This is a genomic window from Nitratireductor arenosus (assembly GCF_009742725.1).
GTDB lineage: Bacteria > Pseudomonadota > Alphaproteobacteria > Rhizobiales > Rhizobiaceae > Mangrovimarina > Mangrovimarina arenosa.
Genome location: NZ_WPHG01000003.1, coordinates 735,943 through 792,712 on the forward strand (window position 1 = coordinate 735,943; position 56,770 = coordinate 792,712).

At 65.5% G+C, this 56,770-nt stretch carries 54 protein-coding genes (2 of these 54 running past the window's edge); 41 read left to right on the forward strand and 13 right to left on the reverse strand.

The features are described 5' to 3' along the window. The 9 genes from GN330_RS15465 to GN330_RS15505 form a co-directional block, all read left to right on the forward strand. A protein-coding gene (locus tag GN330_RS15465) for a thiourocanate hydratase (RefSeq protein WP_156713556.1) crosses the window boundary here: on the forward strand, window positions 1–211 show its 3' end. The gene continues 1,460 nt to the left of window position 1, outside the view; only the last 211 of its 1,671 coding nucleotides appear in the window; its start codon lies beyond the left edge, outside the window; it ends in the stop codon at window positions 209–211. Then, window positions 208–1,572: a UbiD family decarboxylase gene (locus tag GN330_RS15470; RefSeq protein WP_156713557.1), complete on the forward strand. Its 1,365-nt coding sequence runs from the start codon at window positions 208–210 to the stop codon at window positions 1,570–1,572. Before GN330_RS15465 ends, GN330_RS15470 begins: the two co-directional genes overlap by 4 nt. 31 nt (window positions 1,573–1,603) lie before the next feature. Continuing rightward, window positions 1,604–2,164 (forward strand): UbiX family flavin prenyltransferase, encoded by a 561-nt coding sequence (locus tag GN330_RS15475; protein ID WP_156713558.1) that lies wholly within the window; start codon window positions 1,604–1,606, stop codon window positions 2,162–2,164. Between the two features lie 151 nt (window positions 2,165–2,315). Continuing rightward, a complete protein-coding gene (locus tag GN330_RS15480; RefSeq protein ID WP_156713559.1) occupies window positions 2,316–3,335 on the forward strand; it encodes a TRAP transporter substrate-binding protein in 1,020 nt (339 codons plus the stop codon). A gap of 83 nt (window positions 3,336–3,418) precedes the next feature. Continuing rightward, window positions 3,419–3,982, forward strand: a complete 564-nt coding sequence (locus tag GN330_RS15485; RefSeq protein WP_156713560.1) for a TRAP transporter small permease — start codon at window positions 3,419–3,421, stop codon at window positions 3,980–3,982. Then, entirely contained in the window at window positions 3,969–5,273 is a 1,305-nt protein-coding gene (locus tag GN330_RS15490; protein WP_197435187.1) for a TRAP transporter large permease, read from the forward strand. Before GN330_RS15485 ends, GN330_RS15490 begins: the two co-directional genes overlap by 14 nt. A 36-nt stretch (window positions 5,274–5,309) precedes the next feature. Further along, window positions 5,310–6,500: a CaiB/BaiF CoA transferase family protein gene (locus tag GN330_RS15495; protein WP_156713562.1), complete on the forward strand. Its 1,191-nt coding sequence runs from the start codon at window positions 5,310–5,312 to the stop codon at window positions 6,498–6,500. A gap of 22 nt (window positions 6,501–6,522) precedes the next feature. Beyond that, window positions 6,523–7,698 (forward strand): acyl-CoA dehydrogenase family protein, encoded by a 1,176-nt coding sequence (locus GN330_RS15500; protein ID WP_156713563.1) that lies wholly within the window; start codon window positions 6,523–6,525, stop codon window positions 7,696–7,698. Between the two features lie 6 nt (window positions 7,699–7,704). Then, entirely contained in the window at window positions 7,705–8,760 is a 1,056-nt protein-coding gene (locus tag GN330_RS15505; RefSeq protein WP_156713564.1) for an acyl-CoA dehydrogenase family protein, read from the forward strand. Window positions 8,761–8,773: 13 nt separating this feature from the next. Here GN330_RS15505 and GN330_RS24020 read toward each other — a convergent pair whose 3' ends face one another. Beyond that, complete coding sequence (locus GN330_RS24020; RefSeq protein ID WP_343040782.1) at window positions 8,774–10,630, reverse strand: LysR family transcriptional regulator; 1,857 nt, start codon at window positions 10,628–10,630, stop codon at window positions 8,774–8,776. Window positions 10,631–11,211: 581 nt separating this feature from the next. On the opposite strand from GN330_RS24020, the gene GN330_RS15515 reads away from it, so the two are divergent. The 5 genes from GN330_RS15515 to GN330_RS15535 all read left to right on the forward strand — a co-directional run bounded on the left by GN330_RS15515 (window position 11,212) and on the right by GN330_RS15535 (window position 16,190). Next, window positions 11,212–12,087: an aldose 1-epimerase family protein gene (locus GN330_RS15515; protein ID WP_343040721.1), complete on the forward strand. Its 876-nt coding sequence runs from the start codon at window positions 11,212–11,214 to the stop codon at window positions 12,085–12,087. 55 nt (window positions 12,088–12,142) lie between these two features. Next, entirely contained in the window at window positions 12,143–12,814 is a 672-nt protein-coding gene (locus GN330_RS15520) for an SDR family oxidoreductase (protein ID WP_197435188.1), read from the forward strand. After that, window positions 12,808–14,013 (forward strand): amidohydrolase/deacetylase family metallohydrolase, encoded by a 1,206-nt coding sequence (locus GN330_RS15525; RefSeq protein ID WP_156713567.1) that lies wholly within the window; start codon window positions 12,808–12,810, stop codon window positions 14,011–14,013. Before GN330_RS15520 ends, GN330_RS15525 begins: the two co-directional genes overlap by 7 nt. Continuing rightward, entirely contained in the window at window positions 14,006–15,094 is a 1,089-nt protein-coding gene (locus tag GN330_RS15530; RefSeq protein WP_246188694.1) for an alanine racemase, read from the forward strand. The genes GN330_RS15525 and GN330_RS15530 overlap by 8 nt, the downstream gene beginning before the upstream one ends. Before the next feature lie 70 nt (window positions 15,095–15,164). After that, window positions 15,165–16,190, forward strand: a complete 1,026-nt coding sequence (locus GN330_RS15535) for a Gfo/Idh/MocA family protein (protein WP_156713568.1) — start codon at window positions 15,165–15,167, stop codon at window positions 16,188–16,190. Window positions 16,191–16,228: 38 nt separating this feature from the next. On the opposite strand, the gene pdxR is transcribed toward GN330_RS15535, so the two are convergent. Then, a complete protein-coding gene (gene pdxR / locus GN330_RS15540; protein WP_197435189.1) occupies window positions 16,229–17,743 on the reverse strand; it encodes a MocR-like pyridoxine biosynthesis transcription factor PdxR in 1,515 nt (504 codons plus the stop codon). A gap of 116 nt (window positions 17,744–17,859) precedes the next feature. On the opposite strand from pdxR, the gene GN330_RS15545 reads away from it, so the two are divergent. The 8 genes from GN330_RS15545 to GN330_RS15580 all read left to right on the forward strand — a co-directional run bounded on the left by GN330_RS15545 (window position 17,860) and on the right by GN330_RS15580 (window position 28,833). Continuing rightward, window positions 17,860–19,452, forward strand: coding sequence for an ABC transporter substrate-binding protein (locus GN330_RS15545; protein ID WP_156713570.1), 1,593 nt, complete (start codon window positions 17,860–17,862; stop codon window positions 19,450–19,452). A gap of 6 nt (window positions 19,453–19,458) precedes the next feature. Then, a complete protein-coding gene (locus GN330_RS15550) occupies window positions 19,459–20,436 on the forward strand; it encodes an ABC transporter permease (RefSeq protein ID WP_156713571.1) in 978 nt (325 codons plus the stop codon). Next, on the forward strand, window positions 20,436–21,275 hold the full coding sequence (locus GN330_RS15555; RefSeq protein WP_156713572.1) for an ABC transporter permease: 840 nt from the start codon (window positions 20,436–20,438) through the stop codon (window positions 21,273–21,275). Before GN330_RS15550 ends, GN330_RS15555 begins: the two co-directional genes overlap by 1 nt. Next, entirely contained in the window at window positions 21,272–22,918 is a 1,647-nt protein-coding gene (locus GN330_RS15560) for an ABC transporter ATP-binding protein (RefSeq protein ID WP_156713573.1), read from the forward strand. The genes GN330_RS15555 and GN330_RS15560 overlap by 4 nt, the downstream gene beginning before the upstream one ends. A 13-nt stretch (window positions 22,919–22,931) precedes the next feature. Beyond that, window positions 22,932–24,617, forward strand: a complete 1,686-nt coding sequence (locus tag GN330_RS15565) for a thiamine pyrophosphate-binding protein (RefSeq protein ID WP_156713574.1) — start codon at window positions 22,932–22,934, stop codon at window positions 24,615–24,617. Window positions 24,618–24,639: 22 nt separating this feature from the next. After that, a complete protein-coding gene (locus GN330_RS15570; RefSeq protein ID WP_156713575.1) occupies window positions 24,640–24,942 on the forward strand; it encodes a N,N-dimethylformamidase alpha subunit family protein in 303 nt (100 codons plus the stop codon). Beyond that, complete coding sequence (locus tag GN330_RS15575) at window positions 24,939–27,188, forward strand: N,N-dimethylformamidase beta subunit family domain-containing protein (RefSeq protein ID WP_156713576.1); 2,250 nt, start codon at window positions 24,939–24,941, stop codon at window positions 27,186–27,188. Before GN330_RS15570 ends, GN330_RS15575 begins: the two co-directional genes overlap by 4 nt. 139 nt (window positions 27,189–27,327) lie before the next feature. Beyond that, entirely contained in the window at window positions 27,328–28,833 is a 1,506-nt protein-coding gene (locus tag GN330_RS15580; RefSeq protein WP_156713577.1) for an aldehyde dehydrogenase, read from the forward strand. On the opposite strand, the gene GN330_RS15585 is transcribed toward GN330_RS15580, so the two are convergent. After that, window positions 28,830–29,951: a mandelate racemase/muconate lactonizing enzyme family protein gene (locus GN330_RS15585; protein WP_156713578.1), complete on the reverse strand. Its 1,122-nt coding sequence runs from the start codon at window positions 29,949–29,951 to the stop codon at window positions 28,830–28,832. The two genes, GN330_RS15580 and GN330_RS15585, sit on opposite strands and share 4 nt — an antisense overlap. A gap of 285 nt (window positions 29,952–30,236) precedes the next feature. Between GN330_RS15585 and GN330_RS15590 the strand changes: the two genes are divergently transcribed. Genes GN330_RS15590 through GN330_RS15625 form a run of 8 tightly spaced genes read left to right on the forward strand, consistent with a single transcriptional unit; the run spans window position 30,237 to window position 38,317 of the window. Then, window positions 30,237–31,250, forward strand: coding sequence for an ABC transporter ATP-binding protein (locus GN330_RS15590; protein ID WP_343040726.1), 1,014 nt, complete (start codon window positions 30,237–30,239; stop codon window positions 31,248–31,250). After that, window positions 31,247–32,257, forward strand: coding sequence for an ABC transporter ATP-binding protein (locus GN330_RS15595; protein WP_156713580.1), 1,011 nt, complete (start codon window positions 31,247–31,249; stop codon window positions 32,255–32,257). Before GN330_RS15590 ends, GN330_RS15595 begins: the two co-directional genes overlap by 4 nt. Beyond that, window positions 32,254–33,210: an NAD-dependent epimerase/dehydratase family protein gene (locus GN330_RS15600; RefSeq protein ID WP_156713581.1), complete on the forward strand. Its 957-nt coding sequence runs from the start codon at window positions 32,254–32,256 to the stop codon at window positions 33,208–33,210. Before GN330_RS15595 ends, GN330_RS15600 begins: the two co-directional genes overlap by 4 nt. Next, entirely contained in the window at window positions 33,203–34,816 is a 1,614-nt protein-coding gene (locus tag GN330_RS15605; protein ID WP_197435190.1) for an ABC transporter substrate-binding protein, read from the forward strand. Before GN330_RS15600 ends, GN330_RS15605 begins: the two co-directional genes overlap by 8 nt. Window positions 34,817–34,822: 6 nt before the next feature. Continuing rightward, complete coding sequence (locus tag GN330_RS15610) at window positions 34,823–35,764, forward strand: ABC transporter permease (protein WP_156713583.1); 942 nt, start codon at window positions 34,823–34,825, stop codon at window positions 35,762–35,764. Then, window positions 35,761–36,576, forward strand: a complete 816-nt coding sequence (locus GN330_RS15615; RefSeq protein WP_156713584.1) for an ABC transporter permease — start codon at window positions 35,761–35,763, stop codon at window positions 36,574–36,576. The genes GN330_RS15610 and GN330_RS15615 overlap by 4 nt, the downstream gene beginning before the upstream one ends. 17 nt (window positions 36,577–36,593) lie before the next feature. Further along, entirely contained in the window at window positions 36,594–37,463 is an 870-nt protein-coding gene (locus GN330_RS15620; protein ID WP_156713585.1) for an SMP-30/gluconolactonase/LRE family protein, read from the forward strand. Window positions 37,464–37,468: 5 nt separating this feature from the next. Then, window positions 37,469–38,317 carry an alpha/beta hydrolase gene (locus tag GN330_RS15625; protein ID WP_197435191.1) on the forward strand — a complete coding sequence of 283 codons (849 nt, stop codon included), beginning with the start codon at window positions 37,469–37,471 and terminating at the stop codon, window positions 38,315–38,317. Between the two features lie 114 nt (window positions 38,318–38,431). On the opposite strand, the gene GN330_RS15630 is transcribed toward GN330_RS15625, so the two are convergent. Then, a complete protein-coding gene (locus GN330_RS15630; RefSeq protein WP_197435192.1) occupies window positions 38,432–39,232 on the reverse strand; it encodes an HpcH/HpaI aldolase family protein in 801 nt (266 codons plus the stop codon). A 183-nt stretch (window positions 39,233–39,415) separates the two neighbouring features. Further along, entirely contained in the window at window positions 39,416–40,234 is an 819-nt protein-coding gene (locus GN330_RS15635) for an IclR family transcriptional regulator (RefSeq protein ID WP_156713588.1), read from the reverse strand. Between the two features lie 321 nt (window positions 40,235–40,555). On the opposite strand from GN330_RS15635, the gene GN330_RS15640 reads away from it, so the two are divergent. Continuing rightward, window positions 40,556–41,167 (forward strand): ankyrin repeat domain-containing protein, encoded by a 612-nt coding sequence (locus tag GN330_RS15640; protein WP_246188721.1) that lies wholly within the window; start codon window positions 40,556–40,558, stop codon window positions 41,165–41,167. Further along, on the forward strand, window positions 41,164–41,649 hold the full coding sequence (locus GN330_RS15645) for a nucleoside deaminase (protein WP_156713590.1): 486 nt from the start codon (window positions 41,164–41,166) through the stop codon (window positions 41,647–41,649). The genes GN330_RS15640 and GN330_RS15645 overlap by 4 nt, the downstream gene beginning before the upstream one ends. Here GN330_RS15645 and GN330_RS15650 read toward each other — a convergent pair. The 8 genes from GN330_RS15650 to GN330_RS15685 form a co-directional block, all read right to left on the reverse strand. Continuing rightward, complete coding sequence (locus GN330_RS15650) at window positions 41,576–42,568, reverse strand: cation diffusion facilitator family transporter (protein WP_156713591.1); 993 nt, start codon at window positions 42,566–42,568, stop codon at window positions 41,576–41,578. The genes GN330_RS15645 and GN330_RS15650 overlap by 74 nt on opposite strands. A gap of 54 nt (window positions 42,569–42,622) precedes the next feature. Continuing rightward, window positions 42,623–45,151 carry a heavy metal translocating P-type ATPase gene (locus GN330_RS15655; RefSeq protein WP_156713592.1) on the reverse strand — a complete coding sequence of 843 codons (2,529 nt, stop codon included), beginning with the start codon at window positions 45,149–45,151 and terminating at the stop codon, window positions 42,623–42,625. Window positions 45,152–45,396: 245 nt separating this feature from the next. Continuing rightward, window positions 45,397–45,555: a hypothetical protein gene (locus tag GN330_RS15660; RefSeq protein ID WP_156713593.1), complete on the reverse strand. Its 159-nt coding sequence runs from the start codon at window positions 45,553–45,555 to the stop codon at window positions 45,397–45,399. 61 nt (window positions 45,556–45,616) lie between these two features. Next, window positions 45,617–45,796, reverse strand: coding sequence for a hypothetical protein (locus GN330_RS15665; protein ID WP_246188695.1), 180 nt, complete (start codon window positions 45,794–45,796; stop codon window positions 45,617–45,619). Further along, window positions 45,793–46,428: a NifU N-terminal domain-containing protein gene (locus GN330_RS15670; RefSeq protein WP_156713594.1), complete on the reverse strand. Its 636-nt coding sequence runs from the start codon at window positions 46,426–46,428 to the stop codon at window positions 45,793–45,795. The genes GN330_RS15665 and GN330_RS15670 overlap by 4 nt, the downstream gene beginning before the upstream one ends. Window positions 46,429–46,455: 27 nt before the next feature. Further along, entirely contained in the window at window positions 46,456–47,001 is a 546-nt protein-coding gene (locus GN330_RS15675) for a DUF2249 domain-containing protein (RefSeq protein WP_156713595.1), read from the reverse strand. Between the two features lie 16 nt (window positions 47,002–47,017). Then, window positions 47,018–48,376, reverse strand: a complete 1,359-nt coding sequence (locus GN330_RS15680) for a hypothetical protein (protein ID WP_156713596.1) — start codon at window positions 48,374–48,376, stop codon at window positions 47,018–47,020. A 41-nt stretch (window positions 48,377–48,417) separates the two neighbouring features. After that, a complete protein-coding gene (locus GN330_RS15685; protein ID WP_156713597.1) occupies window positions 48,418–48,672 on the reverse strand; it encodes a DUF2249 domain-containing protein in 255 nt (84 codons plus the stop codon). 176 nt (window positions 48,673–48,848) lie between these two features. Between GN330_RS15685 and GN330_RS15690 the strand changes: the two genes are divergently transcribed. The 9 genes from GN330_RS15690 to GN330_RS15730 form a co-directional block, all read left to right on the forward strand. Beyond that, entirely contained in the window at window positions 48,849–49,319 is a 471-nt protein-coding gene (locus GN330_RS15690; protein ID WP_156713598.1) for a hypothetical protein, read from the forward strand. Between the two features lie 240 nt (window positions 49,320–49,559). Then, window positions 49,560–49,841: a hypothetical protein gene (locus tag GN330_RS15695; RefSeq protein ID WP_246188696.1), complete on the forward strand. Its 282-nt coding sequence runs from the start codon at window positions 49,560–49,562 to the stop codon at window positions 49,839–49,841. 245 nt (window positions 49,842–50,086) lie between these two features. Further along, on the forward strand, window positions 50,087–51,214 hold the full coding sequence (locus GN330_RS15700; RefSeq protein WP_156713599.1) for an ABC transporter substrate-binding protein: 1,128 nt from the start codon (window positions 50,087–50,089) through the stop codon (window positions 51,212–51,214). A 198-nt stretch (window positions 51,215–51,412) separates the two neighbouring features. Further along, a complete protein-coding gene (locus tag GN330_RS15705) occupies window positions 51,413–52,279 on the forward strand; it encodes a branched-chain amino acid ABC transporter permease (RefSeq protein ID WP_156713600.1) in 867 nt (288 codons plus the stop codon). After that, a complete protein-coding gene (locus GN330_RS15710; protein WP_156713601.1) occupies window positions 52,276–53,277 on the forward strand; it encodes an ABC transporter permease subunit in 1,002 nt (333 codons plus the stop codon). Before GN330_RS15705 ends, GN330_RS15710 begins: the two co-directional genes overlap by 4 nt. Beyond that, on the forward strand, window positions 53,274–53,996 hold the full coding sequence (locus GN330_RS15715; RefSeq protein ID WP_156713602.1) for an ABC transporter ATP-binding protein: 723 nt from the start codon (window positions 53,274–53,276) through the stop codon (window positions 53,994–53,996). Before GN330_RS15710 ends, GN330_RS15715 begins: the two co-directional genes overlap by 4 nt. Next, window positions 53,989–54,708, forward strand: a complete 720-nt coding sequence (locus GN330_RS15720) for an ATP-binding cassette domain-containing protein (protein ID WP_156713603.1) — start codon at window positions 53,989–53,991, stop codon at window positions 54,706–54,708. Before GN330_RS15715 ends, GN330_RS15720 begins: the two co-directional genes overlap by 8 nt. A gap of 18 nt (window positions 54,709–54,726) precedes the next feature. Further along, the gene (locus GN330_RS15725) at window positions 54,727–56,244 is read left to right on the forward strand and encodes an amidase (protein ID WP_156713604.1); all 1,518 of its coding nucleotides are present in this window, start codon (window positions 54,727–54,729) and stop codon (window positions 56,242–56,244) included. 188 nt (window positions 56,245–56,432) lie between these two features. Then, on the forward strand, window positions 56,433–56,770 hold the beginning of the coding sequence (locus tag GN330_RS15730; protein ID WP_343040783.1) for a helix-turn-helix domain-containing protein. 451 nt of this gene lie beyond the right edge of the window; the window shows 338 of its 789 coding nt (coding positions 1–338); the start codon lies at window positions 56,433–56,435; the stop codon falls past the right edge of the window.

Sequence of the window (56,770 nt, forward strand, 5' to 3'; positions counted from 1 at the left end):
GGGCTATATGACAAGCTCGGGCGTGACCCTGGTCGCCGATGGCTCGGCCGCGGCGGACGAACGGCTGGAGATGACCCTGACCAACGACACCACCACCGGCGTGATGCGTTATGCCGATGCGGGTTACGAGGAGTCCTTCGACGAGATCGCCCGCAAGGACATCCGGCATTTCCGGCTCGACACGACCGGCAAGGGCGGGTCCGGGGCATGAGCATCGACCAGAGCATGCGCGGCTTCCTGGCCGCGCTGGAGGACGACGGCGAGTTGCATCGCGTCGGCCGTGTAGTTGACCCGCGTTTCGAGCTGGCCTCGGTCCTGTCCCTGCGCGACGACGGCGCCGCGCAACTGTTCGAGAACGTGCAGGGCAGCGCCATGCCCGTCGTCGGCAACCTCTACAACCACCGCAGCCGCTTCGCCCGGGCGCTCGCCATCGAGGAAGCCGACCTCGACGCGCATTGCCTGGCTGCGCTGCGTCAGCCGGTCAAGCCGGTCATGGTCGAAGACGGGCCGGTGCAGGAGGTCGTCCACCGGGCGCCCTTCGACATCGGCGAACTGATGCCGGTGCCGCACTGGTTCGAAAAAGAAGGAGCGCCCTATATCACCGCCGGGGTGATTGTGGCCAAGGATCCCGAAACCGGCCGTCGCAACGTGTCCATCGCGCGCTTCCGGCTCGAAGGCGGCATGCGGATGATGGCGGGCATTGCCAAGAACCACCATCTCGCGCAGATGGCCGAAAAGGCCCGCCGTCTCGGACGCGATCTCGAAATCGCCGTGGCGATCGGCAATCATGCCGCCGTTCTGCTCGGCTCGCAGCTCTATCTCGAGCTGGGCGATGACGAGTTCGACAATGCCGGTGCGCTGCTCGGCGCTCCGATCGAACTCGTCAAGTGCAAGACGGTCGATCTCGAAGTGCCGGCCCATGCCGAAATCGTGATCGAGGGGCGGCTCAAGCCCGACGACCTGATCGAGGAGGGCGCGGTCTCCGAGTTCCCGGGCTTCTACGTCTATTACGGCCCGGGCATCGGCGTCGAGGCGAGCTGTGTGACGCACCGCAAGGATGCGATCTATCAGGCGATCCTGCCCGGCTATGCGCGCGAGCATTGCCTGATCGGCGCGGTCTCGATCGGCGCGACGCTGACGCGCGATCTCAAGCGCGCCATTCCGGCCGTCCGCCGCGTCTTCGTCACCGAAGGCGGCATGGGCCGCCTGCACGCCGTCGTCACCATGCACAAACCGCGCCTCGGCGAGGGCAAGCGCGCGGTGATGCTGGCGATGGGCTCGGTCAATCTCCTGAAACTGGTTATCGTCGTCGACGACGATGTCGATCCCGAAGACTGGCGCCAGGTCGAATGGTCGCTCGCGGCCCGATTCCGGGCGCATGAGGACCTGATCGTGCTGCCGGGCGTCAAGGCGGACCGCTGCGATCCCGTGCACGAGGACCTGGTCGTCACCAAGATAGGCATGATCGCCACCACCCGTCCGGGCGACGGCGCGCCGGGCGGCCGCTCGGAATTCGTCCGACCGCCGGCCGAGATCTATGAAAGGGTGCGCCGCGACCTCGAATCCTATTAGGATCGGGGCGGTCCGGCGCCTGCGAGGGCCCATGACCAAACGCTTCATCGTCGCAATCACCGGAGCCTCGGGCCATGTCTACGGTATCCGGCTCCTTGAGGTGCTGCGCGCGCTCGGCTGCGAGACACACCTGGTGATGTCGCGCTCTGCCGTCGTCGCGCTCGCCCACGAGACCGACCTGAAGCAGGCCGATATCCACGCCCTGGCCGATCACGTCCATTCCAACGACGACGTCGCCGCCTCCATATCCAGCGGGTCGTTCCGCGTCGACGGCATGTTCATCGCGCCGTGCTCGGCCAAGACACTGGGCGAGATCGCATCCGGGGCCTGCGGCACGCTGGTCTCGCGCGCCGCCGATGTGAGCCTGAAGGAACGGCGCCGGCTGGTGCTTCTGTTCCGCGAGACGCCGTTGCATCTCGGCCATTGCCGCAACATGGTCTCGGTGACGGAGATGGGCGCGATCGTCATGCCTCCGGTCCCCGCCTTCTATCCCCGTCCCGACACGGTCGAAGAGATGGTCGATCACACGGTCGGCCGGGTACTCGACCTGGTCGATATCGACGCTGGAATCGTAAAACGTTGGAAAAGCTAGGCCTCACGGGCGGTCGAGCTTCGTCTTTCGTGATTGTCCAGTTTCGCAAAACCTATTTCAGCGTGGGTGCCCGCAGACACGATAATTTTCGCCGTCATACGAACATAGCCGTGTTCCTGGTCGCCAGGCGCGAGCTCGAAAGGGAGAGACGATGACAACGATCAAAAAACTGACCATGGCTGCGGTCATTCTGGGCAGCGCGTTCGTGCAGCCGGCCCTGGCGGAATCGCCCGTGGTGCTGAAATTCGCCAGCGCCTTCCCGCCCGGCACAAAGACCAACTCGATTTCGATCCCCGCTTTCATCAAGGCGGTTGAGGAGGCTTCCGAAGGCACGCTGAAGATCGAGCATTATCCCGGCGGCACCTTGGGAGCGAGCCCGACCACCCAGCTCAAGCTGGTCGAGGACGGCGTCGTCGACATCGCCGAGGTCGTCGCGTCCTACACCCCCGGCCGTTTCCCCGAGCTGGAAATGTTCGAACTGCCGTTCGTGTTTGAAAACACGCGCGAAGCCAGCCTGACCGCTTACGCGCTGTATGAAAAGGGCTTCTTCACCGGCTTCGACAAGCTCGAGCTCGTCGGCATCGCCGAGGTGGGTCCCTATTATCTGCACAGCAAAAAGGAACTCGCCACGGTCGACGACATTTCCGGCCAGAAGTTGCGTGCCGGCGGCCCGGTTCAGGGCGCGGTCGTGCAGGCGATGGGCGGCGTTCCCGTCGGCGGCATGCCGGCCACCCAGATTGCGGAAAACATCTCGCGCAACGTGGTCGACGGCACGCTGATGGATATCGGCAATATGTTCAACTTCCGCATCGCGGATGCGGCCGGTTACCACGTCATCAATGCCCCGCTGGGCAATGTCGCGGTCATGTTCCCGATGCGCAAGGACACCTATGAGAGCCTGCCGCCCAAGGCCAAAGCCGCTTTCGATAAATATCGCGGCATGTGGTTTTCCAATGTTCTGTCCGAAAACCTGGACAAGCAGAACGATGAATCCGCCGCCCGCCTTGAGGCCGATGCCGAGCACAATATGGTCGAGTTTTCTGACGAAGACATCGATACGCTCAAAGGCGCTTTCGCCGGTCTGAAGGATCGCTGGGATGCCGACAAAGACGGCGTGAACCTGTATCAGGAGATGCTGTCCGCGCGCGACGCCGTGCGCGCCGACAAGTAAAAACCAGCCCGACGGTCGCGGCTTGGCCGTGGCCGTCGGGCCCACGCCGCGCGTCAGAGCGCGGCAAGCCGAGAGCTCCTCCCATGACATTGCTGGCAAATATTCGCAGACTTGCCCAGTTCGCGGCCACGATCGGGCTTGCCGCGCTTGTCGTCCTGTCGATCATGACCATGGTCGACATTGCCGGGCGGGAACTGTTCGGTACGCCGGTCACCGGCTTCAGCGACATCTCTGACCTGATCATCGTGATCGCCGCCGCCGCCTGCTTCCCCGCGTCGCTGGCCACAAACCAGCATGTCTCGGTGCGTTTCGCCGGCATGGCGCATTGGCGCCTGGGAGCGGTGCTCGATTTCCTCGGACATGTAATCATGCTCGCCGTCTTCGTGCTGATCGCCTGGCAGCTTTGGGTCTACGCGATCGACGTCTACACATCCGGCCAGACCACCTGGCTGATCTACATTCCCGTGTGGCCGGTATGGGTGCTGACGACGGCACTGTTCGTGCTGTGTATTCCCGTCCAACTCTCGCTGGTTGTCGCCGCGGCCCGCGACATCCGCTTCTCGGCGCAGAACCCGGTAGGCATGAACGATGCCGCGGCGACATCCGTGCGCCCCGAGAACAAGGAGGAGCCCGATGGCACCGATTGAAGTCGGCCTGGTCGGGCTTGCCTGCCTGATCGCCGCGATCCTGCTGCATGTGCCGGTCGGCATCGCCATGGCCGCGGTGGGGGCGGCGGGTTACGTGATGTTGACCGGCAATCTGTCGGGCATGGTCTCCCTGTTCGGCACCGAAACCGTCAACATGCTCACGAACCAGGATTTCGCGGTCGTGATGTTCTTCCTGTTGATGGGGGGCTTTGCCGGCGCGGCCGGCATCTCCGCCGACATCTACCGCGTCGCCAACACCTGGATCGGTCACTACCGGGGCGGATTGTCGATGGCGACCATCCTGGGCTGCGCCGGTTTCGGCGCCATTGCCGGCTCGTCGATCGCAACCGCCGCCACCATGGCCAAGATCGCGCTGCCGGAGATGGAAAAGCGCAACTACGCGCTGTCCCTGTGCACCGGCACCTTGGCTGCCGGCGGCACGCTCGGATCGCTGATCCCGCCATCGATCATCATGGTGATCTATGCCGTCCAGGTCGAGCAGTTCGTCATCGACCTGTTTCTGGCCGCGATCATTCCCGGCCTGCTTTCTGTCGCGCTGTTCGTTCTCGCCATCCGCGTCCAACTGCTGATATCGCCGCATCTCGCCGGCGCGGGCGAGCGCATAGCCTGGCGCGGGCGGATGCGCGAAACGGGGCGTGCCTGGGCGCCGATCGGCATTATCGTTGTGGTGATGGGCGGCATCTATTCCGGCTTTTTCACCGTCAACGAGGGCGCCGCGGTCGGTCTGGTGCTGACCCTGATCTTCGCTGTCGCGAGAAAGTCGCTGACACGTGCCACCTTCACCGAGACGCTGTTCGGATCGGCCGGTTCGATCGCCATGCTCTACATGATCGTGATCGGGGCCAATATCTTCGGCTATTTCCTGACCTTGTCGCACATGCCCAGCGAGGTCGCGACCTGGGTCCAGGGTCTCGACATCCCGCCGTTGGCGATCGTCTTCATCATCATCGCTATGTATGTGCTTCTGGGCTGTGTTTTCGATGCGCTTGCCGGCATGGTGCTGACGCTTCCCTTCGTCGTGCCGATCATCAGCGGGCTCGGCTACGACCTGGTCTGGTGGGGCATCGTCAATGTGATGGTCATCGAGATCGGCATGATCACGCCGCCGGTCGGCATCAATGTCTTCGTCATCAAAGGGCTGCGTCAGGACATACCGCTGGGAACGATTTTCCGCGGCATCACGCCGTTCCTGATCGCCAACGTCGTTGCGCTTCTGCTCGTTGTCCTGTTCCCGCAGCTCGCAACCTGGCTGCCGGATCTGTTGCGCTAGGGCCCGCCCGCGCGCGCACCAAAACTGGAGATAATAATGCCTTCGACCAAGCCCTTCGCCGGGGTGACCGTGCTCGACTTCAGCCGGGTTCTGGCCGGCCCGTTCTGTACCGCCATGCTGGCCGATCTCGGCGCTGAGATCATCAAGGTCGAGCCGCCCACCGGCGACGACCAGCGCTCGATGGGCGCTTTTTCGCAGGGCATCAGCGTCAGTTTCGAACTGATCAACCGCAACAAACGCAGCATCCGGCTCGACTTGAAGAGCGAGGAAGGCCGGGTGATCGCGCGCCGCCTGGCGGCCAGAAGCGATGTGGTGGTGGAGAATTTCCGTCCCGGCGTCGCCCGCAAGCTCGGCATCGACGCCGACGCGCTGCGCGGCGAGCGGGCCGATCTGATCTACTGCTCGATCTCCGGCTTCGGTCAGGACGGACCGCTGGCGCGTGCGCCGAGCTATGACGTCGTCGCTCAGGCGCTGTCGGGCCTGATGAGCATCACCGGCGAGCCCGACGGCGAGCCGATGATGGTCGGCGATTCGGTCGGCGACACGGTCTCGGGCCTTTATGCCGGCTTCGCGATCGCTGCCGCCCTCTACCGGCGCGCGACGACCGGCGAGGGGGCGACGCTCGACATCGCCATGTTCGATTCGCTGTTTTCCCTGCTCCCGACCGCGCTGGCACAGCTTCAGGTCAACGACCAGCCGCCGACCCGGCAGGGCAACCAGCATCCGCTGTCGGCGCCCTTCGGCGCGTTCGTGGCCAAGGGCGGGACCATCATCATCGCGATCGCCAACAATTCGCTGTTTGCCCGTTTCGCCGCCACCATCGGCCGGCCGGAACTTGCGGACGACCCGCGCTATGCCTCCGACCGCGAGCGCCGCGTCAATCGCGACGCGCTGCGCGCGGAAATCGAGTCCTGGTCGCGCGATCTGTCGCCGGAAGCCGCGGTCGAACGCCTGGCCGCCGCCGGCATTCCGGCATCGGTAGTGTGGGACGTCGCTGAGGCCGCCGACAGCGCCCATGCCCGTCATCGCAGGCTGATGACGACGGTCGACCATGACAGGCTCGGCACGCTCAGATTGCCCGAGCAGCCCGTACATGTCGCCGGGCTGGAGCGGGGCGAGGCGCGCCCGGCGCCGGAGCTTGGCGAACATGGCGGCACGATCCTGCAAGACATGCTCGACATGGACGCGGGCGAGATCGCGCGGCTGCGGACAGCCGGCGTCATCTGACACCTGACAGCGGAACCAGACCATGACGATGATTTTTACTGACGACGACAAGGCCTTCAGCGCCGAGGTTCGCACCTATTTGAGCGACAACCTGCCCGCCGAGCTGGCGCGCAAGGTACGTTATAATCAAAGGCTGACGCGGGACGACTACACGTCCTGGCAGGACGTTCTGGCGGCCCGCAACTGGCACGCGGTCGGCTGGCCCGCCTCGGCCGGCGGACCGGGTCTGACTCAGACCCAGCGCTATCTGTTCGAGCGCGAATATGGCGCGCTGTCATGTCCGCATCCGTGCCAGTTCGGCATTGCGATGGCGGGGCCGGTCATCTTCACCTTCGGCAATGACGAGCAGAAGGCGCGGTTCCTGCCCGGTATTCGCGAAAACAAGGACTTCTGGTGTCAGGGTTATTCCGAACCTGGGGCTGGCTCCGATCTCGCCGCGCTGAAGACCACGGCGGTGCGCGAGGGCGACCACTATCGCGTCAATGGCCAGAAGATCTGGACCACCTGGGCGAACTGGGCCGACTGGATGTTCTGTCTGGTCAAGACCGATCTCGAGGTGAAGCCGCAGCGCGGCATCTCTTTCCTGCTGATCGACATGCGCTCGCCCGGCATTACCGTGCGCCCGATCAAGACGATCGACGGCGACGAGGAATTCAACGAAGTCTTCTTCAACGACGTGTTGGTGCCGGTCGAAAACCGCATCGGCGAGGAAGGGCAGGGCTGGACCTACGCCAAGTTCTTACTCGAATTCGAACGGTTTTCGATGTCGGGCGCGGCACGCTCGCGGCGTGTCCTTTCCGAAATCCGGGCCGACGCCGAAGCGCTCGGCAAGGCCGATGACGCACGCGTGGCCGAGCGGCTGACCCGCCTGGAAATCGAGCTTCTGGCGCTGGAGCACATGGAGCTGCACCTCTTGGCGCGCAGCGTCGGCGGCGAAAATCCCGGCCCGGAAGCCTCGAAGCTCAAGATTCGCGGCACCGAGATCGCCCAGGCGCTGTCGCGGCTCAGGGTCGATCTGCACGCCGAGGATTGCCTCGTCCATTCCGAGGCGTTCCTGGACGCTTCGGAACCGTCCGACAATCCGTCGGCGATGGGCGCGATCGCGACCTATCTCAACCAGCGCAAGCTGACGATCTGGGGCGGATCGAACGAGGTTCAGCGCATGATCCTTGCCAAGCAGATTCTGGAACTCGGGTGAGCGGCGATGAGTACCAATCTTGATGATGAACTCCACATGCTTACCGAAACGGTGGCGCGCTATGTCGCCAACCGGTCGGACGGCAAGGCCAACAGCGAAGACGGCTGGAAGGAACTGGCCGAGCTCGGCTGGCTCTACCTGCCCTATCCCGAAGAGGTCGGCGGGCTCAGGCTCGGCACGGCGGGGGTCTCGGCCGTCATGCAGGGCCATGGTCGTGGCCTGTTGGCCACGCCCTATCTGCCGTTCGCGGTCATGGCCGGCGGCGTGCTCGCGCGCTGCCCGCGCGCATCGCAGACGCTCGCCGCGGTGATGGAAGGCACGCAGCGCGTTGCCGCCGCGTTTGTGGTTGGCGCCGCCCCGACGCAGGTGGCGCAGGCGGCCGATGACGGCTGGCGCTTGGCCGGCGCGTGCGATCACGTCCTGGCCGTCGACGAGGCCGACGCGGTGCTGGCATTGGCGCGGATCGGCGCGAGCGACGAGACCGGGCTGTTTGTGGTCCGCACCGACGCGCCCGGAGTGACGGTCGAGCCTCATCTCCTGCCGGACGGGCGAAGGGCGGGACGTGTCGGTTTCGACGATGTCGCGGTCGCGGCAGCCGATCGCCTGGACGATGACGGCGGGGTCGAAACGCTGCTGCGCGAGGTGGAAACCGAGGCGCTGCTCGCCGCGGCTGCCGACAATCTCGGCGCCATGCAGGTGCTTTATGAGCAGACGCTGGATTATGCTAAGCTGCGCAGGCAGTTCGGCCGGCCTATCGGCTCGTTCCAGAGCCTTCAATTCCGGCTGGTCGACATGTGGATCAAGCTCGACGAGGTCCGTTCGCTGGTTTCCTCGGCGGCCGGCGCTGAGGATCGACAGGAGGCCGGTGCGCTCGCGATCGCGGCCTGGATCCAGTCCGTGTGGTCCGGCCGGCTGATAGGCGAGGAGGCGATCCAGATCCATGGCGCCATCGCCATGACCGACGAGCATGCGGTCGGCCGCTACGTCAAGCGCATCCTGGTCAACGAACTGGTGTTCGGGGCTCCGGAGCGGCATTTTTCCCGCTATCGCTCCATGCGGTAGCGCTGGATGCCGCCTATGCCAGGTGGCGCCTGATTGTGTCCACTAGGGCGCGCTCGATCTCCGTCAGGCTGCGCGACGTCGAGAACATGATCGACAGCCGGCGATAGATCGTCGGGTCTACGATCGCGTTGATCTGAAAGGCGCCTTCGGCCACGAACGGCTGGACTGTCACTTCTGGCATGACGGTTGCGAGCGGCATGCGGCGTACCATCGCCAGCACTACTGCGAGCGAGTTGACCTCGACTCGCGGCACGATGGAGACGCGGGCTTCCTCGGCCGCTTTGTTTATCAGCTGCCGCAATCCAAACGTGTCGCTGGGCAGAACCAGAGGCAGGTTCGCGAGCCGCGCAAGCGGCACGTCTCCGGGCGCAAGCATGTCGCGGCCGGATTTCGAGACCACCACCAGCTGGTCCTGACTGTTCAGGTCGAGCTGGACCGACCGCGACACATGCGCCTCGACCAGACCGAGGCTTATCTTTCCGGTCTCGACCCAGCGGTGCAGCACCGTTGCGGCTGCCTCCACGACATGCAGCTTGACCTCCGGATAGGTCGCGGTCCATTCCTCAAGGGCGCCGGCGATGGCTTCTACCAGGGCGCCGCGGTGGTTGAGTAGCGGGACCACGCCGACGGTCAGCCTGCGGCCCTGTTGCGAGGCCTGGCGGCGCGCCTCTACCGCGACATTGCCGCACAGTTCCACGGCTTCCTCGATCAGGGGCACGAGCGCCTCGGCTTCCGGCGTGGGTTTCAGCCCGGTGCGCTGGCGTTCGAACAGCGGTTCGCCGATGATCGCTTCGAGCTTGCGCAACTGGTTGGACAGGGCCGGCTGGACCACGTTCAGCTTGCGCGCGGCGGCCGTCATGTTCATCTGGTCGAAGAGAACCAGGAAATAGCGCAATTGCCGCAGCGTGATATGCGGATCGTAGACGATCGGACGGTCCGGTTCGGCGAGGATGCGCTTCAGGTGCCCGACATAGGCCTGACCCAGGAGGCTGCCGTCCTGGACGCTGGCGGCGACCGGGCTGACGAGTTCGCTCGGCAGGCTGACATGGTCGAGTTGCAGGCGCGACAGGCCCCCGGCGACGAGGCTGCGCGGCGCCAGCAACGCGAACGGGCGGGCGTCGCGGGAAAGCGTGGGAAATGTCCCGACATCCTCCTCCACGGTCACCGGCTCGGGCAGGTTGTGGCGCGCGCAATAGCTACGCGCATGGTGCGTCTGTGCCGGCAGCAATGGCGGCAGCAGAAGGCGCAGGTTTCGCAAGGCATCGAAATCGATCACGCGGCCTTGTTCGAGGCTGCGGTCGAAATTGGTGATCGCGATCCAGTCGTCCTGAAACAACAAATCGTGCGGTGCGGCCTCGTCGACATAGTCCAGGATCACGCGTTCGACCGGTTCGCCACGGTCGGGGACGGGCAACGCCAGGTCGCCGTCCTCGGCCAGCCAGTTGGTTCGGAACTGAACCCGAGCGAGCGCGTGGGGATATGTTTTTCCCAGGTCCCGCACGGCCTGGCTCGCTGCGCGCGAGAGGCGCCCGAGCATGAACTGCAGCGGCGTCGTTATCTCCAGGCGCCGGAACTGCACGTCGCGTACGCGGTTGGCTCCCGCCTCGAGGGTTTCGATCCGTTGCAGGGCCACCTCGACGCGTTGGTAGAGCCAGCGTGCGGCCTCGCTTGGATAGTGTCCGAGCGGCCCGCGCTGGAACAGCTTAATACCCAGTTCTTCCTCCAGCAGGCGCAGGTTTTCACTCAGCGCCGACGCGGAAATCCCGGTATGGGCGGCGGCCTCGGCATGGTTTTTGTGCTGGCACGCCACGAGGAAGTAGGAGAGCTGCCGTGTCTCTATCGTTTTGCTCCTAGGGTCAGGACCGGCGATCCCGTGAAATTCGCCGACGCAGCCGCTAGGCTGACTCGTAGCGGCTCAATCGATTAGGCCAGCCGGCCGATGGGAGCAAGGCAAAGCCCTAGCTGGCGACGCGGGAGCTTGTAGGGTGCAGCCTCGATTTCGAGCGCCTGCGTGCTCGCTTTACTGTTCGCGCCTGCCCAAAATTCTTGTCGCATTGTGGTCCGTTTGGTGGCGGCGTGCAAATCCGAACGTGGTGCGCTTTCGACGGCCATTATGCGTCCGGTCGGGACCAGCGCGATCTCTCGCGCCCGGACGGTTTGTCCGCACGCATATATTCGCCGACCGCGAGCGCGGATTATTGGACCCGTCGTTTCGCTCAAAACCGGCTCTGTCCGCGGGCCGCATCATCGGTTATGTGCTGGAATGTCCAGTCCGCGACCGGATGATCAGGACAGCGGGCGTCGGTCGAGGCAGCAGGAAGTTGGCATGTCCGCAGAGCAAAGAGTTCGCGCGCCGGGGCTTAGACTGCCGCGCAGCGGCTTGGCTGTGTCCGTCACCGGTTCACGGCCTGCCGATGTCGCTGCCATCGGTCTGACAATCCGGATCGGGCGGTGAGCGACGAGGACGCCCTGCGGGTCGGGCAGACCTGCTTGCGCATACGCCGCCGCGGCGCGGAGATCGTCGCCTGGCGTGTCGGCGAGGACGACCTGTTGTGGTCCGCGGGACCGCAATGGTCGCGTTCGAGCCCGCTGCTGTTTCCGATCGTGGGCCGGGTCAATGACGGTGTCGTCAGGGTCGATGGTCACCTCTATCCCATGCCCACCCACGGTTTTACAGCCAGCCAGGATTTCGTGCCGGTCGAACGCACCGAAACGACGCTCCGGCTGCGATTGCATGACAACGACGAGACCCGATCCGCCTATCCGTTCGCGTTCTGCCTGGAGGTGCTTTATCGCCTCCACGAACGGGCGGTCGAGGCCGCCTTCACGGTGACCAATCCCGGCACCCGCCCGCTGCCCTATGCGCTCGGCCTTCATCCCGGCTTTCGCTGGCCGTTCGCCGACGGCGATGCTGACGACTATCGTATCGTCTTCGATCGCGACGAGGAGCCGTCCGTGCCGGAGATCGACCCGGACGGCCTGTTCACCCAGGCGCGCCGCGCGATCCCGATTAAAGGGCGCGGCCTGCCGCTGACCCGCGATCTGATGGCGCGCGAGGCGCTGTGTTTTCTCCACGCCCGCAGCCGGCACCTGCGGTTTGTCTCGCCCGGCGGCGCGGCGATCGCGGTCGAGACAGGCGGCTTTCCTCATCTCGCGCTGTGGAGCAGGCCGCCGGGGCAATTCCTGTGCATCGAAGCCTGGACCGGTCATGGCGATCCTCAGGGCTTTTCCGGAGAGCTGGCGCACAAACCCTCGATGCGTTCGCTCGAACCGGGTGCGAGTTCGAGCCATGCCATGCGCTGGCTTTTTGACGCGGGGACCCCGTGATCAGAGGGCGAAACGGAAAGCAAGCGGGTCGAACGGGCCCGACGGGAGGACGAGTATGCCCACAGTCTTGATCACCGGCTGCGACACCGGGCTCGGGCGCGAATTCGCCAGCCAATATGCGCGCGACGGCTGGGCGGTGATCGCTACCCACCGCGATCTGGCCAACGCAATTTGCGGCACGCCGTCGATCCGCAACCACGCGCTCGACGTGACCGACCCGGACCAGTTCGCCGCGCTGAAGCGCGAACTGGGCGACGAGCCGGTGGATCTGTTGCTTTCGAATGCCGGCGTGGGGTTGGACACCGGTCGTCTCGGCAGCCTCGACTTCGACTATGTGCGCCGGATGTACGAGGTCAACACGATCGGGCCGTTGCGGCTTGTCGAAACCTTCGCCGACAATGTCGCGGCCGGTATCCAGCGCCGCGTGGCCGTCATCACCAGCCGGATGGGCTCGATCGGGCTCAACCTGTCGGGCGGACATTACGGCTATCGGGCCAGCAAGGCCGGGCTCAACGCCATGGCGCGCAGCCTGGCGATCGACCTGTTCGGCCGCGGCATCACCATGCTGCTCATTCATCCGGGCTGGGTCGACACGGCTGGCGGCGGTGGCGGTGGTGCGCTTCCGGTCGATGTCAGCGTCGCCTCGATGCGCGGCGTGATCGGACGGCTTGGCAATCACGAGACCGGCCAGTTTCTGTCTTATGACGGGACGCCGTTGCAATGGTGAGTACCGAAAGGCCGTATGACCTGCTTCTGGCCGGCGGCCGGCTAATCGATCCGCGCAACGGTGTCGACGGCGTTCGCGACATCGCGATCACTGGCGGTAGGGTCGCGGCGATCGCGCCTCGCCTGGAGCCCGACTCCGCGCGCGACCTGCGCGACCTGCGCGGTCTTGTCGTGACGCCGGGGCTGATCGATCTGCACACCCATATCTACCATCGGGCTACCTCCTACGGGGTCGAGCCCGATCCGGTCGCTGAGCGTTCCGCCGTCACTTGCATGGTCGATGCCGGCAGCGCCGGCGCCGGCAATTTCGCCGGGCTCAGGGATTTTGTCATCGCACGTTCACGCTCGCGCGTTCTCGCCTTCCTCAACATTTCCTTTCCCGGCATCTTCGCCTTCGACAGCGGCCTGATGTTCGGCGAGGCGAGCCTCGCTGAACTGCTTTCAGTCGAGCGCTGCGTGGCGGTCGCTCATGAAAATCGCGACCTCATCGTCGGCATCAAAGTGCGTCTGGGGGCTGGTACGTCAGGACGGATCGGCCTCGAGGCGCTGGACCGTGCCGTCGAGGCGGCGCGACAGACCAGCCTGCCGGTGATGACGCATATCGGCAAGCCGCCGCCCGGCTATGACGAGATCCTGGCGCGGCTGCGGCCTGGTGACATTCTCACCCATTGCTTCCGGCCGGCGCCCAATGCGCCGGTCGACGAAACCGGCCGGCTTCTGCCGGCGCTGATCGAGGCCCGGCGGCGCGGGGTATTGTTCGATATCGGTCACGGTATGGGCGCTTTCGGTTTCGCCAGCGCGGAAGCCGCGATATCGGGCGGTTTTCCGCCCGATATCGTCTCCAGCGACGTTCATATGTTGTGCGTGGACGGTCCCGCCTTCGACCTTCTGCACACGATGAGCAAGTTGGTGACTTGCGGCGTCAGCCTGTCGGATGCAATCGCCATGGCGACCGACGCGCCAGCGCAAGCCATGCGGCGGCCGGACCTGGGCCATCTGTCGCTCGGCGCGCCGGCCGATATCAGCCTGATCGAGACCGTGGAGGCGCGCTATCCTTTCGTCGACGTTGCCGGCGTGAAGCGTGAGGGGGCGATGCTCCTTCGCCCACGCGGTCTGCTGCGCGCCGGCCAATTCTTCGAGCCCGGGCCGCGTTCCTGGGAGGCGGCGCATTATCGGGATGGAGGATCGTACGATGACTGACGCAATGGCGTGGCCGCAATGGCGAAGCCGGGATCTCGATGTGGCGACGCCGATGCCGGTCGTGGAGATGGCGACGGTTGAACGCAATATCACCCGGTTGCAGCGGGCCTGCGACGCGGCCGGGGTCGCCAACCGGCCGCACATCAAGACGCATAAGTCGATCGCCATGGCGCGGCTCCAACTCGCCGCCGGCGCGGTCGGCCTCACCTGTCAGAAGCTCGGCGAAGCCGAGGTGATGGCCGATGCCGGCTTCGACGACATCTTGATCAGCTACAATATTCTGGGTTCGGCCAAATTGAAGAGGCTGTCCGCGCTCGCAGCGCGGGTGAAGCTCGCTGTTTCCTGCGACAACGTGCCCGTCGCCGACGGGCTGTCCGGCGCGATGGCGGATGCGGATGCGCCGCTTGCCGTGCTGGTGGAATGCGATACCGGCCGCAACCGATGCGGGGTAGTCGACCCGGCCGTAGCTGCCGACCTTGCCGGGCGGATCGCCGCGCTGCCGGGGCTCCGTTTCGCCGGCTTGCTGGTCTATCCGCCGAACGGTCCCCCGGCCGCTACCCGCGCCTTTGTCGACGAGGTTCGGCGTTTATGCGCCGCAAGGGACCTGACGGTGGAAACCGTCTCGGCCGGCGGCACGCCGAATATCGAGCGGATCGGCGAGGCAGGGGAAACGGAATACCGCTCTGGAACTTCGATCTATAACGATCGCCAGATGGTGGAGCTCGGGGCTGCGGCGCCGGAGGATTGCGCCGTGTTCGTGCATGCGACGGTGGTCAGTCGGCCGGCCCCCGGCCGCGCCATGATCGATGCCGGTTCCAAAGCGCTGACCAGCGATCTCGCCGGTTTCAAGCATTTCGGCCTGCTGGTCGACTATCCCTGCGCGCGCCTCTATCAGCTTGCCGAAGAACATGGTTTCGTCGACCTGGCCGATTGTCCGGCCTCGCCGGAGGTTGGCGAGGTCGTCCGGATCCTGCCAAACCATGTCTGCCCGGTGAGCAATCTCTTCGACCGCATCGCCCTCGTTCGCGACGGGCGCGGCGCCGGCATGCTGACCATCGACGCGCGCGGAAAGGTGGCATGACGATGCCGTCATTGTCGCTGCCGGTTGCCCACGACGCCCCCTAGACATGCAGAAATAGAAAGGCCAGTCCATGACCAGAAACGTTACACGTGTCGCCCTTGCCGGTTTCGGAGCATGGGGGCAGATGCATGCCAGGGCGCTGTCGGCGATCGCCGATGCCGAGATCGTCGCCCTTTATTGCCACGGTGAAAACTCCGCCAAGGCAGCCGCTGAAAAGCTGCCCGACGTGCCGCGCTACACCGACTACGAGGCCATGCTGGCGGCCGGCGGGTTCGACGTTGTCGACATCACGGTGCCCAACCATGTTCACAGCCGTTTCGCCACCGCCGCGCTCGACGCCGGGGCCAACGTATTCCTGGAAAAGCCGCTCGGCTTGACGCTCGACCAGTGCGAGGAGGTCATCGCCGCCAGCGCGCGCACCGGCGGCCTGGTGGCCGTCAATCACGAGTTGCGCGTGTCGCGTCAATGGGGCGCCGTGCGCGACATCGTGGCTTCGGGCGATCTCGGCAAGGTGCGCTACCAGCACCTGTCGCTGTTCAGGCACAAATTCCGCCAGGGCTCCGGCGGCTGGCGCTACGATCCCGACAAGGTCGGCTCCTGGATCTTGGAGGAGCTGGTTCATTTCTTCGATCTGGTGATGTGGTACGCGGCCGAGAACGGCAGGCCGGCCCGAGTGCGCGCCATCGGCAATGGTGGCGAAAGCGGTCTGGTGCGCAATTTCGTCGCCACGCTTGAATGGGACGACGGGTCGATGGCGCTGCTCAGCCAATGCTTGTCCGGCTTCGAGCATCACACGCTGTTGGAGGTCGCCGGCGAGGAGGGTGCGGCGCGCACCTGGTGGTCGGGCGCGATGGACCGCACCGAACATCCCGATTTCCTTTTGAAGGTGCAGCGGCGGGACGGCGAACCGGAAGAAGTAACGATCCCTCAGTCGGGCGAAGTCTTCGAGTTGGAGGAAAACCTGCGCCGCGCTTTTGCAGGCTTTCACGGGCGCCGGTCGATCTTTTCGCCCGCCGAAGCCAAGCTCGCGGTCGAGATCTGCCTTGCCGCCGAGGAGGCCTACCGCAGCGGCGGGACGGTCGAGATTCCTAGCTGAATTTCCTGGCGACGGATCGGCCAGGCCGTCTGGGAGGGTCAGCCCCCGGCCTGTCTCTCTTTGCCGTAATCCTTCATGATCGATGCCAGCCGCGTGGCGGCGTTTTTCATGTCGGCGGCGGTGAAATTGCCAAAGCCGAGCAGCAATGCCGGGGGCAGCGTGCGCTCAACCGTCAGCCGCGACAGGGGCGTCATCTCCAGGCCGGCCTCCGCCGAGCGCCTGGCTATTTCGGCATCGTCCCAGTCTTCGGGCAGCCAGCCGAGCATCTGCAGCCCGGTATCCGAAGGCCGCAGCCGCAGATGATCGGGGATGGTCTGTCGGAAGGTCTCCATCAGCACGGTTCTTCGCTCCGCATAGAGACGACGCATGCGCGCGATATGGCGCGCGAGGTGGCCCTCCGACATGAATTTCTCGACCAGGACCTGTTCGAATGTCGGCGACTGGCGGCCGGCGACGATCCGGGCGTTGACGAACAGGTCGACATAGGGTTTCGGCACGACAAGATAGGCAAGCCGCAGGCCGGGAAACAGTACTTTGGAAAAAGTGCCGACGTAAACGACCCGCACGCCGCCATCGAGGCCCTGCAGCGAGCGCACCGGGCGGCCGCGATAACGAAACTCGCTGTCATAGTCGTCCTCGATGATCCAGCCGTCGTGGCGACGGGCCCATTCGATCAGCGCCAGCCGGCGCGCCAGCGACAATGTGCTTCCGAGCGGAAATTGCGAGGACGGACAGACGACGGCGAGACGCGCGTCGGGATGAAGCCGCATGCCGGTCTCCACGTCGATACCGTCAGTGTCGACCGGCACGGCGCCGATCGTGGCGCCGGCGGCCAGCAGCGCGGCGACGGATCCCGGAAAGCCCGGATCTTCGCACCAGACCTTGTCGCCGGGATCGAGCAGCAACCGTGCGGCGAGGTCGAGTCCCTGCTGCGCACCGGCCACGATCACGACCTGCTCCGGCGTGCAGGTGACGCCGCGGCTGATCATCAAATGGCGTGCGATCGCCTCACGCAGCGGCCCGTATCCGGCCGGCTCGGTCTCGCCGAGAAGATAGCCGGCGCCGACCCCGCTTTCCGATAAAAGCGCCTTCATCAACCGGCGCCACAACGCCACCGGAAACGCGTCGACGGCGGGCATATTGATCCTGAACGGCACCGGCCGCTGGGGCACGCGCAGCGAACGGGCGACGACGGAAAAGCGTTCCGAACGCCGGGCCAGGCGCGCGGCGGCGGTTTCCTCGTCCTGCGGCACGCGCAAACGGCCGCCGCTTCCGGCGTCGGGCAGTTGCGAGGACACGAAAGTACCCGATCCGTGACGTGTCTCGATAAAACCCTCCACGGCGAGTTGTTCGAAGGCCCAGGTTGCGGTGTTGCGGGCCACGCCGAGCGTTTTTGCGAGTTCGCGCGTCGAGGGCAGCCTGTCGCCCGGACGCAATTGTCCGTCCAGGATTGCAGTGGCGAAACGCTCATAGACCCGGCGTTGCAGAGGAATGGACGGGTCGCTATCGATCGCCCGGAAAATGCCTCCCGATTTCTCGTCGTCAGGATCCATCGGGCTGTTTCCTTCCATTTTTCAGAGTGGTCCCATGACAATAGCCGCCAATGGCTCTTTCTCAAGGACACTTGTTGCTCGATAGTCACCGCAATGCGTGAGTGAGGGAGAACGTCATGCGAAGAAGAACGACAATGGGATTGATGGGCCGCCTGGCGGCGGTCGTGTTTGCCCTGGTCCTTGCCGGGGCAGGTGCTGCACGGGCCGAGCCGCAACAGGGCGGAACGCTGAACTCGACGCTCTGGCCGGAGCCGCCGGGCATCGTCATCGGCATCCACCTCAACGCGCCGACGCTGTTGCCCTCGAGCAAGATCTTCGAAGGGCTGCTCACATACGATTTCGCGCTGTCGCCGCAGCCTATGTTGGCCGAAAGCTGGGATGTTAGCGAAGACGGGCTGACCTATACGTTCAAGCTGCGCCAGGGCGTGAAATGGCACGACGGCGAGGACTTCAACGCTGAGGACGTGGTCTATTCGCTGACCAAGTTCATTCCTGAAGTTCATCCGCGGTCGCGCCCGACCTTCGCGCGCACGACTGTGACCGCGCCGGACGACTACACAGTGGTGTTGAAGCTTGAAGAGCCCTACGGCCCACTGATCCGCAGCTTCGACGTGATTGGTGCGCCGATTGTCCCGGAGCATGTCTATAACGGCTCCGATATTCGCGAAAATCCCGCCAACCGGGCGCCGATCGGCACCGGCCCCTTCAAGTTCGCGGAATGGGCGAGCGGCCAGTATATCCACCTGGTCCGCAACGACGACTACTGGCTGGACGGCCGTCCCTATCTCGATGAGATCTACTACCGCTTCATCCCCGATAGCGCCTCGCGCGCCTTGGCGCTGGAGACGGATCAGGTTCATCTCGCCACCCAGAATGATATCGAGCTCGTCGATGTCGCGCGGCTGGCCGCCATGCCGCATCTGGAGATGACGACGAAGGGCTGGGAATGGGGCGCGCCGATCTCCTGGCTGGAGATGAATCTGCGGCGCGAGCCGTTCAACGACGTGCGTTTCCGCAAGGCGGTCATGCATGCGCTCAACCGCGAATTTATCCGCGACGCCATCTTTTTCGGTCTGGCCTCCATCCCGACGGGGCCGATCCACTCCTCCTCGCCGTTCTACACGAACGATGTGCCCAACTATGAATACGATCCGGAAAAGGCCAAGGCGCTTCTCGACGAGATGGGACTGGAAGCCGACGCCAACGGCGTTCGCGCCCAGATCGGTCTGCTCGGCCTGCCCTATGGCGAATTGTGGGACCGGCTGTCGCAATATATCCGCCAGGCGCTGGGCGAGGTCGGCGTCGAGGTGACGATCGAGACGTCCGACGTGGCCGGCTGGGGCAGCCGTATCTCCAATTGGGACGTGGACATGTCGACCACCTATCTCACGACCCTGTCGGACCCGGCCTTGGGCGTGGCGCGCAGTTACATCACCGAAAACCAGCGCAAAGGCGTCCTGTTCACCAATACGGCCGGCTACTCCAACCCCGAGGTGGACCGCCTGTTCGCCGAGGCGGCCAGCGAGCCCAACGAGGACAAGCGGCGCGAACTCTATCACCAGGTTCAAAAGATCGTGGCCGATGAAGTCGCGCTGGCCTGGCTGGTGGAGCTGCAATGGCCGACCATTCACAGCGCCAAGCTGAAGAATGTGGTGCGCAACGGGCTCGGCCCGAACGACAATTTCGCCGAAGCCTATTTCGAGGAATAGGCAGAGATGCCGCAACTGGGCTTCGTCCTGCAATGGGTGGTGAAGGCGTTCGCCGTAGTGCTCGCCATCACCATTCTCAATTTCTTCCTCATCCGTCTTGCCCCTGGCGACCCCGCCGTGGTCATGGCGGGTGAGGCGGGAGCCGCAGACCAGCAGTTTCTCGATCAGGTCCGTCGTGATTTCGGGCTCGACCAGCCGCTGGCCGTGCAATTGGCGACCTATGTCAAGAACGTACTGACGCTCGATCTCGGTCAGAGCTTCCGGACCGGAAGACCGGTCACCGACATGATTTTCGAACGGCTCCCCGCCACGTTGCTTCTCACCGGTACGGCCTATGTCTTCGCGCTGATCGTCGGCCCGCTGCTCGGTGCGATCGCGGCAATGCGGCCGCGTTCCGTGTTCGACAGTCTTTTGATGGTGGTGGCGCTGGTCTTCTATGCCACCCCGATCTTCTGGGTCGGCCTGCTGCTGATACTGGTGTTTTCAGTCCAACTCGGCTGGCTGCCGCCCTTCGGCATGCAAAGCATGATCCCGGTCAAGGGCGCGGTCGCGGGCACGCTTGACGTCATCAAGCATCTGATCCTGCCGGCAGTCACGCTCGGCCTGTTTTACATCGCAGTCTATGTCCGTCTCACGAGGGCCTCGATGCTGGAAACCGCCACCCTCGACTACGTCAAGACCGCACGGGCCAAGGGTCTGCCGGAATGGCGCGTCGCCACCGCCCATATCCTGCGCACCGCGCTCATTCCCATCATCACCTTCGCTGGCCTGCAAGCGGGCCATCTGGTCGGCGGCGCGATCGTGGTCGAGACCGTGTTCGCCTGGCCGGGTATCGGTCGGCTCGCCTTCGACGCGTTGTTCCAGCGCGACTACAATCTGCTGCTGGGCGTCTTTCTGATCTCGGCGCTGATGGTGGTGTTCTTCAACATGGTGACGGATCTCGTTCTGCGTATCGCCGATCCGCGCATAGCGGGGCGGGCGTGATGGATTTCCTGAAGCGTTTCGCCGAAAACCGCGGTGCGGTCGCCGGCGCGATCGCATTGGCGTTGATCGTCGTCATGGCCATCACCGCGCCGCTGATCGTCCCCATAGACCCGATGTCGACGCGCGGCCGGCCGCTGCTGCCGCCTGGCGGCGAGTTTGCCTTCGGCACCGACATGCTCGGCCGGGATGTACTGGCCGGCATCGTGCACGGCGCACGCATCTCGTTGATGATCGGACTGATCTCGACCGTCATCGCGGCGGCAATCGGGGTTTCGGTCGGCGCGATCGCCGGCTTCTTCGGCGGCTGGATCGACGATCTTTTGGTGCGGATCACCGAGTTCTTCCAGACCATACCGAGTTTCATCTTCGCAATCCTGCTAGTCGCCATCATGACGCCGGGGCTGACCTCGATCGTCACCGCGATTGCCGTCGTCACTTGGCCGCCGATCGCCCGTCTGGCGCGCTCGGAATTCATGGGTCTGCGGCGGCGTGAATTCGTCGAGGCTGCCGTGCTGTCGGGCGTATCGCGCTTCCGTATCATCGTCTCCGAGGTGCTGCCCAACGCAGTCTCGCCGCTGATCGTCATGGGTTCCTTGATGATCGCCACCGCCATCCTCACCGAATCCGCCCTGAGCTTCCTTGGACTGGGCGACCCCAACCGTATCTCCTGGGGTTACATGATCGGCGCGGCGCGCACCGTGTTTCGCCAGGCGTGGTGGCTGTCGGTGTTTCCGGGACTGGCGATCGCGATCACCGTGCTTGCCATCAATCTCGTCGGCGAGGGGCTCAACGACGCGCTCAATCCGCATCTCAAGGGTCGGGTCAGGATCCAGACATGAACGCCCGTTTTGTCGCTGAACCGCTTGTCGCGATCGAGAACCTGACCGTACGCCTGCCCGAGGGCGGCGACCGGCTCAAAGCGGTCGACGGTATCGACCTCGACATCGCGCCCGGCCGTATTCTGTGCGTCGTCGGCGAATCCGGCTCGGGCAAGTCGATGACGGCGCACGCCATCATGGGCCTGGTGCCCAAACCACTGATCTCCACGGGTGCGATCCGCTTCGACGGGGAAAACCTGATCGGCCTCGCGGCGGAAAAACACCGCGCCATCCGCGGTCGCCGCATCGGCATGATCTTTCAGGAGCCGATGGCCGCCCTCAATCCGGTCATGCGCGTCGGCCGCCAGATCGAGGAGGTATTCCGCTTCCACGACGTGCCCGGCCCCTACGACGAGCGCGTCGTAAAGCTGCTGGGCGACATGGGTCTTCCGGAGCCCGAGTTGCTGCGCCACGCCTTCCCCTTCAGTCTGTCCGGCGGCCAGCGCCAGCGCGTCATGATCGCCATGGCGCTCGCTCTCGATCCGGAATTGCTGATCGCCGACGAGCCGACCACCGCGCTCGACGTCACCACGCAAAAACAGATCCTGGCTCTGCTCAAGCGCGCTCAGGCCGAGCGCGGCATGGGCATCGTTCTGATCACGCATGATTTCGGCGTCGTGGCGGAGATCGGCGACGAGGTCGCCGTCATGCAGCACGGCAAGATCGTCGAGCGCGGGACGGTGGCCGAGGTTCTGGGCAATCCCGGCCACGACTATACCCGCACCCTGCTTGCCGCGGTTCCGAAGCTTGCGAAGCGTCCTGCCGTCGACAGGCCCGGCGGCAAGCCGCTTTTGTCGGCCAAAGGCGTGACCAAGACCTATTCCAGCCGTACCGGACTGTTTGGTCCGCGCCGGACCGTGGAGGCGGTGCGCGACGCCGGCTTCAGCCTGGCGCGCGGTCAAACGCTCGGCATCGTGGGGGAATCGGGTTCCGGCAAATCGACCCTGGCCCGCATCATCGTGCGGCTTCTGACCGCCGATGCCGGCGATGTGCGCCTTGCCGGCGTGGAGCGCAATCTGCTTGATCTCGGCAGTCGCGACCTGGCGCCGCTGCGTCGCCGTGTGCAGATGGTCTTTCAGGACCCGTTCGCTTCGCTCAATCCGCGCCGCACCGTCTTCGAGATCGTCGCCCAGGGGTTGCTGGCGCACGGCATGTCGCGCGCCGACGCGCGGCGCCGTGTCGCCGAACTGCTCGATCTGGTCGCGCTCGATCCGGCCTCGGCCAGGCGCTATCCGAACGCTTTTTCCGGCGGTCAGAGGCAGCGCATCGGTATTGCCAGGGCGCTCGCGCTGGAGCCGGACGTGATCGTCGCCGACGAACCCGTTTCCGCGCTCGACGTGTCGATCCAGGCGCGCGTGCTCGACCTTCTCGCCGACCTGCAGCGCCGGCTCAGCCTCGGCATGCTGTTCATTACCCACGATCTGCGGGTCGCCGCCCAGGTGTGCGACCATGTCGCCGTCATGCAGCGCGGACGGATCGTGGAAATGGGCCCTTCGGCCGACGTGCTGTTCAAGCCCAGCCAAGACTACACCAAGCTCCTGATCGACTCCATTCCCGGGCGTGGCGCTTTCGCCGCTCCGGCGTCGGGTGCGAGCGCAAACTGAACGAGGATAAGACATGGAAAAGAAGACTGTCTGGCAGGCGGTTGCCGAAGCGCTCGATGCCGAGGGCACCGACTATGTGTTCGGGCTGCCGGGCAATCCCAAGCACCTCGTCTACGACCTGACCGAACGCACCCCGATCAAGTTCGTGCTGGTGCGCGACGAAAAGTCGGCGGTTTCGTGCGCCTATGCCTATGCGCGGCTGAAAAGGCGGCCGGGCATCGTCTTTTCCAATCCCGGACCCGGCATAACCACGCTGGTGACCGGCTTGCTTGAGGCGACTTCCGGGTCGCTGCCGGTGATCGCCATCGTCAACGGCGTGGTCGAAAACCATGACGGCATGGGCGCTTTCCAGGAACTGGATGCGGTGTCGCTGATGCGTCCGGTGACGAAATGGGCGGTCAGGGTGACCGATGTAAGCAAGATTCCGTGGATCATGGAGCGCGCCTTCGCCGTCGCCATGAACGGCCGCCCGGGCGCCGTCTTCATCGAGGTGCCCTCGGATCTGGCTGATGTCGCCGCCGAGATGGCGGCCTACCGCCCCGGCATGCGCCGGCATCTGTCCAGGCCCGACGCCGACGCCGTTACCGCGGCCGCCACCGCCATCGCTCAGGCCGAGCGTCCGCTTCTGATCTGCGGTTCCGGAGCGGTGTTTTCCGGCGCGGCCGATGCGGTCGCGGAGCTGGCCGACCGTGTCGGCATGCCTGTCCTGACCACGCCCGGCGGGCGCGGCATCTATCCCGAGGACGGCCCGTTCGCACTCGGCCAGACGGGTCTCTACTTTACCGAGGCCGGCAAGCGCTGGTGGGACGAATCCGATCTGATCGTGTCGGTTGGCTCGCGACTGGAGGCGTTTTCCACCAACAGCTGGCAGTTCTGGCCGTCCGATGCCCGCTTTGTTCAGATCGACATCGATCCCGAGACGATCGGCATGAACATGCGTCCCGACATCGCGCTGGTCGGCGACGCGCGGCTGTCCTTGCGTGAAATACTGACCGCACTCCCCAAGATCGAAGCCGACCAGCGTACCGCGCGCCGCGAGGCCGTCGAGGCGCTGCGCGAGGATTATCGGCCTAAGCTGGAGGCCGCCAACAGCGACAATTCCACGCCGATCCGCGTGCCGCGCGTGCTCGACGCGGTCAACCGCATTTTCGGCCGCGACACGATCCTGATGAAGGAAAATGGCGGTGCGGATCTGTGGTGTTATTACTGGCCGCATTATCGCGTCCTCGACATCGACGACTGCGTGCCGATGGGTGAGCAGACGGCGATGAGCATGGGCATCATCGGTGCGATCGGCGCCAAGCTCGCCAAGCCGGACAAGAAGATCGTCTGCTTCGCCGGCGACGGCGCCATGCAGATGTCGCTGGCCGAACTGGCGACGGCGGCGGAGCTCAAATGCGGCATCACCTGGGTGGTGCTCAACAATCACGCCTTCGGCTGGGTCCAGTACAACCAGCTTCTCGGACAAAAGCCCTTCGTGGCAACCGGTTTCGAGGTCAACAGCGATTTTGCGCAGATTGCCAGGGCGCAGTCCTGCCTCGGCATCAAGGTCGAACGCGCCGACGAAATCGACGCGGCGGTGACCGAGGCGCTGAAGGCGAATGCCGAGGGCGTGCCGGCGCTGATCGACGTGGCGATCGAACCGCATCATTATCACGAGCATTTCGAACGGGTGCACCGCGCCCGCTTCGACCACTGACCCGGCACGAAAGGAAACGCGCGTGACGACGTTCGATGGCGGGCAGGCCGTGCCAGGGGACCTTCTGGACGAGTTTTTGGCCGCGCCCTATGGCAACCATGGTCCGGCGCTGCGGCGGCTCTTGCTTAAGCTACGCAGCCTGTCGGCGGAGGGAAAGCATGTTCTGGTCGAGATAGAGCCGTTCAGGCAATGGCGGCTGGCGCGACTGCGCGGCCGCGGCCAGCCGGTCGAACTGCTCGACGAGGTGTTCGATACGCTCGAAGACGCCGAGCGCCACGTCTTCCGCCTGCGCTGCGCGATGTTGGAAAGCGGCGCCGCATCATGAGGCTGGCTCCTGATTTCGGCATTGTCGGCTACACGCCGCGCTGGCAATACCGTCCCGGCGAGACGGTGGCGCTGCATCTCGGTAGCCGGGAGGCGGGGAAGGCCGATATACGGCTGCACCGGTTTCGCGCGCTGCGCCCCCACGGCGAAGGGCTCGAACTCGACGCCGACCCGGTTGATCATCCCGCGCTGGGCTGCGCGGTCGCACCGCAACGCACCTTGATCGGCTCATGGTTCGAGACCCGGCTCGATGCAGATCTGATTGCCGACGGGTTCACGCTCGCTCTTCTGGCCATGCCGACGGTCTTCTCGCCGGACGGTTCCTGCCTGGCGTCGCTGGCGTCGGGCGAGGGAGCGGTGACGCTGCTGATTGACGCCGACGGCCGGCCCGTGCTGCTGGCCGAGGCGCCGGCGACAGAACCGCGTCGTGTCGAGGCGCCGTTCCGGCTGCGTGCCGGCGCATGGGTTGCAATGGTTTTGAGCCGGGACGGTCCTGACGGCGCTCTCGTGCTCACGGTCCGCGACGATGGCAGGGACAGAACTTTCCGCCTTCCGGTTCCCGCGCGCACCGGGTCGGGAGAGGCCGTCCTGCGGCTTGCCTCCGGCGCGCCGCCGTCCAGCCTGTCTGCGGTCCGTTTCGATGGCCGGCTTGAGGCGCCGATTTTGTGGGCCGGAGCGGTGGACACGCAAGCGGCGCTAGGGCGCCTCGAGGCCTTCGCCAACGGCGCGGATGCACGTGACCCGCGATGCGTCGCCGCCTGGGACTTCAGCCGAGGCATCGACAGCACGGTCGCCGAAGATGTCGGCCCGCGCGCCCTGCACGGCCGCCTCGTCAACCTGCCGACGCGGGCGGTCAAGGGGACGCGCTGGTCTGGTGGCGAGCAAAGCTTCCGCCACGCCCCGCGCGACTACGCTGCCATCCATTTCCACAGCGACGATCTCGCCGATGCCGGCTGGCCGGTCACGGCCGAACTCGCCTTGCCAGAGGATTTGGCGAGCGGAGTCTATCTGATCGAGATCAGCGGCCAGGCGGGGCGCGACACGCTGCCGATCCTCGTGCGTCCGCCTGCGCCCGGAGCCGATCTCGCCTTCCTCGCGTCAACCTTCACATGGCTCGCTTACGCCAATGACCGCTGCCTGCTGCATGGCGCCAATCCGGAAATGTTCGCCAGTCGCCTGCTGGTGTTGACGGCGGGCGATTGCGCGCTCGCCGCGCATCCCGAATACGGGCTGTCGCTCTACGACACCCATGCCGACGGCAGCGGCGTGTCTTACGCTTCGCGCCGGCGTCCCTGCCTGACCCTGCGCCACACCCAGCGCGCCTGGCAGGGCGGCCTCGGCAGCGGCCTTTGGAACTTCAGCGCCGACCTTTTGATCCTGTCCTGGCTCGACCGGGAAGGGTTTGCCTTCGATATCGTCACCGACGACGATCTCGACCGTGAGGGGGCGGCGGCGCTGCGGCCCTATCGCTGCGTGATCACCGGGTCGCATCCCGAATATCACACCACCGCCAGCCACGATGCGCTGGGTGGATTTCTCGATGGCGGCGGCCGGCTGATCTATCTGGGCGGCAACGGGTTTTACTGGCGCGTCTCCACCCATCCCGACCATCCCGAGACGATCGAATTGCGGCGCGCGGAGGACGGCAACCGCAGCTGGGCCTCCGAACCCGGCGAATACTACCACGCTTTCGACGGCGCCTATGGCGGGCTGTGGCGGCGCAACGGCCGCCCGCCGCAGAAACTCGCCGGCACCGGCTATACGGGGCAGGGGTTCTACCGTTCCCACCCCTACCGGCTTTCGGCCGGCGCGGCCGACCCGCGCCTTGCATTTCTGTTCGACGGTGTGGCGGTCGCGGACGGCCTGATCGGCGATTTCGGGCTCAGCGGCGGCGGTGCAGCCGGCATCGAGATCGACCGTGCCGACACGACCCTAGGCACGCCGGCACACGCGATCGTGGTGGCCACCTCCGAGCGCCTCGACGACAGCTACGTGCTCGCCAACGAGGAAGTGCTGGTCAACCGGCCGACTGTTACCGGCGACATGAGCCCGAACCTGCGCGCCGATATGGTGTTCTTCGAGACCCCGGCGGGCGGCGCGGTCTGGTCGACGGGCTCCGTCGCCTGGGCCGGCGCGCTGGCCGAGCCGCGACCCGACAACGAGATCGCCGCGATCACTCGGAACGCGTTGACGCGATTTCTCGCGCCGGCCCCCTTCACCTTGCCGGAGGCGGAACCGGGCGGCTGATTCCGGTCGTCCTCCCTGTGAGCATGATCCCGGAACGGACCGGTTTCCGGCAAGGGTCGTGCTCGACCATGGCTGGGTCGCAACAGTGCTTCTTGAAAAGGCGCTGCCGCGGCCCTGCGCAGCAACGGAGCACCCTGCAATGGATATCGCCACGCCGACCGACTACCGCACCATCGCCGCAGGCCTCGTCTTCCCGTCCGAAGCCTTCATCGACGGCCACTTCGTCGCGGCCCGTTCGGGCGCGCGGTTTGCCAATGTCAATCCGGCGACGGCCGCCATCCTGGGTGAGGTCGCGGCCTGTGACAGCGAGGATGTCGATGCCGCCGTCGCAGCCGCACGCCGCGCCTTCGACACCGGTGCCTGGTCTCGCGCCGCGCCCGAGGCGCGTAAGGACGTGCTGCTGCGGCTGGCCGCGCTTTTGCGCGAGCATGCTGAGGAGCTTGCGGTGATGGAAAGCCTCGATTCGGGCAAGACAATCACCGACTGCCTCAACGAGGTCGGGCACGAGGTGCCGAATTTCTTTCAATGGTACGGCGAATTGATCGACAAGAGTTTCGGCAAGGTGGCGCCCACCGACGAGAGCGCGCTGGCGCTGATCGTGCACGAGCCGGTCGGCGTCGCCGGCCTGGTCCTGCCATGGAATTTCCCGCTTTTGATGGCGGCCTGGAAACTGGCGCCCGCGCTTGCCGCCGGCTGCAGCGTCGTCGTCAAGCCGGCCGAGCAGACCCCGCTGACGGTGTTGCGCCTGGCCGAGCTCGCCGCACAGGCCGGCCTGCCGGACGGCGTGCTCAATGTCGTCCCGGGTTTCGGCGAGACCGCAGGCCAGGCGATCGGCCGGCACCAGGATATCGATGTGGTGTCGTTTACGGGCTCAACCGAGGTCGGCGCGCTGTTCCTGAAATATGCCAGCGAGAGCAATCTCAAGCCCGTCGGTCTGGAGATGGGTGGCAAGAGCCCGTTCATCGTCCTCGATGACGCCCCGATCGACGACGCGCTGGTGTCCAATGCGGTATCGGCGGCGCTGTGGAACGGCGGCCAGAACTGCTCGGCCAATATGCGCCAGTTCGTGCCGCGCGCGCGCAAGGACGAATTCCTCGACAAGGTACTGGCCAGGGTCGCGTCCCTCAAGGTTGGCGATCCGCTCGACCCCGCGACCGAGATGGGGGCGATGGTGAGTGCGGACCATCAACGCCGCGTCCTGGGTTTCATCGACGCAGGGATCGGCGAGGGCGCGCGCGTCGTCGCTGGAGGAAGCGGCGCGATCGAAGGGCTCGACGGATATTTCGTCAGACCGACCGTATTTGATGACGTCACCCATGGCATGACCATTGCGACCGAGGAGATTTTCGGCCCGGTGCTGGGCGTGATCCCGTTTTCGAAGCCCGAAGAGGCGCTGCGCATGGCCTCCGATTCCGTCTACGGCCTGCACGCGACGGTGTTTACGCGCGACATCGACCGCGCGCTGCATTTCGCCCGCCGGCTGCCTTGCGGAACCGTGTCGATCAACCGGTTCTCGGAAGGCGATATCAAGACGCCTTTCGGCGGCTACAAGCGGTCGGGCTCGCTGGCGCGCGACAACGGCACCGAGGCGATCGCGCAATATCAGCAGACCAAGACGATCTGGATCGGCGGCCCGGAGGGTTAGGAAAACAGTTCGTCGGGCGTAATCCCGATCCCGGGCCGGTCGGGCAGGCACAATCGTCCGTCGTTCGGGCGCAGCATGGCGCCGGCCACCTCGTCGCGCAGGGGATTGGGGTTCACGTCGATCTCCAGCATGCCGCCGCCGCCCTCGGCGGCGAGCAGGTGGGCCGACGCGGCCAGGCCGATGCCGCCGCCGAGGAAGTGCGGACAATAGACCGTCTCGCAGCCGGCGGCCGCCGCCGCGATGTCGTAGCACCCCGACACGCCGCCCCATTTAGCGACGTCGGGTTGCACGAATGCAAGCGCGCTGCTTTGCATCATCGCGTCGAATTCGGCGCGGCCGTTGAGGTTTTCTCCCGCCGCGATCGGAATCGGCGAGCGGGCGGCCAGGTCTGACCATTCCCGAAGCGGCCGGTCCGCGCGCAGCGGTTCCTCAATCCATGTCAGGTCGAAGCCGGCATAGTCCGCGACCCTGGCGGCGGCCTCTTCGAGCGTCCATCCCTGGTTGGCGTCGGCCATCAGCCTTGTATGCGGGCCGATCGCCTGGCGGATCGCTGTCAACGACGTCAGGTCGGTGTCGCGGCCGAAGCCGACCTTGACCTTGAAGGCCGCGTGTCCGCCCTTGCGGGCGCGTTCGGCAGTGGCCCCCGGCGTCTCGGGTCCGATGCCGCTGGCATAGACCGCGATATCGCCGGACGCGGCGGGATTGAGATAGCGGAAAAGGGGCAGGCCGGCGCGCCGCGCCGCCAGGTCGTGCACAGCCGCGTCGAGACCGGCCGCCACCTGGCGTAGCGGGCCCCATTCACCACTTTGCAGGGCAAGCACGTGCAGCCTGTCCATCAGCCTGTCAAACGGCGCTGTATTCCCGTCCGGCTTCATCTCCATCAAAGCCGGTCCGACAATTTCGTCGACCAGGCGTTTGCGGTGCTCGGCCGCCACCGTGGGAAAGTTGCACCAGATCTCGCCGTAGCCGTGGCGGCCGCGGTCGTCATCCACGCGCACAAAGACGGCCGGCCGGTCGCGCATCGTTCCGAAGGAGGTCCTGACGGGGACAGGGATCGGCGCGCGCAGGACCACGGCCTTGACCGACTCGATCCGAAACTCCGGAATGGAAAGTTCCATGGTTCCTCCGTAAAGACGGGTGTGATGCCGGAGCGCCGCGCGGACAAATAATCAGACTCGCTTCATGTTTTCAAGATGTGGAACAGGATACCGCATGTTGAAAATTTACTTGAGGTCGCCTGATGGGTGTTGTAGGGTCGGCCAAGAAGTCGGTGCTGCCGTGGTGCCGGGTTTTGGAGCAAAACCGACCCTTCGCGCGACAATGACGCGCCGGAGGCGTCCGATCAACGCGGCATCTCGTGTGAGGCTCTCATTTTGCCAGCCATTCGGCGGATGGATGAAGATGTGACGAAGGGCGGCGCGCCGGCCACCATGCTTGATGTGGTCGATCTGCGGGTCGATTTCAGCCAGGCCGGCGGGGTGACGCGGGCTGTCGACGGTGTGTCCTTCCAGGTCGCCCAGGGCGAGACGCTTGCTGTCGTCGGCGAATCCGGGTCGGGCAAATCCGTCACCATGTTGTCTGTGATGCGCCTGCTCGACGGGCGCGACACCAAGACCTCGGGTGCGGTGCTGTGGGCGAGCGCCGACGGCGCCAGCCGCGATCTGCGCGGCATGGACGAGCGCGGTTTGAACGCGTTGCGCGGCAGCGAAATCGCGATGATCTTCCAGGATGCCAGCGCCAGCCTCAATCCCTTGCTGACAGTCGGAGACCAGATCGCCGAAACGGTGCGGTTGCACGAGGATGCGAGCCGGGCGCAGGCTTGGGCGCGCGCGGTCGAGCTTCTGACCCAGGTCGGCATTGCCGCGCCGGAAAGCCGCGCCCACAGCTATCCGCATCAGCTTTCGGGCGGCATGCGCCAGCGGGTGATGATCGCGATTGCCCTGGCGGGACGCCCCCGCCTGCTCATTGCCGACGAGCCGACGACGGCATTGGACGTTACCATCGAGGCGCAGATCCTGCAGCTTCTGGAGGATATCCAGCGCCAGCAGGGTCTCTCGATCGTCATTGTTACGCACGATCTCGGCGTGGTTGGCGAAATCGCCGACCGGGTGGTCGTCATGTATGCGGGCCAGATCGTGGAGTGCGGCGCGGCGCGCGATGTGCTGGGGACGCCGCGCCACCCCTACACGGCCGCGCTTTTGGCCTGCTTGCCGCAGATCGCAGGAGACGGGGAAGCCGAAAGCCCGTTCAGACGCGCCAAGCCTGGCGTCGTGCCCCGGATCGGGGAGGGGTTTGTCGGCTGCCGCTTCCGCAGCCGCTGCCCGCTCGCACGAGCGGAGTGTGAGCGCGACGTGCCGCTGGTTGAAACCGCACCCGGCTGGAAGTCGCGCTGCTTCTTCTGGGAGGAGGCGTCATGAGCGGCGCGAGCGGGCGGGAGCTTTTGCGCCTGGACGGCGTCAGCAAAGTGTTTGCGCAGCGCCGCGGATTCAGCCGCTCGGCCGGCTTGCGGGCCGTCACCGATGCCAGCTTCACGCTTGCCGGCGGCGAGGTTCTGGCTCTGGTCGGGGAATCGGGTTCCGGCAAGTCGACGCTCGGCCGCACCGCCATCAGGGTCGTGGAGCCGACCTCTGGCGACATCTGGCTCGAAGGCGAGCGCATCACCGACCTCGACCGCCGGCAGTTGCGGCCACTCAGGCGCAAGATGCAGATGGTCTTCCAGGATCCCTATGGCAGCCTCAATCCCCGCATCCGGATCGGCGCGGCCGTCGCCGAGGGCATGCGTCTGCATGGGCTCGCTTCGGGGAACACGCTGCGCGAGCGCGTCGCGCAGGCGCTCGAGCAGGTCGGTCTGCGTCCGGAGATCGCCGACCGTTTGCCCGCCGCGCTCTCCGGCGGTCAGCGCCAGCGCGTGGCGATTGCCCGAGCCCTGGCGGTCGAGCCGACGGTGATCGTCGCCGACGAGCCAACCTCCGCCCTCGACGTTTCGGTTCAGGCCGAGATCATCGACCTGCTGAAGGCGCTGCAGGCCCGGCAGGCGCTGTCGATGCTGTTCATCAGCCACGACCTGCGTGTTGTCGGCGATATTTCGGACCGGGTGATGGTGCTGTATCTGGGCCGCATCGTGGAAGCCGGCCCGACCGGGCAGGTATTTCGTAATCCCGCGCACCCCTATACGCGGGCGTTGCTGCAGGCCGTGCCCAAACATGTCGGCGCGGCACACGGAACGCGGCAATTGCTCAAGGGCGAGCTGCCGAACCCGGTTTCGCCGCCGTCGGGCTGCGTGTTTCATCCGCGCTGCCCATTCGCTATCGATGCCTGCCGCAGCGCGGATATGGGCCACCACGAGGTCGCGCCCGGACAGGTGACGGCCTGTATCCGCGACGATCTGCCGGCTTTCGACGCACAAAGGGACGACCGGACATGACCGCCCGGCGCCTTCTTGTCATCGGTTGCAACGGGTTCATTGGCCGTCATGTGGTGATCGCCGCGGCGCGCGGCGGTATGGAAGTCCACGGTTTCGACCGCGCGGCCCCGTCAGATCAAAGCGCGCTCGCCGGTTTCCATGCCGGATCGCTCGCCGACCCGGTGTGCCTGGAACGCGTCTTCGCCACGGTCCGCCCTGATCGAGTGATCTCGCTTGCCGCCCATGCCGGCGCGGGCAGCGGCCCCGGCATGTCGGCCGAGCGCGACATCGACGCCGCCTTCGCCGTCAACGTCGAGGGGTTTCGCAGCCTTGTCGGGACATGCCGCGCCCACGGCGTGTCGCGGCTGGTCTGGGCGAGCTCGACAACCGTGCTGGGCCAGCAGGCGGACCACGCCTCAGATCTTGTCGACGAGGCGGCGCCACGCTTTCCGGCAGGTATTTACGGGCTGACTAAGAGCCTTGCCGAGGAGATCGGCACTTTCGCGCACCGCCATTGGGGGCTGGAGGTCGTGGGCGTCCGGCCGACCCTCGTGCTGGGGCCGGGCCATTCCTATGGCGGCTTGCTCGATCCCCTGAAGGCGCTGTTCGAGGCCTGCCGCCCGGCTGCGCCGGCGACGCTTGAGATCGGTTGGGGACGCCATCGCTTCGATATCGTTCACGTCGGCGATGTTGCCGAGGCCTGCGTGGCGCTCGCCGCTGCGCCACCCGGGCTGCGGCCGCTCTACCACGTCAATGGCGGAACGACAGACATCGACACCGTCGCCGCCCTTGCCCGGGCGGCCCGTCCCGAACTGGACCTGGCGGTGCGGGACGAAACGCCATCGGTCGTCTTTCCACTCGTAGCGGCCGAACGCATCGCCGCCGATATCGGCTTCCGGCCCCGATACGGGGCGGACGAAACAATTTGCCGCTGCATCGAACATGCCAGAAATAGGGAGGAATGTTATGCCTGAGACCTTCGATACCAACCGCCGCAGGCTGCTGAAGTCGGTGGCCGCAATCCCGCTCCTGTCGCTGTTGGGGATGTCGCTGACAGGCGTTTCGGCTCGGGCCGCCGCCGCCGACCTTGTCTACGGAGCGTCCGATCCCGCGGCGAAACAAGGCGGTTCGCTGACCGTGGGCTCGCTGATCGAGCCGCCGTCTTTCGACATTTACCATCAGGCCGGCGAGGCGGTGAATTTCGTCGCGCCGCTGATGTATCAGACGCTGGTCTATGCCGATCACGACGGCAATCCGCATCCGCTCTTGGCCGAAAGCTGGGAAATCAATGAGGACGCCAGCGTCTACACGTTCAAGCTGCGTTCGGGCGTGACGTTTCACACCGGCCAGCCATTCGAGGCCGCGGACGTCAAGTATAGCCTCGATTATATGCGCAATGCTGAAAACGGCACCATCGGCGCGCTCGATTTCGCCGATATCGACACGGTCGAGGCGATCGATCCGCTGACGGTGAGAGTGACCCTCAAACAGCCGAACTCGGCCTTTCTGATCACGCTCACGCACCGCAACGGCTCGATCATTCCGCGCGACTGGTATGCCGGCGAGAACGCGCGCGCCAGGCTCAACAGCACCAGCGTCGGCACCGGCCCGTTCCGCCTCGTCGAGTTCGTGCAAAACAGCTATATGCGGCTCGAGCGCAATCAGGACTACTGGCAGCCCGGCCTGCCCTATCTCGACGAGATCGTCGTCAACTTCATCCCCAACAGCGCCGGCATGCTGGTCGCGGTGCGCAACGGGCGCGTCGACATGGCGGTCCTCGTGCGGCCGCAGGACGCCGAACAGCTCGAAGGCGTTGGCGGCCTCACCGTGCAGCGGTCGCGCTCTCTCAACCAGAAGAGCCTTGATCTCGACAGCGAACATGGGCCGCTTAAGGACGAGCGCGTCCGCCAGGCGATCGCGCTTCTGATTGACAAGGAAGCGGTCATGCAGGCTGCGATCTCGGGCTACGGTCAGGTTCTGGGAACCACCGTTCCGGGTCTGCAGGAACGCTGGGGCGTGCCGCTTGGTGAATTGCCCAACCAAACGGTCGACGTGGACCGCGCCAAGGCCTTGCTGGCCGAGGCCGGACATCCGGACGGCATCGACATCGAGCTGCGCACCATCATCGGTTATGACTGGATGGAGCCGGCCGCCCTCACACTGGTCGAACAGCTTGCCAAAGGTGGCGTCCGCGTGGCCATTCAGCGGCTCGATCTCGGCACGTGGCTGCAGAATTTCCGGGCGCGCCAGATGGGCTTCACGCTCAACGACTGGGGCACCCCGCCCGACCCCAACATTCTCTACTACCGGCATTTCCACAAGAAGCCGGAGGGCGCCGATTTCCGCAACTGGGCCAATGACGAGGCGAGCACGCTGCTCGACGAAGGCCGGCAGGCCCTGGCCTACGAGGATCGCAAGGCCATCTACGACCGGTTCCAGAAACTGCTCGCCGAAAGCGTGCCAACGGTGATGATGTTCGGCGCCGATCACATCGTGGTCGTGTCGGACGCAGTCAAGAACCACGCCATGCATCCGATCGGCTGGCATTTCGGCCTGGTCAAGACCTGGGTCGACAAGTAGGCGGGCATGACGCGTTTCATCGTCTTTCGGTGCCTGGCGGCAGTCCTGACCGTATGGCTGGCAAGCATGGTCGTGTTCGCCATGGTCAGGGCGGCACCCGGCGACATCATCGAAATGATGATGGGGCAGATGGGCAGCAGCGAGGGCGAAGCGGCGCTGCGGCGCTTCTTCGGCCTCGACCAGCCCGTCTATGTCCAGTATTTCGATTGGCTCGGTCGGGTCGTGACCGGCGATTTCGGGTCTTCCTGGCGTCAGGGCAGTCCGGTACTCGAGTTGGTGTTCAACGCCTTCACTGTGTCGTTCGAACTGGCGCTGCTGGTGTTGATCGTCTCGTCGCTGATCGGCGTTCCGCTTGGCCTGCTTGCCGGTTATCGCGCCGGCAGCGCCGTCGACACGATCATCCAGGCCTTCAATGTGCTTTTCCTGGCCACGCCGGTTTTCTGGCTGGCGTTGATGCTTCTGTTCGGCGTGTCCACCTTCTTTTATTGGTCGCCGCCCACCATCTACGTCTCGCCGCTGCGCTCGCTTGGCGACAATCTGGTCATTCTGGCCATGCCGATGGCCAGCCTCGCCTTTCTGCAGATCGCCGCCTACGCGCAATTCGTGCGCCAGCACGTCGTCCAGGCACTGCAGCAGGATTACGTGCGCGCGCTCAAGGCGCGTGGGGTGCCGGCCCGCACCATTCTGGGCAAGCACGTTCTGCGTAATATTCTCGTCCCGCTCATCACCTTCATGGGGCTGATCTTCATTCAGATCCTGGGCGGCGTCGTGGTGATCGAATCTCTCTTCGGGCTGCCGGGGCTCGGGCGGCTGCTGGTCAACGCGCTTTATGCGCGCGACTTCCCGGTGGTGCAGGGGGCGTTGGTGATGGTGCTGATCTCGGCCATCGCGGTCAACCTGCTGGTCGACATCCTCTATCGTGCCATCGATCCGAGGCTGCGCTCATGACCCCTCAATTCGCCTCGGCCTTCGGCAGACGTCCCGCACTCGCCGTCGGGGCCGCGCTCGCGCTGGCAATCGCGGTCGTCGCGCTGCTGCCGGGCCTCTTCGCCCCGCAGCCGCCCAACGCCATCGATGTCGGACGTGCCCTGCTGCCGCCTTCGGCCGAGCACTGGTTCGGCACCGACCATGTCGGCCGGGACGTCTACACCCGCGTCGTCCACGGCGCGCGCGTGACTTTGGGCATCGTCGCCGGTTCGCTGGCGCTCTCGGCCCTGTTTGGTGGGGTTGCGGGAACGATCGCCGGTTATCTGCGTGGCTGGAGCGATCTCTTTTCCGGGCAGTTCGTGGAGGTGATCCTGAGCTTTCCGCCGATCTTTCTCGGCGTGATGATCACCGGCATTATCGGCTCCAATGTCGCCAATCTGATGCTGGCGCTGTCGATCGTCTATCTGCCGCTGTTTTTCCGCGCCGCCCGCTCGGCGGCGATGGTGGAAAGCGCCAGACCCTACGTGGAGGCTGCGCAGGTTCTGGGCGCCGGCGACGGGCGCATCCTGTTTCGGCATCTCCTGCCCAACGTGCTGCCGGCCGTGCTGACGCAATATATCATCCTGTTCCCGCTCGCTTTGCAGATCCAGGCGGCGCTCGGCTTTTTGGGTCTCGGCGTGCAGCCGCCCACGCCCGATTGGGGCGCGAGCCTACAGGAAAGCAAGGACTATGTGCTTTACGCGAGCTGGACGGCGATTTTCCCCGGCCTTGCGCTCGTCACCTCGTCGCTGGCGGTGATTTTGATCGGCCGGGGACTGCAGTCCAGGACTTGAAGCTTACGGAGAAGGCGATGAAGATCGAATGTGCCGCGCAGACCGGCGATGTTCTGGGAGAAGGGGTGATATGGAACGTCGCCCAGCAGAAACTCTATTGGGTCGACGCGTTCGGCCCGCATATTCGCTGTCTCGACCCGCGCACGGGAAAAGTCGAGTCATGGAAAATGCCCGAAGTGATCGGCTCGCTGGTGTTCGACAACAACGGCGGTATCGTCGCCGGGCTGGAATCGGGCTTTTGCCGGGTCACTCTCGATCCGGTGCGGGTCGAGCCGGTAGTCAATCCGCAGCCCGAAACGGGTATCATCTTCAATGACGGCAAATGCGACCGGCGCGGGCGTTACTTCGTCGGCACCATGCATCGCGAATTCCGAGAAGGCGCCGGCGTGCTGTGGCGACTGGATGCGGACTGGTCTGTGCATCGCGTCGATTCCGGCATCAGCGTGTCGAACGGGCTTGCCTGGTCGCCGGACAACAAGACCATGTATTTCGCCGACACACGGTCTCTGGTCGTTTATGCCTATGACTACGACATCGAGACCGGCGTGGCGGAAAACCGCCGGGACTTCTTCCGCACCGACGACATGGTCGGGCGCGTCGACGGGGCGACCGTCGACACCGAAGGCTTTTACTGGTGCGCGATGATCCATGACGGGTCGGTGTGCCGCTACTCGCCCGCGGGCAAGCTCGACCGGCGGATCGAATTGCCGGTCAAGCATCCCACGATGTGTTCCTTCGGCGGCGCCGATCTCGACACGCTTTATGTCGTTACCGCTCGTCGCTTCCTGAAACCCGGCGAGGAGGCCGAGCAGCCGCTGGCCGGCAACCTGTTCGCGATCACCGGGCTTGGCGCCAAGGGCATCGCCGAACCGACATTCGCGGGATGAGCGCCATGGACTGGAGAGCTCTCGACGCCGCCGAACTGGAATATCAGTTCAATCCGCAGAAATCCGTGGCCGACTTCTCGCGCTTCCAGGTTCATCGCTCCGCGATCAGCAAGGTGTGCCGCCAGGTGATGACAGCCCATCTCGACATCGCCTACGGCGACGGCGCGCTCAACGGCGTCGATATATTCCCGGCCGGTGACAATGCGCCGGTGCATATGTTCTTTCACGGTGGCTACTGGCGCACGCAGGACAAGGCTAATTTCGCCTTCATCGCGCGCGACCTGGTCCAGCGCGGCGTCACCCTGGTGATCGTGAATTACGACCTGTGTCCCGCCGTCAGCCTCGACCGGGTGTCGGGATCGGCGCTCGAGGCGATCGCCTGGTGCTATCGCAACATCGCCTCTTATGGCGGCGATCCCGAGCGCATAAGCATTTCCGGAAACTCGGCCGGGGCGCATCTATGCTCGATGGCGGTCGCGACCGACTGGCCGGCGCGCGGCCTGCCGGCGGATATCGTCAAGGGCGCAGTGATGATCAGCGGGATCTTCGATCCGTTCCCCGCAAGCCTGGTCAGCGTCCGTTCGGAACTGAAGCTGCGCGACGACATCATCGCCCGCAACAATACCGAAGCGCTGCCGCCGCGGGTCGACTGCCGCTGTTTCATCTTCGCCGGCGGGCTGGAGCCGTGGGCGTGGATCGACCAGAGCTTCCGCTATTCCGCGCATCTGCGTCGGCATGGCTACGACCCCGACGTGCAGGTGCTGCCTGGTTATCACCACTTCAACATTATGGACCAGTATCTGGAGCCCGCCAGCCCGATCGCGCGGGCGGTGCAGACGATCTCTTCCCTTTGAAGCGCGGCCGCAGCCGGCGTTGCGCGCCGGCCGCGGCGCCAAAAAAAATCCCGAAACCCGGTTTCCGGTTTCGGGATCACGCATGGGCAGGGAGGTTGGAGCGTCCTACTCGGACTAACGTCCTTCGGCCCGCACGGCCTGGAAACGAGAGGCGAGCGCGGCCGCGCCCGTAAACAGAACGGCCGCGTCGTTGGCCACCGACACGAAGTCGAAACCGTGCCGCACGAAGCGCTCGGCCAGTTCGGGATTGGGAGCGAGGACGCCGACCTTGACCGGCATGTCCTTGAGGCGCGCATGTCCGTTCACGATTGCATCGATCACCGCCGGTTCCGCCGGCTTGCCCAGATAGCCCATCGTCGCGGCGAGGTCGCCCGGACCAAAGAACACCCCGTCGACGCCCTCGACGCCGGCGATCGCCTCGAGATTGTCGAGCGCTTGCTGCGTCTCGATCTGCACGATCAGTGCCACCGCGTCCCCGGCTTCGGCAAGATAGGTCTTGTCGGTTCCGTAGCGGCTGGCGCGGTGCATGGCGGCCACGCCGCGCGTGCCGCGCGGCGGGTAGTGCATCGCGGCGACCGCGGCCTCGGCTTCGGCGGCCGACTGGACATAAGGCAGCATCAGCGTCGTCGCGCCCGCGTCCAGATATTGCTTGATGAGCATCGGCTCGTTCCAGGAAATGCGAACGATCGGAACGATGTCGGCGCCCTTTGCGGCCCGCAAATGCGAGATCGCGTCTGGCAGAGTGACGGGCGAGTGCTCGCCGTCGATCAGCACCCAGTCGAAGCCGCATTCGCTCAGTCCCTCGACTGCGTTCGACGAGTTCAGCATCGACCAGATGCCGAGCAGTGGCCGGTCTTGCGACAGCGCCCGGCGAAACGGATTTCGGGAGCGGGCGTGGGGGCTTTTGTCAGACATTGCGACCTCTTCCTGTGATGGAATGAGCATAATCGCTGGCCGCATCGGAGGCAATATTGTTTCGCATTATGGCAACTTGTTTCATGTAGTAAAAACGAGAAAATTACCCATGCTGACAGGTCGGGCGATGCGTTCGCCCGAAACCCTGGCCCGGAATTAAGAGGGTCCTTGCCGGAAACGGCGTCAGGCCGACGGCGGCAGGGGAGCGCGCCAGCCCATGGCGCGCGAAATCTCGTCGGCGGCCGCCAGGTTGCGGGCGATGATGTTGGCAAAGGTTTCGCCGGCGATATCGAGACCGATCGTCGATACGCTGATTGCAGCAACGATCGTGCCGCTGGCGTCGCGGATAGGGGCGGCGGAACACTGGATGGCGCGATTATACTCGCGCCGGTCGAGACTGTAGCCGTGCTGACGCGCCTCGGCGACCTCGCGGATCAGCGTTTCGGGATCGGTGATCGTCTCATCGGTGTGGCGTTCGAAGCGCAGGCCGGCGACCGTTTGCGCCAGCGCCTGCTCGTCGAGGCCCGTCAACAGCGCCTTGCCGAGCGCGGTACAATAGAGCGGACGTCGGCTGCCGACTTCCGACAGCACCCGGATTTCCTGCTCGGGCGGTTCCACCTTGTCGAGATAGCAGACCTCCGCATCGACCATCGTGGCGAGCTGCACGGTTTCGCCGACCGCCTGCGAAAGCGCGTGCATCACTGGTCGGGCGACCTGGCGCAGATCGGTGCTGGCGCGGGCGCCGGCCTGCAGCCGTAGCACGGCTGGGCCGACGGTCCAGCTTTTCGTCTTCGCCTGGAAGGCGGCATACCCGTCCTCGGCGAGCGTGCGCAGAATGCGCAGTGTCGTGCTGCGGTGGAGCGAGACCCGTTCGGCCACCGTCGTCAGCGACAGCGGCGTCTCCGCCGCAGCAAGCGTCTCCAGCACACGCAGGGACCGGTGCACGACTTGAATAGACGAATAAAGCTCGCTCCCGCGTTGCGTGTTGGCGGTTTGCGTCAATGGACGGAACTCCGATGCTGCTCCCTGTCGTGCACCTACCACAAGGCGCGGCCAAGCAAAATCCCCGCTCCTGTTGCGGCTGGAAGCGCAACAATGCTCTGCGCGACCTGTTGGCGCGCTTGCCGGGCGCGCTCTTGCGCAGCCTTCTCCCCCATGGCCTATATTTGTGTCCGTGGACACACCGGCACACGGCGCGTCAAAGGCGCTGGCAAGCCGGTCGTCTTGGTACGGGAACGATAGCCGATGCCCAAAATCCTCATACTGTGCGTTGCCGCGCTGTTTGCGGTTCTTGTCCACACGCCAACCCTGTCGGGGCAGTCGATGACCGAACTATCCGGGCTGCACGAGGCCGCGGCCAGCAATGACGTTACCGCCATCCGTGCGCTTCTGTCCGCCGGCACCAAGATCGACGCCCGGGACCGGAAGGGGCGCACCGCGCTGCTGGTCGCCACGCATGGCAACAAGGTCGAGGCCGCCGCCGCGCTGATTGAGGCGGGTGCGAACGTCAACGCCAAGGACGATATCGACGACAGCCCCTACCTTTATGCCGGCGCGCGCGGCCATCTCGAGATCTTGAAAATGACGCTTGCCCATGGCGCCGACCTTGAAAGCACCAACCGTTATGGCGGAACCGCGTTGATCCCGGCGGCCGAGCGCGGCCATGTCGAGACGGTGCGCACGCTGATTATGGCGGGCGTCGAGGTCGACCACGTCAACAATCTCGGATGGACGGCGCTGCTCGAGGCGGTGATCCTCGGCAATGGTGGTCTTAAGCATCAGCGGATCGTCGCGCTTCTGGTGGAGGCGGGCGCCGATGTCGATCTGGCCGACCGCGACGGCGTAACCCCGCTCGCCCATGCCCTTGGCCGTGGGTATGAAGAGATCGCGCAGGTCCTTGTTGAAGCCGGCGCACGCGGAGGAACAAGCCCATGAACGCCGCAAGCCCAACCGGTGACGAACAGCGTTTCCTGCGCGAAGCGATAGAACTCGCTCACGCCAATGTCGAAAAAGGCGGCCGCCCGTTTGGCGCGGTGGTCGTCAAGGACGGTGCGGTCGTTGCCACCGGCGTCAACGAGATCCTGGCCACCAGCGATCCGACCGCGCATGCCGAACTGACCGCATTGCGCGCCGCTTCCCGCCGGCTGGGCTCGCCGGATCTGGGCGGCTGCACAGTCTATGCGAGCGGCCATCCGTGCCCGATGTGCATGGCCGCGATGCGCCTGGCCGGCGTCGAGGCCGTCGTCTACGCCTATTCCAACGACGATGGCGCGCCTTTCGGCCTGTCGACCGCGGCGGTCTATGATGAGCTCGCCAGACCTTTTGCCGAGCAGTCGATGGCGATCAGCCACGTTCCGGTTCGTCTCGAGGCGCGTCCCGATCTTTATGCCGACTGGAAACGGCGGCAGGCCGGGTGACGTCGATGGCGCGCGCGTTGGCCTCGTCCAGGCACTCGGTTTCGATCTGGAGCGTGACGAAGAAGAACCCGTAGCGGCCGGACAACAGCGCGTGCGCCTGCCGCAGCACGCCGGCGGCATCGCCGCCCCAGCCGGGTTCCAGTCGCAGATGGGCCGAAAACACATAGCGCCCGCTGGTCAGCGCCCAGCCGTGGACATGGTGCACATCGGCCACCCCGTCGATCGTGTTGAGCGCGTCGATGACCGTATCGAGCGCGACGTCGGGCGGCGTGCCGTCCATGAGCAGGTGCACTGCGTCGCGCATGATGCCCCAGCTTGCCCAAAGAAGCACGAAGCCGAAGCCGATACCGAGCAGTGGGTCGATGGCGAGGAAACCGGTGAAATGGATCACCAAAGCCGCCACGATGATGATCAGGCTGCCGACGAAGGTCTGGATTATGTGCCAGTAGGCGCCCCGCACGTTCAGGTCCTCGCCCTGCTGGCGGTAGAGCAGGTAGAGCGAGATCACCTCCGTCACGATGCCGCCGGCCGCGATGATCAGCATCGGTGTGGTCGGCAGATCGATCGGCGCGCCGAGCCGCATCGCGCCCATCACGACGACGAGGATCGCCATCGCTAGCAGGAACGCACCGTTGACGAGGGCGCCGACGATCTCGGCGCGATACCAGCCGAAGGTGCGCTTCAGGTCGGCCGGCCGGCGGGCGATCCGTGCCGCAACGATGGCGACGAGCACGCCGCCGACGGCCGAGAAGGTGTGGAAAGCGTCGGAAATGACCGCGATCGAGCCCGTCCACAGGCCGGCGATCAGCTCGGCGATGAAATAGAGCCCCGTCAGCCAGGCCGAGATCGTCAGTGCCCGCCCGCTGGACGGCAGATGGCCGCCATGGCCGGCCGGGTGCGGTGCGTCGTTGGGAGCCATGCTGGCGTCTCCTGATCGTCAGTGTGTGGTCCGGGGCTCGGCCTTGGCACGCCTTTAGCTTGCCGGCACGGGCCGTGGCCGCGGGGCAGGGGCGGTTTGAGGTTCTGCGCCTGCCGGCAGCGGCGCGGCGAAGCGGCGCAGGCGCAACGCATTGCCGAGCACGAACACGCTCGACAGCGCCATGGCGCCGGCCGCCAGCATTGGCGACAGCAACAGGCCCAGAGCCGGATAAAGCACGCCCGCCGCCACCGGAATCAGCGCGGTATTGTAGGCGAACGCCCAGAACAGATTCTGTTTGATATTGCCCAGCGTCGCCTGCGACAGCGCGATGGCGTTGGGCACGCCGCGCAGATTGCCGGCCATCAGCACCACGTCGGCGGCCTCGATCGCCACGTCGGTGCCGGTTCCGATCGCCAGGCCGACATCGGCCTCCGCCAGCGCCGGGGCGTCGTTGATGCCGTCGCCGACGAAGGCGAGCGTGCCGTGCTCGGCCTTCAGTCGGCGGACCGCGTCGACCTTGCCGCCCGGCAGGACCTCGGCGACGACCTCGTCGATGCCGAGTTTGCCGGCGATGGCTTCGGCCGTGCGCCGGTTGTCGCCGGTGATCATCGCCACCTTGAGGCCGAGCTCGTGCAGCGCGGCGATCGCCTCGGGCGTCGTTTGCTTGATCGGGTCGGCGACCGCGATGATGGCGGCCAGCTTGCCGCCGATCGCGGCGTAGAGCGGCGACTTGCCCTCGTCGGCCAACCGTTTCGCAGTCGTGGCGAACCGGCCGGCGTCGTGGCCGAGGCGCGTCATGTAGCGGTCGGCGCCGATCTCAACGCGCGTTTCCGCGACCTCTGCGGCCACACCGAAGCCGGTGACCGACTGGAACCCTGTCGCCTCGGGCAGAGCCAGGCCCTTGGCCTCGGCCGCCTCGACGATGGCGCGCGCGATCGGATGTTCGGAACGGGCTTCCACGGCGGCGATCATGGCCAGCGCCTCGTCGTGCGCAAAACCCTCCGCCAGATCGAAATCGGTCAGCGTCGGCCGGCCCTCCGTCAGCGTCCCGGTCTTGTCGAAGGCGACGATCCTGGTCTGTTTGAGAAGTTGCAGCGCCTCGCCCTTGCGGAACAGAACGCCCATTTCCGCGCCGCGACCGGTGCCGACCATGATCGAGGTCGGCGTCGCCAGACCCATGGCGCACGGGCAGGCGATGATCAGCACCGCGACTGCATTGACCAGGCCGAAGGTCAGCGCCGGTTCGGGTCCGAATATCATCCACACCAGGAAGGTCAGCGCGGCCGCCGCCATCACGGCGGGCACGAACCACAGCGTCACCTTGTCGACCAGCGCCTGAATCGGCAGTTTCGAGCCTTGCGCCTCCTCCACCATGCGAATGATCTGGGCAAGCATGGTATCGGCGCCGACGGCCGTCGCGGTGAAGGCGAGCGCCCCGGTCTGGTTGACGGTGCCGCCGACGACGATTGCACCCTCGGATTTGGCGACCGGCATCGGCTCGCCGGTGATCATCGCCTCGTCGACATAGCTGTCGCCCTCGATCACCGTGCCGTCGACCGGCAGGCGCTCGCCGGGACGCACCTCGACGATGTCGCCCGGCATGACCTCGGACGCGGCGATCTCGGCCGTTGCGCCGCCGCGGCGCACGCGGGCCGTCTTGGCTTGCAGGTTGATCAGGCGCTTGATCGCTTGCGAGGTGCGGCCCTTGGCGCGCGCTTCCAGCCAGCGGCCGAGCAGGATCAGCGTGACGATCACCGCCGCCGCCTCGTAATAGACATTGACCGTACCGTCCGGCAGCAGAACGGGAGCGAAAGTGGCGACCAGCGAATAGAGGAAAGCGGCCGCCGTGCCGACGGCGACCAGTGAATTCATGTCCGGCGCGCCGCGCGCCAGCGCAGGAATGCCATGGGTGTAGAACCGCCGGCCCGGCACGGAAAGCACGAAGGCGGTCAGCGCGAACTGGATCAACCAATTGGTCTGCATGCCGATCGTCGCGGCGATCCAGCCATGCATGCCCGGTACCATCTTGGCGCCCATTTCGAGCACGAAAACCGGCAACGTCGCGAGCGCCGCCAGCGTCAGGCTGCGCCGCAGCTCCGCCTCCTCGGCATCCTTGCGCGCGGCGGTATCCTGGCGGGCCTCGACGCCTGTGTCGACCGGCCGCGCCTGGTAGCCGGCCGCCGCGATCGCCGCGATCAACGCGTCGATGTCTGCCGCGCCCTTCACGCTCGCTTTTTCCGTTGCGAGGTTGACGCTGGCCTCGCTCACGCCGGGCACGGCGGCAAGCGCCTTCTCGACCCGGCCGACGCACGACGCACAGCTCATGCCGGTGATCGCCAGGGTGGTCGAAGCGGACGGCACAGTATAGCCGGCTTTTTCGATTGCCTCGACCAGCGACCGGTGGTCCACCGGGCCCGAAAGCGTCACGTCGGCCCTTTCCGTGGCAAGGTTGACGCTCGCCCCGGCGACGCCGGGCACGGCGGTAAGCGCCTTCTCGACCCGGCCGATGCACGAGGCGCAACTCATGCCCTCGATTGCCAATGTCATTTTGTCATATGTGTCTGGTTTGACTGGAACGTTCATCGGGCTGTCCTGGGAAAATGCTGTTCGGAGGGGAAAGTGGGGGTTCCAGTCTTGGGAAGGTCAAGAGGGTGCGAGACATTTTTCTCGCCCTGCCGGCACCGGCAGGCTGGGCCGCCGGAGAGGGGGGCTAGACGAGGCGGACTGTCTGTTCGACCACCGGCCGATCGTGTCCCGGGTGATACGGCGTCATCAGCCGCTTGGCGCAGGCGTCGCGAAGCGGATCGTGGGCCCCGGTCCGCGAGCGCTCACAGCAGGCCGACAATGGCGGCCACGGCGAAGACGAAGGCAAAGCCGGCGACGATCGGCGGCAGGATGCGCGCGAGGCGGGCGCGTCTTGCGCTTCTGGCTGCGGGTCGCGCCTGGTGTCCGGTTGCGGCCGGCCGGCGATGGCCGGTACCGGTCATCTCGGTGCCGGCGGAGCGGCCTGGCTCCGGTCCGGCGGCACGGTCCAGGTGAGTGAGGGCGTCAGTCGGTGCAAGAACACGTCGAAGCGCCGGGCCCGTCGGGCGCGTCCAGCCGCAGGGCCGCATAGGCGCGTGCCGCCAGGAGGCAAGCCGCCTCCGTCTCGCCGGTCTCGGCCAGGCGTGCCAGGCTGGCCAGCAGGATGTCGCACAGCTGCGCGTTCGGGTCGGGTTCCGGGGTCATCGCCGACGGCCGGTGCCGATCCCGAAATGGGCCTTGGCGCCGTCGCTCATCAAGTCAGTCGACCAGCGCGGCTCATAGGTGAGCGTGACCTCGGCGCGCGTGATTCCCTCGACCGATGCTGCGCGCTCGCGTGCCCCGTCGCTCAGATAGCCGGTCGCCGGACAGCCGGGCGAGGTCGTGGTCATCGTGACCGTGGCGAGCCCGTCAGTGTCGACATCGACATGGTAGATCAGGCCGAGATCGACGATATTGTAGCCGAGTTCCGGGTCGATCACATGCCGCAGCGCCTGGGTGATTTCTTCGACCAGTTTCCCGGTCGCCTCGGAGACGGGCGCGGCGGCGTGCGCCGGTTCCGACAGCACCGGCGCGCCCGACAAAAAATGCTCCATCATGGCGCCCAGCAGGGCGGGCTTGAGGTGCTGCCAGTCGCCGCTTTCCTTGGTGATGGTGATGTAGTCGGGCCCGAGCGCAAGCGCGGCGACGCCGCGCACGTCGAACAGCCGGGCGGCCAGCGGCGAGCGCGTGGCCGCGGCGCGGTCGTCGAACGTCAAGGTTCCGTGCGGCAGAACTTCGCGGCCGGGCAGGAAGGTCATTCGCGCGGGGTCGGATGTGACTTCCGTCTGGATGAACATCGTCGCTGCCTCCTTGTGGCGCGCGCGTCAGGCCTTGTCGCCCGTTTCTCCGACACGCACGGTGATCTTGTAGGTTTCGCCGTCGGGCTCGAAGCCTCCACGCCAGGCATGGCCGCGTTTTTCGAGTTCGGGCAGCAGGAACATAGGCTCGCGGCAAAGCAGCGCCGACAGGACCTCGCCGGGACGCATTTCTTCGATGGCGGCGAGGATGCGAACCATCGGTTCGGGCGGTTCCAATTCGCGATTGTCCATCTCCTGGACGGGAGCAGGCCAGTCGGAGGCGCCAGCGGCTGACGGGGTGGCGGACGCCGGGGTGGCTGCGGGTGCCGTCTCGGCGGGAATGTCCGCCCGGCTGAACAGCACCTCCCAGTCGCCGCCGCCGATTTCCCGTGCTGCGTAACCGAAACCTTGCCGGCCCAGAACCTGGAACAGCGGGATCGGCTTGAAGGTGGCGTACAGGCGTAGCCCCTGGTCGGGCGCCAGCGCGGCGACGGCCTCCATGATCTTTTCGAAAGGCTCGCCGCCATCGCGAAGGATCGGGCGGACGTCGAGATCGAGATAGTCCTGAGTCATCGCAATGTTTCCCTTCTTATGGGCTTGGGTGGGGTACGGACATGAGCAGATGTGGGCGCTGGGCACCGGCGGGCAGCCGGATTTCGGCGGACACGTCTACCAGCCGGCGGGCGCGTATCAGTTCCGCGGCGATGGCCAGCGTTGCCAGGGTCATGGCGCCCGCAGCCAGCCGGAAAGCGAGCACGTGGGCCATCAGCAGCGCCACCGTCGCGCTTGCGACCGCCAGATAATAAAGCAGGAACCAGGTGCGCGCGCGCGCCTCCACGACCAGATCCTGCACGCGCGGGGTCGCCACCCTGCCGAGGGCCGGACCGTAACATTCGAGCCAGGTCAGGAATGCGACGATCTTGTAGAGCTTGGCCAGCCCGAGCCCGGTGAGCCATCCGAAGGCGATCAGGAAAACCAGCGCGCCGACCTGCTCGCTCAACCGGCCGAGGACGATCAGCGTCACCGCCAGCGCGGCCGCGGCCGCGAGCGCGGCGAAGGCGAAGACAGCCATCTGGCTGTTCAGTTCGATGATGCGGCGCTTGCGGGCGCGGTAGAGATGGACGATGTCGGCGCCGTAGAGCACCAGCGCGACGACACCGAGGACCGAGCCGCCGATCAGCGCCGGCGCAAGTGCGGCGTCGAGGCTGAGCGCGGCAACCCCGCCTAGTACGGTGAGCGCCAAGCCGGCGGTGCCGGTCCAGAAAACCGCCCGGGAGCGGGTTCCCTCGAGTTCGGGCGCCAGCATGAACATCGCCAGCAGGCGATAGCTGACACCGATCGCGGCCAGGGTCAGCCAGCCGCCGAGCCCGGCCACGACATGCAGCGGCAGTCCCGCACCGGCGACCGCAAGCAGTGGCCGCGAGCCCAGGCCCGTCGTCAGGGCGAAGCTGAACAACATGCCGAGCGTGACGGTGGTGGCGAGGAAGAAAAGCGCGACCGCAACGAACCGCGCCGGCAGCGGCAGCGGCTGTGCCGGCCACAGCGTGCGAGCGAGATCGTAGAGCGCGAGCGCAAATCCGCCAGCCAGCAACATCGCTGCCACGGGCAGGAGCGGCGGCGCGGGATCGAGCGTTCCGGCAAGCTGGAGAAAGCCGGCAAGCAGCGCGCCGAGGCCCGCCAGAAGCAGCACCAGCGCCGGCAGCGGCAGGGTGTTGCTGTGCAACGGGCGCGCAATCAGCACCGGAACGAACTGGAACAGCGCGCCGCACATCAAAAGGCTGAGCCAGCCGATCGCGACCACATGCACCACGACCAGCGTTTCGGGGGCGCGCAGCGGCGCGGAGGGGAAGCCGTATCCGGCGGTCATCAGCACCTCGCCGGCCAGCAGCGCAGCGAGCGCGGCGGCGAAATAGGACATCGTCCAGCGTGACAGCGTGACACCGAGCATGATCGTTTCCCTGGGCCGTTCCGGCGCCCCGGCGAGGCCGGTCAGGCGGCCTCGGCGTGTTTGCCGATCTCTACGCGCCAGACCTGCGGGCCCTGTTCGACATAATCCCATGAGAACTGGCCGGGATGTTCGGCTTCGAGCTGATAATAGAGCGGCTTGGGATCGTGATCGTTGACGAGCACGAACGACGTCCCCGGCTGCAGCGCGTCGACAAGCTGGAAGATCTTGGCATGCCGGTCGGCCGGCACGAGGCTGCGTACGTCGACGACATCCGCGCTCTGGGCTGTATCGCTCATTGGCGTTCTCCTTGGCTTGAACGGGGTTGGGGCGAGGCGGCCATGCCGGCCACGCAACAAGTGTCGATCTAAAAAGATATATTGTCAATGTATCTTTTATCGATTAAACACGATCCGCCTCACGGCGATGCCGCGCCGTGTCCGGCTTGCCGCAAAACCAGCACGCGGAGAGGTCGATGACGATGGTTTTTGCCGAGATCACACCCGTCGCCCCGGTCCGGCCGCGCACCCGGCAGGCGGTGACCGAGGGCGGGCTGGCCCTGCCGCGCGGCAGGGCGGCCGACGCCGGTAAGCTCGACCCGGCCAGCATGGCGGGCATCGCCACCAGTGCTTTCCGCGCCCACGGGCATATCTGCAACGTGATGACCCATATTTCCGGCGGACACTGGGACCGTGTCGAGGATGCTCTGCGGCTGATCCTGGATCCGCGCGCCGGCCGGTCGGACCTCACACCCTTGGCCGAAAACATCGTCGAGCTGCTTAGCGCCGATGCTGGCGTCACCGGCCGCATCGTGAAACCCTATTTCGCAACGCTGATGGCGCGGCTTCTGCCGGCGGATGCGGCCGCAACCTTATGCGCTCACCTCGCCTGCCTTTCGGTGGAAGCGGGCGCGCGCACCGGCCCGGTCGGGCGCTGCGGCAGATGAGCGGCGCGAAGGACAGGCGGCAACGCATCAGGTCCGCGCTGACGCGGTGTGGCGGGGCGATCATGGCCGGTTTTGCCGCGTGCGGCCCGCGTGCCGTGCGCCGACCGCGGTGTTGCGAATGTCCGCCCGGCCGCTGCGAGCGGCTTCATGTCTTGGCCAATGTCGGCCTGTGGTGCGATCTCGCGCCGCTAATCGCGGCGGCGGACCTCTATTGGACAAAGGATTGAGCCGGAGGCGGCGATGAGGGAAGCGATTGACGGCCGGCTTTTCATGTCGGCGAATGGGATCAAGCAGGCGTTGGGGCCGGATAATCCGGTGCTACGCGTCCGGTACGAGAGCCTGGTCCGCGACGACTACCAGCGCGCGCACCCGAATGATTCCTTCGACGACCTGAAACGGCGCGCGCGGTTTTCCAAGGAGGATCAGGGGCTCTTACGCGACTGGATGAACGTCGCGGCGGCGAGAGCGAAGCAATGCGAACGGGACAGCATTGCCGCGCTCGCGCGTCCGAGGGGCGGATAACGGACCGGCAATGGAGCCGGAGGTCGCTCCGCGTTCCAGGTGTCGCCGCCCGAAGACGCGGCTCCAAAAAACCGCCAATGTCAGAAATTGTCATGCAATTGTCGAATTTCGCCATGGCCCGGCGTGGCCTGTTGGTCTCTTTTGCCGCCGTTTACGGGAAGGAGACAATCGCAATGGTCGTAAACCGCAGAACTATCCTGAAAAATGCAATCGGTGCGACGACACTTCTGTCGGCGCCTTTCCTGATGAAAACCGCCGCCCTCGGCTCCGATCCGATCCGCGTCGGCGTTCTGCTTGATCTGTCCGGCCCGTTGGAAGTGCTGGGGCGGCCCAAGGTCAATTGCGTTCAGCTCGCCGCCGAAACCCTTAACGCCGCCGGCGGCGTTCTCGGGCGTGAGGTCGAGCTCAAAATCTACGACACCCAGTCCGACAACCAGCTTTATGCGCAATATGCCCAGCAATCGGCGCTGCGCGACCGCGTCGCGGTGGTACATGGCGGCATCACCAGCGCCGCGCGCGAGATCGTCCGGCCCATTCTCGGCCGGGCCCAGACGCTCTATTTCTACAACATGATCTACGAGGGCGGCCTATGCGACCGCAACACCTTTGTCACCGGCCCGACGCCCCCGCAGCTCTTGGCCAAGCTCATTCCCTACATGATCGAAAAATTCGGCCCGAAAATCTACACCGTCGCGGCCGACTACAATTTCGGCCATGATTCCGCAGCCTCGGCCGCCAGCATCGCCGCGCAGCATGGCGGCGAGATCGTCGGCGAGGAATTCTTTCCGCTCGATGCCAACGATTTCTCCGCCACCATCGGCCGCATCCAGCAGGCCAAGGCGGACAGCGTCTTCAACATCTTCATCAGCCCGCCGCAGGAAGCGTTTTACGGACAGTGGGCCGCTGCCGGCCTGTCGGGAAAGATCGGGCTTGCCGGTCACGCCTTCGGCGATTCCGGAGAGGTGCGGCGCCTGCCGGCCGATGTCGTCGAGGGCATTACTGTCGCCAAGAACTATCTCGACGAGATCGACACACCGGCCAACGCCGCGTTCCGTGCCAGATACAAGGAACGCTTCCCCGACGAGGCGGTCATCGGCACGCTCGGCCCCACCGACTATCAGGGTATGATGCTGTGGGCTGCCGGCGTCGAAAAGGCCGGTGACACCGCGCGCGAGAAGGTGGTCGAAGCGCTCGAAACGGGAATTTCCATCGACGGGCCGAGCGGCGCCGTGACGGTTGATCCCGCGACCCATCACTGCATTCTCGATGTCTACCTCGCCGAGGTTCAGGACGGACGTTTCGCCATCCAGGAACACTGGGCCGCGCAGCGACCGGTCGAGAACGACGACAGCTGCAACCTGACCGCCGGATAGCGTCGGAACCGGTCAATCGAACCGCGGCATCGGGTCCGTTTACCGACGGCGCCGGCGATGCGATACGAGACCCGGCCGACCGAGCCGATTCCGGTTCGATAAACGATGAGCCGCGGCGCGCGGGAGGGCCTGCCCGCGCGCACTCGCCGGCATGGCGGGCCGTCATGCCGGCCGGACGCCTCATCTGGGAATTCTTTCATGGATATCATTGCACTATCCGGCATCAACATCGTCTATGCGGTCGCCAGCCTGTTTTTGCTGGCGGCGGGATTGTCGATCATTTTCGGAATGATGGGCGTCATTAATTTGGCGCATGGCGAATTCCTGATGCTCGGCGGCTTCGCCTTCGTGCTCTCGGTGAATGCGGGCATCGATTTCTGGATCAGCATGTTCGTCGTCGCACCGCTTGTTGTGATGTTTATCGGCATGGTGATGGAGCGACTGATCGTGCGCCATCTCTACGGGCGCACGGTGGAAACGATCCTGGCGACCTGGGGCGTCAGCCTGTTCTTGATCGGCGTAACGTCGGTGACGCTCGGCTATCAGCAGCTTGGCGTGAGCGCGCCGCTGGGCAGCGTCGAGATCGGCGACTATCGCGTCGGCGGCTACACCTTTTTCATCATCGGGCTGGCAGTCGCTGTCCTCGCATTCCTGTACGCGATCCTGCGCTGGTCGTCCTTCGGCCTCAAGGCGCGCGGCACGATGCAGAACGCCAGCACCGCCGCGACCCTGGGCGTGAATGTCGGTTATGTCTATTCGGCGACCTTCGGCCTGGGCGCCGCCATTTCCGGCCTCGCCGGCGCGGCTTTCGCGCCGATCGCCGGCGTCACGCCGGTCTCCGGGCTGACTTATATCGGCAAGGCCTTCATCACCGTGATCGCCGGCGGGCCGCTGCCCTTGATTGGCACTTCGACGGCATCGTTGTTGCTCGGCTTCATCAATTCTGCGGTCACCGCGATATCGACGCCCGTTCTGGGCGAGATCGCCCTTCTGGCTGCCGCCATCCTGCTGTTGCGCCTTCTTCCGGCCGGCATTACCGGCAGATTTTTCAGAGGTGGCCTGTGAAAACCGAACTGACTAGCCCGGCCTTCATCGCCGCGTTCGTGATCGGGGGCGCGATCGTTTTCGCGGCTCCGTTGTTTCTCGAAACCTACGACCTGTTCAACTTCACCGTCTTCGCCATCATGGCGATGCTGGCGATCAGCCTCAATTTTGTTTGGGGAATCGGCGGCATTCTCAGCCTCGGACAGGCGCTGTTTTTCGGCCTCGGTGGTTATGCCTATGCGATCACGGCGATAAATCTCGGCAGCGGCTGGGGCATTCTGGCGGCGATAGCCGTGCCATGCCTGTTCGCGCTGATCGTGGGGTATGTGGCGTTTTACGGCCGGATCAGTGACGTCTATTTCGGGGTCGTGTCGCTGACGATTTCGTTGATCCTCTACAATTTCGTCAACAGCACCTCCGACGCCTTTTATACGATCGGCACCGCTCGGCTCGGCGGCTATAACGGCATTCCCTCGGTGCCGCCGATCCAGGCGCCCTGGGCGGCCCAGCCGCTCGGCTTCGAGGCCATGTACGTGCTGTGCGCGTTGACGGCGCTGGTGTTCTATCTCGGCGTACGTTTGTTCGTCAGCGCGCCGTTCGGGCGCGTCATCATCGCCGTGCGCGAAAACGACCTGCGCGCCGAGCTGCTCGGCTACGACCCCCGCTACCACAGGCTCGTCGTGTTCGCGATCGGCGCGGCGATGTCGGGCCTGGCCGGAGCGTATTTCGCAGCCTGGGGCGCCTTCATTGGCCCCGACACGTTCTCCGTATCCTTCGCAGCCCAGGCCATCATCTGGGTCCTGTTCGGTGGTCTCGGGACCCTGATCGGACCAGTGGTGGGGGCGTTGTCGGTGTCCTGGTTCACGACCTGGCTCGGCGAGGTGCGGCTGCTCGATCCCAACATCGCGCTCGGCCTGTTGTTCATCATATCGGTGCTGCTGGTTCCCAACGGCATGGTCCCGGCCTTGCGCCGGCTTCTGGAACGGCTGCGGATCGTGAAGGAAAGGGCTGACACATGATTGTCGAAACCAGCGATCTGTGGCGGACATTCGGCGGCGTTGCGGCTGTCGCCGGTGTCAATTTCAAACTCGAACCGGGTGAATTGCGCTGTCTGATCGGCTCCAACGGCGCCGGAAAAAGCACATTCTTCAAATTGCTGACCGGCCAGTTGCGGCCGTCCAAGGGCCACATTTCGATCCTTGGTAGGCAAACGACGACTAGTCAGCCCTTCGAGATTTCGCGCCTCGGCGTCGGCATCAAGACCCAGGTTCCCAACCTGTTCGAGGGCCTCAGCGTGCGCGAAAACCTTCATCTTGCCGCGCGGCGCACCCACGCCGGCAAGGCGACGCGCCTGGCCGCCGAGGCGATGCTGGAGGATATCGAGCTTGCGGACCGGGCCGGCGCGCCCGTGCGGGAGCTATCCCATGGTCAGCGCCAGTGGGTCGAGCTCGGCATGGTGCTGGTGTCGGAGCCGAAGCTGGTCCTGCTGGACGAGCCGGCGGCGGGCATGACCCAGGCCGAGGTCGAGCGCACCGCGATGCTGTTGCAGCGCATGCGCAAGGACCGGGCCTTCATCATCGTCGAGCATGACATGCATTTCGTGCGCAACATCGCCGAGCGCGTCACGGTGTTTCACCGCGGCCGCATTCTGGTCGAGGACACGATGGAAGCGGTGACGAGCAACACCGAGGTGCGCAACGCCTATCTCGGCCAGAAGTTTGGCAAAAGTCATGAATGAGCAATCCCTGTTTACCGCCTCCGAGCTGCGCGCCGGTTACGGAAGGGTTCCGGTTCTGGACGGCGTCACCTTTTCGGCCAGGCAGGCTGAGATCGTCGGACTGCTTGGTCCGAACGGAATGGGCAAGACCACACTTTTGAAGACGCTGATCGGCGTCTTGCCATGCAGCAGCGGATCGATCCTGCTCGACGGCGTCGAATTGCGGACCATGCCGGCGCACGAACGCGCCCGGCTCGGCATCGGCTACGTTCCGCAGGGACGCGAAATCTTCGCCGGTCTGACGGTGCGCGAAAACATCGCCTTCGGCGCGGCTTCTTCAGGACGCGCGCGCCGGGCGGTCATCGAACGGGCGGTCGCGGACTTTCCCGTCCTGGAGCGGCTTCTGGACCGAAAGGGTGGCGCGCTGAGCGGCGGCGAGCAGCAGATCCTGGCCCTCGCCCGCGCGCTCGCCGGCGATCCCCGGGTGCTGTTGCTCGACGAACCGACCGAGGGCGTGGCGCCCGCGATCGTGGAGGACATCGAACGCCAGCTCATCAAGCTGGCGCGCGAACGCAGCCTGGCCGTGGTCGTGGTCGAACAGGACGTCGATTTCCTGGCGACTGTGTCCGACCGGATTCTGCAGATGCAGAAGGGGCGGATCGTACGCGAGGTGCCGGCGGCCGATCTGGCCGAAACCGATATTTTCGCGCCCGTTTCGCAAACCAATTCCTGATAAGTGATGGTGGCATCGATGTTTGAAAATCCCGACATTTCCGCACTTGAGGACGCGGCCGAACGGCTCGGCCTGTCGCCCGGAGCCGGATATCTCGACAAGGTAAGCACGATCGTCGAGCCGCTGTCGGCCGGTTATGCCGATCTCGACCTTCTGCCCGACCTCCTGCCCGCGGTCGCCTACCCGCGCGATGGCGGCGAGCGGCCCGCCGCCGAGGACAATCCGTTCGGCGCCTGGTACGTCAAGACCGACATTGCCGGCGCACCAGACGGCCCGCTGGCCGGTCGGCGCATCGCCATCAAGGACAGCATCTATGTCGCCGGCGTGCCGATGATGCACGGCTCGAGCCTTTTCGAGGGCTTCGTGCCCGACATGGACGCCACCGTCGTCACCCGAATTCTTGACGCCGGCGGCATGATCGCCGGCAAGGCGGTGTGCGAGAACTATTGCGTCTCCGGCGGTAGCCATACCAGCTCGACCGGCCCCGTCATCAACCCGCGCTGTCCCGGCCATTCGGCCGGCGGCTCGTCATCCGGCAGCGCGGCGCTGGTGGCGGCTGGCGACGTCGACATGGCGATCGGCGGCGATCAGGCCGGCTCGATCCGCATCCCTTCTGCCTATTGCGGCACCTACGGCATGAAGCCGACCTTCGGCCTGGTGCCCTATACGGGCATGATGTCGCTGGAGCAGACCATCGACCATACCGGCCCGATCACCGGCAATGTCCGCGACAATGCCCTCTTGCTGCAGGCGATTGCCGGTGACGATGGCCTGGACGCGCGCCAGCGCGCGGTCAAGGTCAAGGACTATGCGCAGGAGATCGGCAGGGACCTTGCCGGCCTGCGTATCGGCGTGGTGCACGAGGGCTTCGGGCACCCGAATTCGCAGGCCGATGTCGATGCGTCCGTGCGCGCGGCCGCCGAGACGCTGGCCGCGCTGGGCGCCGACGTGTCGGAGATCAATGTCCCTATGCACACGCATGCCTTCGGCATCTGGGCGGCGCTCGCGCATGACGGCGGCTACTGGATGATGATGGCAACCAACGGCATGGGGGTTGGCTTGCAGGCCCCCGTGGCGACCGACCTGCCCCGCTTCGGGTCGCAATGGCGCCGCTCGGGCGATGACATGTCCGATCCGCTCAAGATCATGGCCTTGTTCGGCGCCTATTCGACCAAGCGCTATCTGGGCCACTATTACGCCAAGGCCCAGCGCGTGCGCCGGCATCTGCAAGCGGCCTATGACGAGGCGCTGCAAAGCTGCGACCTGCTCGTCATGCCGACCCTTCCCGTCACTGCGACACCGCTGCCGAAAACGCTGTCCGACCCGGTCGAAGTCACCGATAGGTCGTGGGAGATGATCCGCAATACCTGTGCCTTCAACGTGTCCGGGCATCCGGCCATGAGCGTGCCGTGCGGCATGTCGGACGGCCGCCCGATCGGGATGATGCTGGTCGCCGCCCACTGGAACGAACCGACCATCTATCGCGCCGCCGCGGCGTTCGAGGCGGCTGTCGACTGGCAGCGGGGTGCGGTCTGAACCAGGGCGGCACCTCTCGCCGTCAACCGCCCGCAGATAGGCGCGCTCCAGCCTGATTCAGGATCTGGCGTCCACGCAGCCTCGTTTCGGGGCGCAGCAAGGGGGATGATTGCATTAGTCCGTCTCGACCAGACCCCGGCGTTCTGGATCGACTGCAATATCTGCAGGTCGAGCGGATTTCCACGCGTATCAGAAAGTACAATTGGGAGCTGTTCCCGCACCGCCATTCCGACCTGTTTCAGATCGCCATTGTGCATTCCGGAACGGGGCGGGTGAATTTCGACATCGAGAGCCGAACCCTGCGGTCACACACCGCGGTGATTCTGCCGCACGGCGTGATGCACAATTTCGAACTGTCGGCGGACGCTAGCGTCGACCTGATGACCATCGATGCCGACTATTTTCAGTTCAATCTGAAGCAGGTCGTCGATGCTGGGGCGGAGGCCTCGTTTGTTCATCCCGACATCCTCGCTTTCGACCCGCGGGCAGCTGACTGGGCGGCGCTGCAATCGTCTTTCGGCAATGC

Bases quoted from the DNA above. Each gene is read 5' to 3' on its own strand.
- GN330_RS15470 (WP_156713557.1), top strand. From the start codon at position 208: ATGAGCATCGACCAGAGCATGCGCGGCTTCCTGGCCGCGCTGGAGGAC.
- GN330_RS15475 (WP_156713558.1), top strand. From the start codon at position 1,604: ATGACCAAACGCTTCATCGTCGCAATCACCGGAGCCTCGGGCCATGTC.
- GN330_RS15480 (WP_156713559.1), top strand. From the start codon at position 2,316: ATGACAACGATCAAAAAACTGACCATGGCTGCGGTCATTCTGGGCAGC.
- GN330_RS15485 (WP_156713560.1), top strand. From the start codon at position 3,419: ATGACATTGCTGGCAAATATTCGCAGACTTGCCCAGTTCGCGGCCACG.
- GN330_RS15490 (WP_197435187.1), top strand. From the start codon at position 3,969: ATGGCACCGATTGAAGTCGGCCTGGTCGGGCTTGCCTGCCTGATCGCC.
- GN330_RS15495 (WP_156713562.1), top strand. From the start codon at position 5,310: ATGCCTTCGACCAAGCCCTTCGCCGGGGTGACCGTGCTCGACTTCAGC.
- GN330_RS15500 (WP_156713563.1), top strand. From the start codon at position 6,523: ATGACGATGATTTTTACTGACGACGACAAGGCCTTCAGCGCCGAGGTT.
- GN330_RS15505 (WP_156713564.1), top strand. From the start codon at position 7,705: ATGAGTACCAATCTTGATGATGAACTCCACATGCTTACCGAAACGGTG.
- GN330_RS15520 (WP_197435188.1), top strand. From the start codon at position 12,143: ATGCCCACAGTCTTGATCACCGGCTGCGACACCGGGCTCGGGCGCGAA.
- GN330_RS15525 (WP_156713567.1), top strand. From the start codon at position 12,808: ATGGTGAGTACCGAAAGGCCGTATGACCTGCTTCTGGCCGGCGGCCGG.
- GN330_RS15530 (WP_246188694.1), top strand. From the start codon at position 14,006: ATGACTGACGCAATGGCGTGGCCGCAATGGCGAAGCCGGGATCTCGAT.
- GN330_RS15535 (WP_156713568.1), top strand. From the start codon at position 15,165: ATGACCAGAAACGTTACACGTGTCGCCCTTGCCGGTTTCGGAGCATGG.
- pdxR (WP_197435189.1), bottom strand. From the start codon at position 17,743: ATGGATCCTGACGACGAGAAATCGGGAGGCATTTTCCGGGCGATCGAT.
- GN330_RS15545 (WP_156713570.1), top strand. From the start codon at position 17,860: ATGCGAAGAAGAACGACAATGGGATTGATGGGCCGCCTGGCGGCGGTC.
- GN330_RS15550 (WP_156713571.1), top strand. From the start codon at position 19,459: ATGCCGCAACTGGGCTTCGTCCTGCAATGGGTGGTGAAGGCGTTCGCC.
- GN330_RS15555 (WP_156713572.1), top strand. From the start codon at position 20,436: ATGGATTTCCTGAAGCGTTTCGCCGAAAACCGCGGTGCGGTCGCCGGC.
- GN330_RS15560 (WP_156713573.1), top strand. From the start codon at position 21,272: ATGAACGCCCGTTTTGTCGCTGAACCGCTTGTCGCGATCGAGAACCTG.
- GN330_RS15565 (WP_156713574.1), top strand. From the start codon at position 22,932: ATGGAAAAGAAGACTGTCTGGCAGGCGGTTGCCGAAGCGCTCGATGCC.
- GN330_RS15575 (WP_156713576.1), top strand. From the start codon at position 24,939: ATGAGGCTGGCTCCTGATTTCGGCATTGTCGGCTACACGCCGCGCTGG.
- GN330_RS15580 (WP_156713577.1), top strand. From the start codon at position 27,328: ATGGATATCGCCACGCCGACCGACTACCGCACCATCGCCGCAGGCCTC.
- GN330_RS15585 (WP_156713578.1), bottom strand. From the start codon at position 29,951: ATGGAACTTTCCATTCCGGAGTTTCGGATCGAGTCGGTCAAGGCCGTG.
- GN330_RS15595 (WP_156713580.1), top strand. From the start codon at position 31,247: ATGAGCGGCGCGAGCGGGCGGGAGCTTTTGCGCCTGGACGGCGTCAGC.
- GN330_RS15600 (WP_156713581.1), top strand. From the start codon at position 32,254: ATGACCGCCCGGCGCCTTCTTGTCATCGGTTGCAACGGGTTCATTGGC.
- GN330_RS15605 (WP_197435190.1), top strand. From the start codon at position 33,203: ATGCCTGAGACCTTCGATACCAACCGCCGCAGGCTGCTGAAGTCGGTG.
- GN330_RS15610 (WP_156713583.1), top strand. From the start codon at position 34,823: ATGACGCGTTTCATCGTCTTTCGGTGCCTGGCGGCAGTCCTGACCGTA.
- GN330_RS15615 (WP_156713584.1), top strand. From the start codon at position 35,761: ATGACCCCTCAATTCGCCTCGGCCTTCGGCAGACGTCCCGCACTCGCC.
- GN330_RS15620 (WP_156713585.1), top strand. From the start codon at position 36,594: ATGAAGATCGAATGTGCCGCGCAGACCGGCGATGTTCTGGGAGAAGGG.
- GN330_RS15625 (WP_197435191.1), top strand. From the start codon at position 37,469: ATGGACTGGAGAGCTCTCGACGCCGCCGAACTGGAATATCAGTTCAAT.
- GN330_RS15630 (WP_197435192.1), bottom strand. From the start codon at position 39,232: ATGTCTGACAAAAGCCCCCACGCCCGCTCCCGAAATCCGTTTCGCCGG.
- GN330_RS15640 (WP_246188721.1), top strand. From the start codon at position 40,556: ATGACCGAACTATCCGGGCTGCACGAGGCCGCGGCCAGCAATGACGTT.
- GN330_RS15645 (WP_156713590.1), top strand. From the start codon at position 41,164: ATGAACGCCGCAAGCCCAACCGGTGACGAACAGCGTTTCCTGCGCGAA.
- GN330_RS15650 (WP_156713591.1), bottom strand. From the start codon at position 42,568: ATGGCTCCCAACGACGCACCGCACCCGGCCGGCCATGGCGGCCATCTG.
- GN330_RS15655 (WP_156713592.1), bottom strand. From the start codon at position 45,151: ATGAACGTTCCAGTCAAACCAGACACATATGACAAAATGACATTGGCA.
- GN330_RS15660 (WP_156713593.1), bottom strand. From the start codon at position 45,555: ATGACCGGTACCGGCCATCGCCGGCCGGCCGCAACCGGACACCAGGCG.
- GN330_RS15665 (WP_246188695.1), bottom strand. From the start codon at position 45,796: ATGACCCCGGAACCCGACCCGAACGCGCAGCTGTGCGACATCCTGCTG.
- GN330_RS15670 (WP_156713594.1), bottom strand. From the start codon at position 46,428: ATGTTCATCCAGACGGAAGTCACATCCGACCCCGCGCGAATGACCTTC.
- GN330_RS15675 (WP_156713595.1), bottom strand. From the start codon at position 47,001: ATGACTCAGGACTATCTCGATCTCGACGTCCGCCCGATCCTTCGCGAT.
- GN330_RS15680 (WP_156713596.1), bottom strand. From the start codon at position 48,376: ATGCTCGGTGTCACGCTGTCACGCTGGACGATGTCCTATTTCGCCGCC.
- GN330_RS15685 (WP_156713597.1), bottom strand. From the start codon at position 48,672: ATGAGCGATACAGCCCAGAGCGCGGATGTCGTCGACGTACGCAGCCTC.
- GN330_RS15690 (WP_156713598.1), top strand. From the start codon at position 48,849: ATGACGATGGTTTTTGCCGAGATCACACCCGTCGCCCCGGTCCGGCCG.
- GN330_RS15695 (WP_246188696.1), top strand. From the start codon at position 49,560: ATGAGGGAAGCGATTGACGGCCGGCTTTTCATGTCGGCGAATGGGATC.
- GN330_RS15700 (WP_156713599.1), top strand. From the start codon at position 50,087: ATGAAAACCGCCGCCCTCGGCTCCGATCCGATCCGCGTCGGCGTTCTG.
- GN330_RS15705 (WP_156713600.1), top strand. From the start codon at position 51,413: ATGGATATCATTGCACTATCCGGCATCAACATCGTCTATGCGGTCGCC.
- GN330_RS15715 (WP_156713602.1), top strand. From the start codon at position 53,274: ATGATTGTCGAAACCAGCGATCTGTGGCGGACATTCGGCGGCGTTGCG.
- GN330_RS15720 (WP_156713603.1), top strand. From the start codon at position 53,989: ATGAATGAGCAATCCCTGTTTACCGCCTCCGAGCTGCGCGCCGGTTAC.
- GN330_RS15725 (WP_156713604.1), top strand. From the start codon at position 54,727: ATGTTTGAAAATCCCGACATTTCCGCACTTGAGGACGCGGCCGAACGG.